The sequence below is a fragment of the Chryseobacterium cupriresistens genome (assembly GCF_046614675.1).
GTDB lineage: Bacteria > Bacteroidota > Bacteroidia > Flavobacteriales > Weeksellaceae > Chryseobacterium > Chryseobacterium cupriresistens.
This window is the reverse complement of record NZ_JBKKJT010000001.1, coordinates 115,344-173,014: the sequence shown is the minus strand read 5'-3', so window position 1 is coordinate 173,014 and position 57,671 is coordinate 115,344. Positions and strand designations below refer to the sequence as shown.

The 57,671-nt window shown below is 35.4% G+C and carries 55 protein-coding genes, 1 tRNA gene and 1 pseudogene (2 of these 57 cut by a window edge); 38 read left to right on the top strand and 19 right to left on the bottom strand.

Annotated features, from left to right (window positions below):
- The 3 genes in view from ACLI50_RS00870 to ACLI50_RS00860 are tightly spaced (at most 10 nt apart) and all read left to right on the top strand, a layout consistent with a single transcriptional unit that may run on beyond the window.
- A protein-coding gene (locus ACLI50_RS00870; RefSeq protein WP_411412950.1) for a ParA family protein crosses the window boundary here: on the top strand, nucleotides 1–28 show its 3' end. The gene continues 740 nt to the left of window position 1, outside the view; the window shows 28 of its 768 coding nt (coding positions 741–768); its start codon lies off the left edge, out of view; its stop codon occupies nucleotides 26–28.
- 10 nt (nucleotides 29–38) lie between these two features.
- Complete coding sequence (locus tag ACLI50_RS00865) at nucleotides 39–437, top strand: DUF3408 domain-containing protein (RefSeq protein WP_411412949.1); 399 nt, start codon at nucleotides 39–41, stop codon at nucleotides 435–437.
- A gap of 2 nt (nucleotides 438–439) precedes the next feature.
- Nucleotides 440–1,063, top strand: coding sequence for a conjugal transfer protein TraD (locus ACLI50_RS00860; RefSeq protein ID WP_411412948.1), 624 nt, complete (start codon nucleotides 440–442; stop codon nucleotides 1,061–1,063).
- On the opposite strand, the gene ACLI50_RS00855 is transcribed toward ACLI50_RS00860, so the two are convergent.
- On the bottom strand, nucleotides 1,060–2,802 hold the full coding sequence (locus tag ACLI50_RS00855; protein ID WP_411412947.1) for a UvrD-helicase domain-containing protein: 1,743 nt from the start codon (nucleotides 2,800–2,802) through the stop codon (nucleotides 1,060–1,062). The genes ACLI50_RS00860 and ACLI50_RS00855 overlap by 4 nt on opposite strands.
- Nucleotides 2,795–4,921, bottom strand: coding sequence for an ATP-dependent nuclease (locus ACLI50_RS00850; protein WP_411412946.1), 2,127 nt, complete (start codon nucleotides 4,919–4,921; stop codon nucleotides 2,795–2,797). The genes ACLI50_RS00855 and ACLI50_RS00850 overlap by 8 nt, the downstream gene beginning before the upstream one ends.
- A 197-nt stretch (nucleotides 4,922–5,118) precedes the next feature.
- Between ACLI50_RS00850 and ACLI50_RS00845 the strand changes: the two genes are divergently transcribed.
- The 11 genes from ACLI50_RS00845 (at nucleotide 5,119) to ACLI50_RS00795 (ending at nucleotide 14,089) form a co-directional block, all read left to right on the top strand.
- Nucleotides 5,119–5,424 carry a DUF4134 domain-containing protein gene (locus ACLI50_RS00845; RefSeq protein ID WP_227942494.1) on the top strand — a complete coding sequence of 102 codons (306 nt, stop codon included), beginning with the start codon at nucleotides 5,119–5,121 and terminating at the stop codon, nucleotides 5,422–5,424.
- An 11-nt stretch (nucleotides 5,425–5,435) separates the two neighbouring features.
- Nucleotides 5,436–5,768, top strand: coding sequence for a DUF4133 domain-containing protein (locus ACLI50_RS00840; protein ID WP_411413313.1), 333 nt, complete (start codon nucleotides 5,436–5,438; stop codon nucleotides 5,766–5,768).
- Nucleotides 5,765–8,275 (top strand): TraG family conjugative transposon ATPase, encoded by a 2,511-nt coding sequence (locus ACLI50_RS00835; RefSeq protein WP_411412945.1) that lies wholly within the window; start codon nucleotides 5,765–5,767, stop codon nucleotides 8,273–8,275. The genes ACLI50_RS00840 and ACLI50_RS00835 overlap by 4 nt, the downstream gene beginning before the upstream one ends.
- A gap of 20 nt (nucleotides 8,276–8,295) precedes the next feature.
- Nucleotides 8,296–8,928: a DUF4141 domain-containing protein gene (locus ACLI50_RS00830; RefSeq protein ID WP_115929550.1), complete on the top strand. Its 633-nt coding sequence runs from the start codon at nucleotides 8,296–8,298 to the stop codon at nucleotides 8,926–8,928.
- Between the two features lies 1 nt (nucleotide 8,929).
- Nucleotides 8,930–9,922, top strand: coding sequence for a conjugative transposon protein TraJ (traJ, locus tag ACLI50_RS00825; protein ID WP_411412944.1), 993 nt, complete (start codon nucleotides 8,930–8,932; stop codon nucleotides 9,920–9,922).
- 15 nt (nucleotides 9,923–9,937) lie between these two features.
- Nucleotides 9,938–10,561, top strand: a complete 624-nt coding sequence (traK, locus tag ACLI50_RS00820) for a conjugative transposon protein TraK (RefSeq protein ID WP_411412943.1) — start codon at nucleotides 9,938–9,940, stop codon at nucleotides 10,559–10,561.
- Nucleotides 10,562–10,571: 10 nt separating this feature from the next.
- Nucleotides 10,572–10,850: a hypothetical protein gene (locus ACLI50_RS00815; RefSeq protein WP_411412942.1), complete on the top strand. Its 279-nt coding sequence runs from the start codon at nucleotides 10,572–10,574 to the stop codon at nucleotides 10,848–10,850.
- Complete coding sequence (gene traM, locus ACLI50_RS00810) at nucleotides 10,847–12,139, top strand: conjugative transposon protein TraM (protein WP_411412941.1); 1,293 nt, start codon at nucleotides 10,847–10,849, stop codon at nucleotides 12,137–12,139. Before ACLI50_RS00815 ends, traM begins: the two co-directional genes overlap by 4 nt.
- A gap of 21 nt (nucleotides 12,140–12,160) precedes the next feature.
- Nucleotides 12,161–13,060, top strand: a complete 900-nt coding sequence (gene traN, locus ACLI50_RS00805) for a conjugative transposon protein TraN (RefSeq protein WP_411412940.1) — start codon at nucleotides 12,161–12,163, stop codon at nucleotides 13,058–13,060.
- Between the two features lie 64 nt (nucleotides 13,061–13,124).
- Nucleotides 13,125–13,616: a conjugal transfer protein TraO gene (locus ACLI50_RS00800; protein WP_411412939.1), complete on the top strand. Its 492-nt coding sequence runs from the start codon at nucleotides 13,125–13,127 to the stop codon at nucleotides 13,614–13,616.
- Between the two features lie 14 nt (nucleotides 13,617–13,630).
- Nucleotides 13,631–14,089: a DUF3872 domain-containing protein gene (locus ACLI50_RS00795; protein WP_411412938.1), complete on the top strand. Its 459-nt coding sequence runs from the start codon at nucleotides 13,631–13,633 to the stop codon at nucleotides 14,087–14,089.
- Nucleotides 14,090–14,344: 255 nt separating this feature from the next.
- Here ACLI50_RS00795 and ACLI50_RS00790 read toward each other — a convergent pair whose 3' ends face one another.
- The 3 genes from ACLI50_RS00790 to ACLI50_RS00780 form a co-directional block, all read right to left on the bottom strand.
- The gene (locus ACLI50_RS00790; protein ID WP_115929557.1) at nucleotides 14,345–14,788 is read right to left on the bottom strand and encodes a JAB domain-containing protein; all 444 of its coding nucleotides are present in this window, start codon (nucleotides 14,786–14,788) and stop codon (nucleotides 14,345–14,347) included.
- 62 nt (nucleotides 14,789–14,850) lie between these two features.
- Nucleotides 14,851–15,924 (bottom strand): DUF932 domain-containing protein, encoded by a 1,074-nt coding sequence (locus ACLI50_RS00785; RefSeq protein WP_411412937.1) that lies wholly within the window; start codon nucleotides 15,922–15,924, stop codon nucleotides 14,851–14,853.
- Between the two features lie 39 nt (nucleotides 15,925–15,963).
- Nucleotides 15,964–16,374 (bottom strand): single-stranded DNA-binding protein, encoded by a 411-nt coding sequence (locus ACLI50_RS00780; protein ID WP_123277929.1) that lies wholly within the window; start codon nucleotides 16,372–16,374, stop codon nucleotides 15,964–15,966.
- Between the two features lie 555 nt (nucleotides 16,375–16,929).
- Here ACLI50_RS00780 and ACLI50_RS00775 point away from each other — a divergent pair.
- Nucleotides 16,930–17,151 (top strand): hypothetical protein, encoded by a 222-nt coding sequence (locus tag ACLI50_RS00775; RefSeq protein ID WP_411412936.1) that lies wholly within the window; start codon nucleotides 16,930–16,932, stop codon nucleotides 17,149–17,151.
- A gap of 49 nt (nucleotides 17,152–17,200) precedes the next feature.
- Nucleotides 17,201–18,181 (top strand): annotated as a pseudogene (locus ACLI50_RS00770) (recombinase family protein); the annotation flags it as partial.
- Nucleotides 18,182–18,728: 547 nt separating this feature from the next.
- Here ACLI50_RS00770 and ACLI50_RS00765 read toward each other — a convergent pair.
- The 4 genes from ACLI50_RS00765 to ACLI50_RS00750 all read right to left on the bottom strand — a co-directional run bounded on the left by ACLI50_RS00765 (nucleotide 18,729) and on the right by ACLI50_RS00750 (nucleotide 24,118).
- Nucleotides 18,729–18,800 (bottom strand) — tRNA-Arg (locus tag ACLI50_RS00765).
- Between the two features lie 60 nt (nucleotides 18,801–18,860).
- Nucleotides 18,861–20,624 (bottom strand): porin family protein, encoded by a 1,764-nt coding sequence (locus ACLI50_RS00760; RefSeq protein WP_411412935.1) that lies wholly within the window; start codon nucleotides 20,622–20,624, stop codon nucleotides 18,861–18,863.
- Nucleotides 20,625–20,659: 35 nt separating this feature from the next.
- Entirely contained in the window at nucleotides 20,660–21,151 is a 492-nt protein-coding gene (locus ACLI50_RS00755; protein ID WP_062675232.1) for a hypothetical protein, read from the bottom strand.
- A 3-nt stretch (nucleotides 21,152–21,154) separates the two neighbouring features.
- Nucleotides 21,155–24,118 (bottom strand): tetratricopeptide repeat protein, encoded by a 2,964-nt coding sequence (locus ACLI50_RS00750; protein ID WP_343638741.1) that lies wholly within the window; start codon nucleotides 24,116–24,118, stop codon nucleotides 21,155–21,157.
- 257 nt (nucleotides 24,119–24,375) lie between these two features.
- Between ACLI50_RS00750 and ACLI50_RS00745 the strand changes: the two genes are divergently transcribed.
- The 4 genes from ACLI50_RS00745 (at nucleotide 24,376) to ACLI50_RS00730 (ending at nucleotide 31,342) form a co-directional block, all read left to right on the top strand.
- The gene (locus tag ACLI50_RS00745) at nucleotides 24,376–26,613 is read left to right on the top strand and encodes a CocE/NonD family hydrolase (RefSeq protein WP_411412934.1); all 2,238 of its coding nucleotides are present in this window, start codon (nucleotides 24,376–24,378) and stop codon (nucleotides 26,611–26,613) included.
- A gap of 180 nt (nucleotides 26,614–26,793) precedes the next feature.
- Entirely contained in the window at nucleotides 26,794–29,058 is a 2,265-nt protein-coding gene (locus ACLI50_RS00740) for a CocE/NonD family hydrolase (RefSeq protein ID WP_411412933.1), read from the top strand.
- A gap of 104 nt (nucleotides 29,059–29,162) precedes the next feature.
- Complete coding sequence (locus tag ACLI50_RS00735; RefSeq protein ID WP_411412932.1) at nucleotides 29,163–30,845, top strand: APC family permease; 1,683 nt, start codon at nucleotides 29,163–29,165, stop codon at nucleotides 30,843–30,845.
- Nucleotides 30,846–31,003: 158 nt separating this feature from the next.
- Nucleotides 31,004–31,342: an Mpo1-like protein gene (locus tag ACLI50_RS00730; RefSeq protein ID WP_110010361.1), complete on the top strand. Its 339-nt coding sequence runs from the start codon at nucleotides 31,004–31,006 to the stop codon at nucleotides 31,340–31,342.
- A 201-nt stretch (nucleotides 31,343–31,543) separates the two neighbouring features.
- Here ACLI50_RS00730 and ACLI50_RS00725 read toward each other — a convergent pair whose 3' ends face one another.
- The 3 genes from ACLI50_RS00725 to ACLI50_RS00715 all read right to left on the bottom strand — a co-directional run bounded on the left by ACLI50_RS00725 (nucleotide 31,544) and on the right by ACLI50_RS00715 (nucleotide 34,638).
- Nucleotides 31,544–32,008: a hypothetical protein gene (locus tag ACLI50_RS00725; RefSeq protein WP_411412931.1), complete on the bottom strand. Its 465-nt coding sequence runs from the start codon at nucleotides 32,006–32,008 to the stop codon at nucleotides 31,544–31,546.
- Nucleotides 32,009–32,032: 24 nt separating this feature from the next.
- Nucleotides 32,033–32,488: a lipocalin-like domain-containing protein gene (locus ACLI50_RS00720; protein ID WP_411412930.1), complete on the bottom strand. Its 456-nt coding sequence runs from the start codon at nucleotides 32,486–32,488 to the stop codon at nucleotides 32,033–32,035.
- A gap of 140 nt (nucleotides 32,489–32,628) precedes the next feature.
- A complete protein-coding gene (locus ACLI50_RS00715) occupies nucleotides 32,629–34,638 on the bottom strand; it encodes a hypothetical protein (protein ID WP_411412929.1) in 2,010 nt (669 codons plus the stop codon).
- Nucleotides 34,639–34,797: 159 nt separating this feature from the next.
- Here ACLI50_RS00715 and ACLI50_RS00710 point away from each other — a divergent pair, with 159 nt between their 5' ends.
- On the top strand, nucleotides 34,798–35,412 hold the full coding sequence (locus ACLI50_RS00710) for a DUF4377 domain-containing protein (RefSeq protein ID WP_228436696.1): 615 nt from the start codon (nucleotides 34,798–34,800) through the stop codon (nucleotides 35,410–35,412).
- Between the two features lie 120 nt (nucleotides 35,413–35,532).
- Here the strand turns inward: ACLI50_RS00710 and ACLI50_RS00705 are convergent, their stop codons facing one another.
- Nucleotides 35,533–36,471: an SPFH domain-containing protein gene (locus tag ACLI50_RS00705; protein ID WP_343638761.1), complete on the bottom strand. Its 939-nt coding sequence runs from the start codon at nucleotides 36,469–36,471 to the stop codon at nucleotides 35,533–35,535.
- Between the two features lie 129 nt (nucleotides 36,472–36,600).
- Here ACLI50_RS00705 and ACLI50_RS00700 point away from each other — a divergent pair, with 129 nt between their 5' ends.
- From ACLI50_RS00700 to ACLI50_RS00675, 6 genes are all read left to right on the top strand, one after another.
- Nucleotides 36,601–37,242 (top strand): Crp/Fnr family transcriptional regulator, encoded by a 642-nt coding sequence (locus ACLI50_RS00700; protein WP_411412928.1) that lies wholly within the window; start codon nucleotides 36,601–36,603, stop codon nucleotides 37,240–37,242.
- Nucleotides 37,243–37,349: 107 nt separating this feature from the next.
- Nucleotides 37,350–37,883: a YceI family protein gene (locus ACLI50_RS00695; protein WP_202838612.1), complete on the top strand. Its 534-nt coding sequence runs from the start codon at nucleotides 37,350–37,352 to the stop codon at nucleotides 37,881–37,883.
- Between the two features lie 27 nt (nucleotides 37,884–37,910).
- A complete protein-coding gene (locus ACLI50_RS00690; protein WP_062675241.1) occupies nucleotides 37,911–38,129 on the top strand; it encodes a tautomerase family protein in 219 nt (72 codons plus the stop codon).
- 7 nt (nucleotides 38,130–38,136) lie between these two features.
- Entirely contained in the window at nucleotides 38,137–38,871 is a 735-nt protein-coding gene (locus ACLI50_RS00685; RefSeq protein WP_343638769.1) for an SDR family NAD(P)-dependent oxidoreductase, read from the top strand.
- Nucleotides 38,868–39,320, top strand: a complete 453-nt coding sequence (locus ACLI50_RS00680) for a nuclear transport factor 2 family protein (protein WP_411412927.1) — start codon at nucleotides 38,868–38,870, stop codon at nucleotides 39,318–39,320. The genes ACLI50_RS00685 and ACLI50_RS00680 overlap by 4 nt, the downstream gene beginning before the upstream one ends.
- A gap of 12 nt (nucleotides 39,321–39,332) precedes the next feature.
- Nucleotides 39,333–40,424: an NAD(P)H-dependent flavin oxidoreductase gene (locus ACLI50_RS00675; RefSeq protein WP_411412926.1), complete on the top strand. Its 1,092-nt coding sequence runs from the start codon at nucleotides 39,333–39,335 to the stop codon at nucleotides 40,422–40,424.
- A gap of 7 nt (nucleotides 40,425–40,431) precedes the next feature.
- Here ACLI50_RS00675 and ACLI50_RS00670 read toward each other — a convergent pair whose 3' ends face one another.
- Complete coding sequence (locus tag ACLI50_RS00670; protein WP_411413312.1) at nucleotides 40,432–41,787, bottom strand: deoxyguanosinetriphosphate triphosphohydrolase; 1,356 nt, start codon at nucleotides 41,785–41,787, stop codon at nucleotides 40,432–40,434.
- Nucleotides 41,788–41,985: 198 nt separating this feature from the next.
- On the opposite strand from ACLI50_RS00670, the gene ACLI50_RS00665 reads away from it, so the two are divergent.
- Both ACLI50_RS00665 and ACLI50_RS00660 read left to right on the top strand, forming a co-directional pair.
- On the top strand, nucleotides 41,986–42,615 hold the full coding sequence (locus ACLI50_RS00665) for a class I SAM-dependent methyltransferase (protein WP_062675244.1): 630 nt from the start codon (nucleotides 41,986–41,988) through the stop codon (nucleotides 42,613–42,615).
- 89 nt (nucleotides 42,616–42,704) lie between these two features.
- The gene (locus ACLI50_RS00660) at nucleotides 42,705–43,439 is read left to right on the top strand and encodes a DNA-formamidopyrimidine glycosylase family protein (protein WP_411412925.1); all 735 of its coding nucleotides are present in this window, start codon (nucleotides 42,705–42,707) and stop codon (nucleotides 43,437–43,439) included.
- Between the two features lie 171 nt (nucleotides 43,440–43,610).
- On the opposite strand, the gene ACLI50_RS00655 is transcribed toward ACLI50_RS00660, so the two are convergent.
- Together ACLI50_RS00655 and ACLI50_RS00650 are read right to left on the bottom strand one after the other, a co-directional pair.
- Nucleotides 43,611–44,333 (bottom strand): LytR/AlgR family response regulator transcription factor, encoded by a 723-nt coding sequence (locus ACLI50_RS00655; protein WP_343638779.1) that lies wholly within the window; start codon nucleotides 44,331–44,333, stop codon nucleotides 43,611–43,613.
- Nucleotides 44,333–45,409 carry a sensor histidine kinase gene (locus ACLI50_RS00650; protein WP_343638780.1) on the bottom strand — a complete coding sequence of 359 codons (1,077 nt, stop codon included), beginning with the start codon at nucleotides 45,407–45,409 and terminating at the stop codon, nucleotides 44,333–44,335. The genes ACLI50_RS00655 and ACLI50_RS00650 overlap by 1 nt, the downstream gene beginning before the upstream one ends.
- 188 nt (nucleotides 45,410–45,597) lie before the next feature.
- Here ACLI50_RS00650 and ACLI50_RS00645 point away from each other — a divergent pair, with 188 nt between their 5' ends.
- Both ACLI50_RS00645 and ACLI50_RS00640 read left to right on the top strand, forming a co-directional pair.
- Nucleotides 45,598–46,035, top strand: coding sequence for a hypothetical protein (locus ACLI50_RS00645; protein WP_411412924.1), 438 nt, complete (start codon nucleotides 45,598–45,600; stop codon nucleotides 46,033–46,035).
- A 238-nt stretch (nucleotides 46,036–46,273) separates the two neighbouring features.
- Nucleotides 46,274–46,930: a glycosyltransferase family 32 protein gene (locus tag ACLI50_RS00640; RefSeq protein WP_110010374.1), complete on the top strand. Its 657-nt coding sequence runs from the start codon at nucleotides 46,274–46,276 to the stop codon at nucleotides 46,928–46,930.
- Here ACLI50_RS00640 and ACLI50_RS00635 read toward each other — a convergent pair.
- The gene (locus ACLI50_RS00635; RefSeq protein WP_411412923.1) at nucleotides 46,927–47,262 is read right to left on the bottom strand and encodes a DMT family transporter; all 336 of its coding nucleotides are present in this window, start codon (nucleotides 47,260–47,262) and stop codon (nucleotides 46,927–46,929) included. The two genes, ACLI50_RS00640 and ACLI50_RS00635, sit on opposite strands and share 4 nt — an antisense overlap.
- 979 nt (nucleotides 47,263–48,241) lie before the next feature.
- On the opposite strand from ACLI50_RS00635, the gene ACLI50_RS00630 reads away from it, so the two are divergent.
- From ACLI50_RS00630 to ACLI50_RS00605, 6 genes are all read left to right on the top strand, one after another.
- The gene (locus tag ACLI50_RS00630; protein WP_411412922.1) at nucleotides 48,242–48,961 is read left to right on the top strand and encodes an AAA family ATPase; all 720 of its coding nucleotides are present in this window, start codon (nucleotides 48,242–48,244) and stop codon (nucleotides 48,959–48,961) included.
- Nucleotides 48,958–49,704 carry a YggS family pyridoxal phosphate-dependent enzyme gene (locus tag ACLI50_RS00625; protein ID WP_411412921.1) on the top strand — a complete coding sequence of 249 codons (747 nt, stop codon included), beginning with the start codon at nucleotides 48,958–48,960 and terminating at the stop codon, nucleotides 49,702–49,704. The genes ACLI50_RS00630 and ACLI50_RS00625 overlap by 4 nt, the downstream gene beginning before the upstream one ends.
- A 6-nt stretch (nucleotides 49,705–49,710) precedes the next feature.
- Nucleotides 49,711–50,151 carry a hypothetical protein gene (locus ACLI50_RS00620; protein WP_411412920.1) on the top strand — a complete coding sequence of 147 codons (441 nt, stop codon included), beginning with the start codon at nucleotides 49,711–49,713 and terminating at the stop codon, nucleotides 50,149–50,151.
- Between the two features lie 717 nt (nucleotides 50,152–50,868).
- The gene (locus ACLI50_RS00615; protein WP_411412919.1) at nucleotides 50,869–52,245 is read left to right on the top strand and encodes a DUF3696 domain-containing protein; all 1,377 of its coding nucleotides are present in this window, start codon (nucleotides 50,869–50,871) and stop codon (nucleotides 52,243–52,245) included.
- Nucleotides 52,245–53,099, top strand: a complete 855-nt coding sequence (locus ACLI50_RS00610) for a hypothetical protein (RefSeq protein WP_411412918.1) — start codon at nucleotides 52,245–52,247, stop codon at nucleotides 53,097–53,099. The genes ACLI50_RS00615 and ACLI50_RS00610 overlap by 1 nt, the downstream gene beginning before the upstream one ends.
- 95 nt (nucleotides 53,100–53,194) lie before the next feature.
- Nucleotides 53,195–53,593 (top strand): helix-turn-helix domain-containing protein, encoded by a 399-nt coding sequence (locus ACLI50_RS00605; protein ID WP_142016916.1) that lies wholly within the window; start codon nucleotides 53,195–53,197, stop codon nucleotides 53,591–53,593.
- 249 nt (nucleotides 53,594–53,842) lie between these two features.
- Here ACLI50_RS00605 and gcvP read toward each other — a convergent pair whose 3' ends face one another.
- Entirely contained in the window at nucleotides 53,843–56,701 is a 2,859-nt protein-coding gene (gene gcvP, locus ACLI50_RS00600; RefSeq protein ID WP_411412917.1) for an aminomethyl-transferring glycine dehydrogenase, read from the bottom strand.
- Nucleotides 56,702–57,184: 483 nt separating this feature from the next.
- Here gcvP and ACLI50_RS00595 point away from each other — a divergent pair, with 483 nt between their 5' ends.
- Nucleotides 57,185–57,334 (top strand): hypothetical protein, encoded by a 150-nt coding sequence (locus ACLI50_RS00595; protein ID WP_171006367.1) that lies wholly within the window; start codon nucleotides 57,185–57,187, stop codon nucleotides 57,332–57,334.
- A gap of 6 nt (nucleotides 57,335–57,340) precedes the next feature.
- Here ACLI50_RS00595 and ACLI50_RS00590 read toward each other — a convergent pair whose 3' ends face one another.
- Nucleotides 57,341–57,671 carry the 3' portion of a J domain-containing protein gene (locus ACLI50_RS00590; protein WP_110010381.1) on the bottom strand. It continues 317 nt past the right edge of the window, so only the last 331 of its 648 coding nucleotides appear in the window; its start codon lies beyond the right edge, outside the window; the stop codon is at nucleotides 57,341–57,343.

Sequence of the window (57,671 nt, the reverse complement as noted above, 5' to 3'; positions counted from 1 at the left end):
AGAATTTCAAAGGATCACAAATCTGTAAAACCCGAGAGATGGCTACAAACAATGACAACAATGATTTAGAAAAGGCTACCGTTGATGAAGAATATTTAATGCAGGTCATCAGTGGTGAACAAAGGGTTCTTGATGAACAAACTCATGCAACCAAACAAGCCGTTCAAAAGTCCAAAGAAAAAGCAAAAACCAATTCTTTTAAAAAGCTGAACTATGAAGAGATCTTTTTAACGAATCGCTTTCCTTCAGGACGTAATGGTAAAGTGGTCTACATACGCCCGGAGTACCATGAAAGATTATTACGAATTGTACAGCTTTCCAGAGAAGAAAGGACAACTCTCTATTCCTATATTGACAATATTCTCGAACAGCATTTTCTGGAATATGGTAACGAGATTACGGAGTATTTTAACAATCATTTTAAACCCATTTTATAACTATGGAAATTCTCATCATCATTTATCTTCTGGCCATAATTCTGCTATTACTCCATGACAAAATTATCCGAAAACAATCCCATTCTCGCAAAACTGAAGAGCAAGCAAATAATAAAAAGCAACCCAATATTATGGGTGAAGCAAAAACTTCACTCCATTCTATGACAATTGCTTCCCCTGAAGAACAAAAGGAAAGAGCTTTATTCGATCCATCTAACTTAGACATAGAATATGACATCAGAGAAAATGTCACAATTCAAAATTCGCAAGAAGAACCGAAATATGGTTTTGACAGCAGCCTTGATTTTATTGAAGAGGAAGAAGAATGGAAAAAATATAGAATAATTGGTAGAGATAACGATTTTGCCCAGGGAGCTAACTTTGAAGAACTAAGCGCTGTGACAACATTCTTACAGCAAGAAGTCTGTGAAATGTCTGAAAAGGAAACAGCAGCGGCTACAGTTCATAAAATATACGGAACAGAATTATACACTTTACTGGAAGATTCTATGGAAAATGCTTCCCATAAAATAGCTTTACTATTAGATAATTCTTTTGAAAATGAACGAGAGTCCTGTTCTTCCAAAATGCGGAATAATAATTTTAATATTGATGATTTAATTTAATCATATTGATGAACAACATTAGCCAATTGAGTTGTAGGACGGTACGGTCTACCAGACTGCGTGGTTCTACCTGTTTCTGAAAACAAATACAGAGTTCTTTTCGATCTTGAACAGATTACATATAATAATTTTTTTGCAGCAAGGTCATTATCTTCATTCCAATTAGGTACTTTACCATGTAGTAAACCAAATGCAATTACAGTATCGAACTCCTCTCCCTTTATACCATGACAAGTATTTACGACAACACCTTCTTCGTGTTTAAACATTTTACGAAAACTATGAATATCTTTAGCCATATCAAAGTCAGGATTACTCAATCTTTTTTTTGCTCCGTCAATAAAAGAAGTAAGTTGATCATTTAGCAATTTATTGAAAGCTAAATTAATTTGTAATCTATCAAGTAGCTGACTAAAACAATCTTCAAGATGCTCTATACCATCTGTATTAGTAGAAGAAATAGAATTAATAACTTTTAATAATTTCTTTGACCTAAAGTTATGATTTTCAAATAGTATTACTCCAAAACTTTCCAGTTCTAGTAACAGTTCACTGCTCCATCGTTTTCTTACAATAAAGCTTGTGGGTGAAGGAGAAACAAGAAAAAGTCTAGCAATTTTAAACCAAATATTTTCTCTATTTTTCTGTAATGGCGATAGACCAACTGCATCAAATTTCACATTTGGCAATAAAGTCTTTAATCTTCTTCCCATTGGTATTACTAAATACCAATTGGGTGCAAGTACGCAGATTTCATTTTCCGGTACACCTTCACCTATTTTCTCTTCAATAATACGAGCAATTTCTACTACCAGATCATCTTTATTTATTTCTGTATCATATTTTATGATGGCTCTATCCTGAGCATTTGATCCCAGTGCAAGAATTTCGGCATCAGTAATTTGAAAGTTTTTATTATAATTTATTATTTGCTGATTTGAGCGATAATTTCCAGTTAATTCTTTACTCAGAAAAGTTTCTTGGAACTCATATTCTATTTCCTTATGATTTTTAGCAACACCTCCTAAAGATCCATATATTGCCTGATCAGAATCTCCGACAATGAACATTTTACAAGTTCCTCTGTCAGCTTTCATTATGCTACTAAGAATTGAATATTGTAATTGTTGTGTATCTTGATATTCATCAACACAAATTAAATGAAACATTTTTTTTAAAATCGAAGCAATTTTTGGATAAGTAGAAATAAGCTTATAAGAATAATGCAAGATTTGATCAAAATCAATTAATTTATCATTAGAAAGAATTTCATGATATTTATCTAATAATTCTCTAAACACAACTTCTTCTTTTTCACCAGTAAGCAAATATCTAGTAGATACATTGTCAAAAAAACGTAATCCGTACTCTGTTTTTAGATCATTAATAATTTTTTCTGAATTATACTCATCAGATATTGAAAATCCATTTTTAAGTTCATCCAGATAGCATCTATATGGTCGTATTATCCATTCCAAACAAAAGGCATGGATTGTACCCGCCCATAAAGTACTATCATCCATATTGAAATCTCGAATTCTTCGCTGAATTTCATCAGCTGCTCTGTTAGTAAATGTTACAGCAATAATGATCTTTTTAGAATTAAAACTTTTTTCAAGTTCATACGCAATCTTATGTGTTAATGTTCTTGTTTTACCACTTCCTGGACAAGCTGTTAATAAAACATTCCCTGCAGCTTCAATAGCTGTAATTTGTTGTTTATTTAATCCCTTAAGCATCTATTAAAACCATTATTTCTGATAAAACATCATTTTGTAATTCTTTTTTATAATAGTCTAATGCTTCTGTTTCATCATCGTAAGCACTTAGATTTGCAAAAATATCAGTGTAATTTAAGTCATCAAAATTGACTTTTATTAGTTGACTAATTCTGTATTTTGCAATATAAATAAGAATAGATTTCTTAATGTTTGGACATGCAAAAACTAGTGCATTTAAAATGTAATCAGGAATATAGGTGCAATGATCGATATTGTCAGCAATCATAATAGCAAACCATCCTTTTCCAAACTTTTCAGCAAGCCTCAGGATTTCCTTACCAGAAGTTGCGACATCGCTGTTATCAATACGTGAACAAATCTTTTCTATAGTTACTCTATTTGTGAATGCTTTCTCTACAGTACTTTTTATCTCTAAAGAATTGACCGCTAATAAAAAATCAACTTCGAAAGTATGCTGTGCGTAAAATGCTTTTAAATATTCGTTATTTTCACAAAAATTCTCTAGATCTTGCTTTCGACTTTCACCAGAAATCTGTGAATTACGACAGTCTCTTTGATATTGATCATCATTTTGGTCATCTTCTGGTAATGGAACTATCGAAATATCATTGTCCGTTATAATACTACATTTTCTTTTTACTCGGTCCTGGTGAAAAAGTTGAGCTATATTTTTAAACCCTGTGCTTCCAATGTTTATTATAGATATTCCTAACTCATCTAAACTTACACCTAACACCTTTTTTACTAATATTGGGATCAAAATATGTTCAGCATCACCTTCAACTAATATAACCCCTTTAGCAAACAATAGATTAGTTCTGTTTGCGTCTAAATATCTTTCTAACTTAACTACTTCGTTAGGTTGAAGATTATTAGACGGATTAAAAACTTCCGCTTTCTTCCAACCTCTTGCTAGAATATTCATAGAGCTTATAGCTGATACAGAGGATATGTGTGTAGAATGAGTAGAAATAAAGACTTGTGTACTGTCCTTATCTAATTTTTGGAAAAGTGTTTTCTGTATATGATTATGGATATGTGCTTCAGGTTCTTCTATCAGAATAAAATTAGCAATTTTTTCATTTTTTTTAATTCTTTCAAACTCTAATAATTTAAGTGATATATATATTAAATTGGCTCCACCTAAGCTCAACTCTCCAAGCCTTCCGTCATAATCTTCTTCATCTGGGTCTCCAACCCATAATTTTAGAGACTGTAACAATCTCTCCATATTGGCAGGAAGTTCAGACTTGATATTTACATTAGGAGCATAAGTTTCTCCAACTGTATCCCTCATTGTTTGCGAAATACCAGACGATACATTCTTAACCTCCTCTAATGATGAAATTGAGCTATTCAACTCTTCAACCTGACTTTCTAATTCGCTTTTTTTCTCAATTGGAATATTCTTTTCTTTATCTCTTAAAAGATTTATAAGGGGATTATCTTTGAATGATCTTAAATCTGCCTCAACATCTCTTAAAGCTTTAGCAAAAGTGCATGCAAACTCATTAGGTATCGATATTCCATACATTTTAATTCCATAAACGTCCACTCGTTCCTCATCAGGATCTGGAAATGTGATCGATTCGAAGTCTCCAACAAAGGATGAATAATTCTCATCTATTGAAAAATCAATATTTCCTCTCCCGGTGTAAACAGTTTCATAATCATTTAAACTTATCTGTGACAAAATTTCGGATAATTCTTCTTGCGTTTTGCCTTCTTTTTCTGAAAGCTCAAACAAACTTCGTCTAATGTCAATTCTAGGACGAAAAAATAAAGTATATGTTCCCTTTGTACTATCAAAGTTTTCAGCATCTGCCATTTTATGCATTGCAATTGATTGAGCCTCCTCACCATTGTCTAAATCATCAAAAATTATTTGAATTACTATCCAGTGTCCAGCCCAGTCTCCGATAGAACGATTGAAATCATTTTCGTAAAATCTGATTGATCTGGGCATACTATCATCAATCATTATTCTTAACGCATGGAAAAGATTTGATTTTCCAGCACCGTTTTCACCGATAATAGTATTGACTCCTTTGGTAAAACTTAACGATGCGGAATTAAAATTTCTGAAATTTCGAAGAGAAAGTCTAGATATGTACATGTGTTTTTAGTTTTAACAAAAATAACTAAAGTTTCATTAAGTACATTACAACATGTATTTTAAGATATAACATTGAGAGAATTTTAATGCCAAATGCTTCCCTAAAACTTCATTTTTTAAGTAACACTCCTTTTTCCAAACATCTTTGTCTCAAAGGCCATAAAGCATGGGTTTCATCATCATAAAATCTATTCATTATGAAAAGACAAAGAAAAAAAATCGTCTTAACAGCATTGCTTCTGTTAATCGGATTGAGTATGAATGCCCAGGGAAATGGTTCTGCAGGAATCACTGAAGCTACGCAAATGGTTACTTCCTATTTTGATCCGGCAACGAAACTGATTTATGCCATTGGTGCGGTAGTAGGCTTAATTGGCGGGGTCAAGGTTTACAACAAATTCAGCAGTGGTGACCCTGATACCAGTAAAACTGCTGCCAGCTGGTTTGGAGCGTGTATCTTCTTAATTGTTGCAGCTACCATCCTACGTTCATTCTTCCTTTAAAATCATTGATGATGAATACCTATCATATCAACAAAGGAATCGGAAGAACGGTAGAGTTCAAAGGATTGAAAGCACAGTACCTGTTCATTTTTGCAGGAGGATTATTGGGAATACTCGTATTCATCATGATCATGTATATGGCTGGTGTCAATACCTATATCTGCTTACTTCTTGGAGGAACGACTTCTGGTCTTCTCATTTGGAAGACCTTTTCTTTCAACAGAAAGTATGGAGAACATGGATTAATGAAATTGGGAGCAAAAAAGAAGCATCCAAGGTACATCATCAGCCGAAAATCCATTTTCAGGTATATCAAGGAACACTCTAAAAAAGCTGTAGCATGAAAAATCAATCCAAAGCGACAACGCTGGAAAGCAGATTTCCACTGCTAGGTGTAGAAGAGAACTGCATTATTTCAAAAGATGCTGATGTTACGGTTTGTTTCAAGGTAAGGCTTCCGGAACTGTTTACGGTAGCGTCAGCTGAGTATGAAGCTATCCATTCGGCTTGGTTTAAAGCCATAAAGACATTACCTGATTACAGCATCGTTCACAAACAGGATTGGTTTATCAAGGAAAATTACCGTCCCGATTTATCTAATGACGATCAAAGTTTTCTGTCCAAGTCTTTTGAAAGGCACTTTAACGAAAGACCTTTCTTGAATCATTATTGCTATCTGTTTCTTTCCAAAACTACAAAGGAAAGGATGAGAACGCAGAGTAATTTCTCATCACTTTGTAAAGGAGTTTTGATACCAAAAGAAATCACAGATAAAGAAGTAATCAGCAGATTCATGGAAGCGGTTGATCAGTTTGTAAGGATTATGAATGACAGTGGATATGTTTTCCTTGAAAAAATGACCGCTGATGAAATTACGGGAACAGCAAAACAATCGGGATTGTTAGAACAGTATCTGACTCTGTCGAGAGAAATTAATCCATCTCTCCAAGATCTCAACTTAGGAGCAGAAGAAATGCGTATTGGTAACAACCGCATCAGCATGCACACTCTTTCGGATACGGATGATCTTCCGGGTACAGTTTCTTCGCACAGCAGATACGAAAAGTTAAGCACCGACAGAAGTGACTGCTTACTCTCATTTGCATCTCCGGTTGGGTTGCTACTCAGCTGCAATCACATCTACAATCAATATCTGTTTATTGATAACAGTGATGAAAACCTAAACAAATTTGAAAAGTCTGCTAGAAATATGCATTCGTTGGCAAGATACAGCAGAGCCAACCAGATCAACAAGGAATGGATCGAAAAGTATCTAAATGAAGCCCATTCTTACGGGCTCCAATCGATCCGTGCCCATTTTAATGTCATATGTTGGTCTGATAATCCTACTGAGCTTAAACAGCTAAAAAATGACACAGGAAGTGCTTTGGCATTGATGGAATGTAAGCCACGGCATAATACAACAGATACTGCCACATTGTACTGGGCAGGAATTCCCGGGAATGCAGGAGATTTTCCGAGTGAAGAAAGTTTCTACACCTTTATAGAACCTGCCTTATGCTTTTTCACTGAAGAAACCAATTATCAGGATTCCCCTTCACCTTTTGGGATCAAGATGGCAGACCGATTGACGGGAAAACCTATCCATCTGGATATTTCCGATCTTCCGATGAAGCAGGGAATCATTACCAACCGAAACAAGTTTATTCTCGGTCCATCAGGAAGTGGTAAATCCTTTTTTACTAATCATATGGTGAGACAGTACTATGAGCAGGGAGCCCATGTTCTGTTAGTCGATACCGGAAATTCTTATCAGGGATTATGCGAACTGATCAAAGGGAAAACAAAGGGTGAAGATGGTGTGTATTTTACCTATACAGAAGATAATCCAATAGCTTTTAATCCTTTTTATACTGATGACGGAATCTTTGACATTGAGAAAAGAGAAAGTATTAAAACTTTAATTCTTACGCTATGGAAAAGAGATGATGAACCGCCAACCCGCTCCGAAGAAGTTGCTTTATCAAATGCAGTCAGCGGCTATATTAATCGAATCAAAAATAATGAGCACTTCCCTTCATTTAATGGCTTTTACGAGTATGTAAAAAATGATTATCAAAAAGTATTAGAGCAAAAAAAAATCAGGGAAAAAGACTTTGATATTGCCAACTTTCTGAATGTTTTAGAGCCTTATTATAAAGGCGGAGAATATGATTACTTATTGAATTCAGAAAAGCAATTAGATCTTCTTTCTAAGCGATTTATCGTTTTTGAAATTGATGCGATCAAGGATCATAAAATCCTTTTTCCCATTGTAACCATTATCATCATGGAAGTTTTCATTAACAAAATGCGAAGACTGAAAGGAATCAGAAAACTGATCCTGATTGAAGAAGCCTGGAAGGCAATTGCGAAAGAAGGAATGGCTGAATACATCAAATACCTCTTCAAAACTGTAAGAAAATTCTTTGGAGAAGCCATTGTTGTTACACAGGAGGTGGATGACATCATTCAGTCTCCTATTGTTAAGGAAAGCATCATCAACAATTCAGACTGTAAGATCCTTTTGGATCAGCGGAAATACATGAACAAGTTTGATGATATTCAGTCTATGCTGGGTCTTACAGACAAAGAAAAAGCACAGGTTCTTTCCATCAATATGAATAATGATCCGAAAAGACTGTATAAAGAAGTCTGGATCGGATTAGGAGGAACGCACTCTGCTGTATATGCCACGGAAGTTTCCACAGAAGAATATCTGGCTTATACCACAGAAGAAACGGAGAAAATGGAAGTCATGCAATTGGCTTCTGAACTTGATGGCAATGTAGAGCATGCCATCAAGAGGATTTCTCTTAAGAGAATCAAATCGAATACAAAAGAAACTTAAATCATTAAAATTTTACAACAATGAAAAATTCAATCATTACAACAGTTATGGTTATTGTATTAGCTATAACATCATTTGCAAAAGCACAATTTGTGGTTACGGATCCGGCTAATCTGGCTTCAGGAATACTCAACTCCGCCAATGAAATTGTACAGACCTCATCGACTGTTTCGAATGTAGTTAAGAACTTCAATGAAGTGAAGAAGGTTTATGAGCAGGGTAAGGAATATTATGACAAACTGAAAGCAGTAAACAATTTAGTAAAAGATGCCCGTAAAGTTCAGCAGACTGTTTTATTGGTGGGTGATGTTTCCGAAATGTATGTCAATAATTTCGGAAAGATGCTGAATGATCCCAATTTCAATGCTCAGGAGTTGACCGCTATCGCTAACGGCTATTCAACACTATTGAACGAAAGCACTGAACTGCTTAAAGAACTAAAACAGATTGTCACTTCTACCAATCTATCATTGAATGATAAGGAAAGAATGGAAATTATTGACAGAGTATATAAAGAGGTGAAAGATTATCACAATCTGGTAAGATATTACACCAATAAGAATATCTCTGTCAGTTATCTGAGAGCCAAAAAGCAGAACAACGCGCAGAGAGTTCTCAACCTGTATGGTACTGTTAATCAAAAATACTGGTAAGATGGAACCTACTAATTTACATGAGGTGCTTCGTTCTGTGTATGAAGAGATGATGCCGATGTGTGCTGACATGGCAACAGTTGCAAAAGGAGTTGCAGGGCTGGGAGCATTATTTTATGTGGCCGTAAAGGTTTGGCAGGCATTAAGCCGTGCCGAACCGATTGATCTGTTTCCTATGCTCAGACCATTTGCCATCGGAATCTGCATTATGTTCTTTTCAACAATTGTCTTGGGCAGCATCAACGGAGTATTAAGTCCGGTCGTTCAGGGCAGCCACTCCATGCTGGAGGGTCAGGTATTAGATCTTAATGAACTCCAGCAGAAAAAAGATCTGCTGGAAAGGGAGGCTATGCTTCGAAATCCTGAAATGGCATATCTCATTTCTGATGAAGAATTTGACAAAAAATTGGAAGAACTGGGATGGTCACCTTCTGATTTGGTGACGATGTCTGGAATGTATATAGAAAGGGAAATGTTTGCCATTAAAAAAGATATCAGAGACGGTTTCAGAGAGCTTCTGGAAATACTCTTTCAGGCAGCGGCATTGGTGATTGATACAATCAGAACTTTTTTTCTCATTGTGCTTTCGATCCTTGGTCCTATTGCATTTGCCATATCGGTTTGGGATGGTTTTCAGTCTACGCTTACCCAATGGCTGACCAGATACATCAGTGTATACCTATGGTTACCGGTGGCTGATATGTTCAGTGCTATCCTGGCAAAGATTCAATCCCTTATTATAGAAAGGGATATTGAAATGCTGGCAGATCCCAACTTTATTCCAGATACTTCCAATACGATCTACATTATCTATATGATCATTGGAATCATTGGCTATTTCACTGTGCCTACCGTTACAGGTTGGATCATTCAGGCGGGCGGAGCCGGAAACTTTATGCGTAATGTTACCCAGATGGCACAAAAGTCAGGAAATGTTGCGGGTGCAACTGCTGGCGCAGCGGCAGGTAATATTTCAGGACAACTCCTTAAATAATCAAAAAACAAAAAAATGGAATTTAAAACCTTAAGAAATATAGAGAACAGTTTTAAGCAAATCAGATTGTTCACCTTTGTTTTTGCCATCCTTTGTTTTGGAGTTGTCGGCATTGTTGTGTACAAATCGTACAGTTTTGCAGAAGAACAAAGACAAAAGATATATGTCCTTGACAATGGTAAATCACTGATGGTTGCCCTATCCCAGGATATGTCTATCAACAGACCTGTAGAAGCCAGAGAACATGTAAGACGTTTTCACGAACTCTTTTTTACAGTAGCTCCTGATAAAAGTGCTATTGAGAGCAATGTAAAAAGAGCTTTTAATATGGCCGACCAATCTGCATTCAATTACTACAAGGATCTTTCTGAGAAAGGGTATTACAACAGGATCATCAGCGGAAATATTCAACAGCGCGTTGAAATTGACAGTGTAGTAGCAGATTTTAACAACTATCCCTATGCTGTAAAGACTTATGGGAAGCAATTCATTATCCGCGCAAGTAATTTAACGACCCGAAATCTTGTAACGAATTGTCAACTGGTCAATTCCGTCAGGTCAGACAGCAACCCTCAGGGGTTTACGATTGAAAAATTCAATGTCATTGAGAACAAAGATGTTGAAACTGTTAACCGATAAAAACAGTTATATGAAAAAAATAAGATTAAAAATAGAGGAATTCGTTAAAAAAGCAGAACGGAAATGGAAATCCTTATCTACCAAACGACAACGCTCTTTGACCAAGATATTTTTTGCAGGGTATGCGATAATGACGATTTTAACGGTTATTCATCTATGGTCAAAAGATTCAAAAAGTCGAACCATTCTTTCAGTTGGACATATCAATAACATTCCAAAGGAGATAAAGATGCAACATCAGCCGATTGAAAACCCAGCTAATTATTCACCCCATAAAACATCCCCATGAAAGAGACAAGTCAAATCAGAATCACTGAAGGAAGTATACATTCCTCAGACGAAAATGAACCTTTGGATCGTAAGCCAGGGTGGGAAAAATTTAAAAAGCCGATCATTTACTTTTTGATGTTCATTGCTTGTATGGGATCCTTGTATCTGATTTTTAAACCAAAAGATGATAAAACAACTAATCAAGAGGTAGGTTTAAATGCTGAAGTGCCACAAGCCGCGGATGACAAATTACAAGCAGATAAGCAGAAGGCGTATGAGCTAGAATTGTTGGAGCAGAAAAATGAAGAAAAAAGAAATGCTATGACACGCCTATCAGATTATTGGAGTGAATCAAACGGCTCGAATCAGCTGACCGCTCTATCTCCAGAATCTTATAATAATACGAACGCAGATCAAAATGCTTTAAACAGCTACCGTAATGCACAACAAACATTAAGCTCATTTTACAGCAAAGACGACCATGAGGTTACCCAATTAAAAAGGGAAATTAACAGGCTTAAGAATGAAATTTCACATAAGGATGCAGTTCCAAGTACTGTAGGAATTAATGATCAGTTAGAATTGATGGAAAAGTCTTATCAGATGGCTGCAAAATATCTACCTGCGCCAAAACAGCAGGAAGAATCTGAACCAAAGAAAACCTCTGAGGCAAAGCCTGAAGAAAACAAAGTTAAAATAACGGCAGTACAACTTCAAAAACGCAACGTCGTATCCAGTTTGTATCGAGAACCTTCAGACAGTACGTTTTCAGCATCCATCAGTCATAATCGATTTGCGGGGTTACAGAATGAACAGGAAAATACTGTACCCCAAAATAACAACAGTATCCATGCAGTAATACATGAAACCATGACATTGGTAAATGAAAGTATGGTGCCCTTACGACTAACACAAGGTTTGCTCCTTGGAAAGACAACCATTCCTTCCGGTACTGTGTTAAAAGCAGCAGGAAAGTTTCAGGGAGGAAGACTGTTACTCGCAATTTCAAGCATTGAATACAAAGGCACTATAACCCCTGTCGATATTAATATTCATGACAATGATGGGCAGTTGGGGCTTTACATTCCCTACTCTTCAGAACAGACCGCTATTAAGGATATAGCATCCAACATGAGCCAGAATTCCGGCACCAATATTATGATGACCCAATCGGCAGGACAACAGGTTGCTGCCGATCTCACCAGAGGTTTGGTTCAGGGAGTTTCAGGATACTTTCAAAAGAAAGTAAGACAGCCTAAAGTTACTGTTAAGGCAGGGCATCAGGTGCTTTTAGTTTCAAAAAAATAATTAACCTTTAAATTAAAATTAATGAAAATACGACTTAATATATTTTTCTCGGTTCTGTTGATACTCTTCGGTATCTGCAGATTAGCAGCTCAGGAAAATTCAGGTTTCGCATCGCTTTCTCAGGCCAAACTGGAACCTTACAAGATGGAAGTTACCTACAATAAAACAACACATTTATTATTTCCATCTCCCATACGATACGTGGATCTGGGAAGCGAAAATTTGATTGCCAATAAAGCGGAAGATGTAGCGAATGTTCTCAGAATAAAATCCTCAGTAAGAGATTTCGAGGAAGAAACAAACTTTTCGGTCATTACTGAGGATGGTAAATTTTACAATTTTGATGTTTTTTACAGTTCTTATCCAGACACTCTGAATTATGACCTTCTGAAATTACAACGAAATCAGGAAAAAGAATACTCTACAGATGTCCTGTTTGAAGAACTTAAGGGAGAATCTTCATCATTGACTGAATTATTGATAAAAACCTTATACCAACTTCCCAAAAGAACAGTAAAGCACATTGGTTCAAAAAGTTTTGGAATTCAGTTTCTGTTAAAATCTCTGTATGTACATGAAGGAAAGTTTTATTTTATTTTTCAAATTAAAAACAAGAGCAATGTTTCTTTTGATGTTGATTTTGTCACTTTTAAAATTACCGACAAAAAGAATCTAAAAAGAACTGTCGTTCAGGATAAGGTATTATCTCCTATCCGGACTTATTCTCGTGACTCTACAGTCAACTACCAATCCGACGGTGAATTTCTTTATATCATGGACCAGTTTACGCTTTTAGAAGATCAGATAGTAGAGATTGAATTGATGGAAAAAGATGGCAGACGACATCAGAAGATTCAGATAGAAAATTCAGATTTGATCAGTGCCAAAGTGGTCAATGATATTCAATTAAAACTAAACTAACATGAAGAGTTTATTATCGTTAATGACAGTGTTTTTATGTTTTTACGCAGTCAAAGCACAAAGAATGTTACCGAAGCAAAAAAGTATCGGAATCAATACAGGATTACTGTTGAAAAAGTCATCCGGAAATTATTTCGTCAATACCGATTTTATTATCTATTCAAAAAAAGGGAACTATTCGATTTATTCATTTGAATACAGCAGACAGATCATTCTGTATAAAATGATTGATGTTCCAGTTGAAAACTACAGTCTTGAAGTCGGTTATAGTTTTAATTTGATTGCGGATCTGACAAAAAGCTTTTTAATCAATTCCACATTTTTCGCCACCGGAGGATATGAGAATATCAATAAAAGTACGACACTACTCTATGACGGAGCCGTACTCTTGAATGAATCATCGTGGGTGTATGGGGGAAGTGTAAAACTTAGCGTTGAAGCCTATCTGTCAGATCGGATTGTTTTAACAGGTTTTTATAAAGCAAAAATAATATGGAATACTTCACTTGAAAAAATAAAACCTGGCGTTGGTCTTGGAATAAGATTTAACCTATAAAATAAAAAATTGTTATGAAAGATTTAATCAATATCAAAAGACATTTTTTTGCTGCTCTGTATCTTATAGCAACCTTATTTGCAGTCGAGCTTTGTTTTTCCTCTTGTTCAGAAGATGAATTACAGGTACAGAAAAATTTTCCGTTTGAAGTGCAGGTAATGCCTGTTTCAAAATATATAGCTACTGGAGAAACTATGGAGATCAGATGTCGCATTATTCCTGTTGGGTACTATAGTGAAACTGAGTATTTCTTCAGGTATTTTCAGTTTGAGGGAAAGGGTACATTACGTTTATTCAATGAACCTCATTTTTTACCCAATGATTTATATCTCTTAGCTGAAAAGGAATTTAGGTTATATTATACTTCTGAATCAACAGTATCTCAAAGTTTTGACATTTGGATTTCAGACAATATGGGAAATGAGCAAAAGCTAACCATACAGTTTAGTCCTCAAAACGCAGAAACTGTATAATGTAAAATATAATGTATTAGGCTATTTCATCAGAAATAACCTATAATTTTTCTTCCCATTACAGGCTATAAGAATAGCTTCGTAAAATAACCGTAACCTTTTTTGAAAAAATTAAGTGAAAAAAATTTATCAATTGGGTTACGCTTAATGACTTGCGAAAAGACGTTTCCGACCACAGGAAGGAATTGTCTTTTCGCCGAAAATTTTAAATAAACGACAATTCAATATTGTCGTTTATTTTATTAGTTAGAAATTTTATAAATATCCGTTATCAGCAAAAGACAGATAATCTGTCGATGTTAAAATGCAATGATCTAGTAATTTAATATTCAAGAATTCGGATGCATTTTTTATATTCTTTGTAATTTTTAAATCTTCATTAGAGGGTTTTAAATTTCCAGATGGATGATTGTGTGCTACAATTATAGACGAAGCATTACAGAGAAGGGCTGTTTGCATAATTATTCGAACATCCACTATAGTTGAAGAAATTCCGGATTCAGAAATCTTTCTTATTCCTAAAACCTTACTACTCTGATTTAAATATAAAGCGAAAAAAGATTCTCTATAATCTATTTCATCAGAATCAAAATGTTGCCGAAATACCTCTGCCGCATCATATGAATTACTGATTACTTTGTCGGAATTACCTTTTCTTGAATAGCTTAATTTTATTTCATTGACAATATTGAATTTCATTTGATGTGCTCCTATACGGTGGAGACTTGCATTTACCGTATGTTATAATTAATAAATTATTTTCAGTTCATTTTTAAAATGTCTGCTCCAAAATGAGCAACGTTTTCACAAAGCTCAAACGCTTTTTGAGACTTCATTTGAGCTGTTCCGCCCATAACAATAGATTGTAATTTGGCTTCGTCATCTTTGTAGGTTTTTACATTCTGATAGAAACCTGTCACTGCATTGTAGGCACCGAATAATGTACCTTTCGTGGTTTCCATTTGTTGGGCATCACTCATCATCGCATAGGCAAATGCGTCATCCACTGTGTTTTTAAAAACCGCAGACAATGCTTCAGCATTTCCTTTCTGCAGATGGTTTAAAGTTTCTCTATTGGGGCAAAGTGCCAATTGAATTAATTTTTTCATTTCAGCGTCACCAATCTTGATTTTTGCCCAATAATTAAAAGTTTCATCTAATTGAGTACTTAGTTTATTTGCTAACCCCATGACTTTGTGAGCATCTTCCAAGCGTTGTTTTGCGCCTGATGTATGTCTTATTCGTACGACATTACTCATATTTTTGAGTGAAGCATTTAAAGTATTTTGGCAAACAATACGAATAGGTGTAAATGCGGCGGTAATGCTTCCGCTTCCGTCATGTGAGGTCGTCAAAAAAATGTATTTTTCTGTAATGTCGTCCCCGTTTCCGACACGGATATAATCGGGAAGTTTAGCTGTTATAAAAATTCGCTCTCCAGTTCCCAATGCTCCCGCAGTCTCGTACAGAATACCATTACCACCTCCTACAATGGCATCGAAAAAAGAAAATGCTTCACGATTTTGTACAATGTGATAATCTTTACCAACTACACCTAATACAGTATTATTATCAGTGCGGATATTGGCAAAATAGTTTGGAACTTTCAATTCGGAATCACTCACTTTTAGTCCATCTTGAGATTCTACTAGCCCTGTACCTTTCGTAAATAGAGGAGATTTTTCTACCTCGTAATCAAGCCCCGCAAATTTAATGGCTTCTTCACTTGTCGGATGTTCTTCTACAATCTGCCCTAAGTTGTGCCATACTTTTTCTTTTACGCTGAAAAATGAATATTTTCCTGTTCGGTTGTTGAAATTTAAATTATGTGCCATGATATTGTTATTAAATGTTATAAAATTGTTTTGATTGACTTAGAATGGAAGGTCATCATCCTTATCACTTTCGTTGGATTTAGGTTGACCGATTTCCTTATCATTTCTCTTGTTGACGGGTGTAGACTCACCTTCAGTTCTTTTGTGACTACTGTGTAATTTAATTTGTGATGTATGGAAGTTCAGGCCAGCGTGTGCTTGTCCATCTTTTCCAATCCATGCTCTTGTGTAAACTCTTCCAATAAGCTCCACTAATGTCCCTTTCTTAAGTAATTCAGCTACTTTTGAAGAAATCCAATAAGAGCAGTCAAAAAAAGTTGTCTGTTCGATTCGCTCGCCTTGTTTGTTGCGATAATTGTCATTGGTAGCAATAGAGAAATTGACTACTTGTTTTTTGTTTGACAGGGTGCGGACTTCAGCATCTCTTGTCAGTCTTCCGATAATGTTCATAACTGTTCTTTTTAAGATTGTAGATTTAGATATGTTTTGAATCTCTTCTCCTTCCTTTCTCTGAAAGCCCTCGTGGGCTTCGCTAAATATTTTTCAAAAGAAAAACCGGAAAAAAGAAAGCAGATAATTTTATAGGGCAATAGAAAAAGTCAAAAGGAAACGGAATAATTGGAGGGTACCTTTAGGGAGGAAACCGTTTATGCTGTAGTCTTTTGACTGGATTAAGCAAGGGCTGAACTATATACCTTAGCTGCCTTTTTACCGGTTTATTGAGAAAATATTTTTATCTATAATAATTTAGCATTGTCTAAAAGCACAACTGAAATTTATCCTAGTAAATTCTACACACCTTTTACTGAAAATTTAAACCTACAAGAAAAGCCGCTCATTTTTCGGTTAACATAAGGTTTTTGGAAATTGCTAATTGTAAGGTCGGTCAACAATGGACATTAATATCCATAAAAAGCAATTTTTTTGTTTTACAATGTCAATAATTATAATTTAAGTCAGAATAAAAATGAATACTGCCGGTATCTCTACAAAAACATAAAATTCATGAAGAGAAATCACCATATAAAGACAAGAAAGGGTACTTCTATTAGTAAAGAATTACCACAATCTTTATATCGGTACAATGGCATTCAAAAGCTTTCATTCGAAAAATCAAAAAAAATACTTTTAGATTCTGGTTTCAAATTAACAGATGAGGAGGTCAAGGAAATCTCCGATATTATGCATAAGATTGCAGAACTTGTAATAAAAGAATTTTCTAAATAATTCATATATTGCACTGGTTACTACCACTTTGAATAAAAACAGAAAGATTATGCAGATAGCAGATTTATACATAAGAGTGTCTACTGATGAACAGGCTGACAAAGGCTATTCTCAACGTGATCAGCATGAGCGATTGGAAAGATATTGTCATCAAAACGAAATTGCTATTGGACAAGTAATCTTTGAAGATCATTCAGCTAAGAACTTCAATCGCCCAGAGTGGACTAAATATATCAATTATATCAAAAAAAGAAATCTGAAATCTAACTTAGTTTTATTTACTAAATGGGATCGTTTTAGTAGAAACGCTGGTGATGCCTATCAAATGATAAAATTACTGTTGAGTAATAATATTTCACCTCAAGCTATAGAACAACCTTTGGATATGTCTATACCGGAAAACAAAATGATGCTTGCCATCTATTTAGCTGCACCAGAGGTAGAAAATGATCGAAGAGCACTTAATACATTCTATGGGATGAGAAGAGCTCAAAAAGAAGGAAGACTGATGGGCACCGCGTCTTATGGTTATATTAATAAATGTACTGAAGATGGAAGAAAATATGTGGCCCTAAAAGAACCTGAGGCTTCAAATATGCGGTGGGCATTTAATGAAATTGCTAAGGGTAAATATGCGACCAACCAGATAAGACTTAAAATGAATAAGATGGAAGGCGCAAAAATTAGCAGTACTTCTTTTTACAGAGCAATAAAAAATCCGGTTTATATTGGTAAAATATATATTAAAGCATACAAAGACGAGGAGGCCTGTATTGTTGAGGCCAATCATGAAAGTTTGATATCAGAAAGCCTATTTTATAAAGTGCAGAATGTTTTAAGTGGAAAAACTTGGGCTGAAAGACCCAAAGGTAAAATTATCACTGCAAATGAATTTCCACTGAGAGGCTTTTTAAAATGTCCACGATGTGGAGGACATATTTCAGGTAGCGGATCCAAAGGCAAGAAAAATGTTTATTATTACTATCACTGTAATTCTAAGTGCGGCTATAGACATAGCTCAGACAAGGTTAATTCTGCCTTTGAAAAAGAATTAGTGAAATATGATTACCATGAAAGCGTAAATACGTTATTAAAAGAGATCATATTAAGCAATTTTAAATACATACAGGAAAATATTGATGGAAAGAAAAGGGAACTTTCCAAACAGATTGTTAATTTAACCAATAGGCTATCTAGCGCTAGAGAAAAGTATCTCGAAGACAGATTGGATTTTGAGGATTATCAGATTATTAAAAATGAAAGTAAGAAAAAAATTGATGAGCTTGAAATGGAACTTCAGAATCAAAGGCTATCAAGTAAAAATATAGATATTAGAGCAAAGCTTGACCAGGTTCTAAACATTTTGCCCAATCTTTCTCAGCTGTACATTAAAGGTGATAATGAGACAAAAAATTCTATATTGTGTTCGATTTTGGTCGAAAAACTTGAATTTCAAGAAAATGCTTTTCGAACACCCAAATTAAATTCTGCACTGACCCAAATATTACTGATTAACAATCAGTTACAAAGTAAAAAAAAAGGAAAGAGCACTTCTAAAAGTGCTCTTTCCCGAAGAGTGACCGCAGAAGGATTCGAACCCTCACTGTCGGAGCCGAAATCCGAAGTTCTATCCATTAAACTATGCAGCCGTATTCATAAGTAATGAATGATAAGTAATGAGTAATGCTTGATTACCTATCATTTATACTTTAGAAAGTAATTTTCACGCCTCCCAGAATCTGCGCACCCAGGACTTTATATCCCTTGTATGTCTGGTATTTTGAGCTCAGAAGATTATTTCCGAGTGCGAAAATACTGAAATTTTTGTGAATTTTATACTCTGCGGAAAGATTTAAATCAGCATACCCTCCAACTTTATCATTTGTATTCTCTGTAGACTGGTAAATTATGTTAGGATCACCTATACCTTCTATCGCATAAGAGTTTGTAGTTCTGTCACTTGCAAAGATTCCTTTGAATCCAAGTAATAACTTCTTGTCAAGCATCGTATATTTTGCCCCGATGCTCGCATTGAACAAAGGAACGTTATAAATGTTGTCGTAAGTCTTAAGATCGTACTTGGTAAACCTCAATTCTCCGTCTAAAATAAGGTTAGCCAATGGGAAATACTGCACACTACCCTTAATATCGCTTACATTTCCGTCATCATACACTGCAGAGAATGTATTGGCAAAATTGTAGGCAGAACGATTAACAGAGTTGTTATCGAAAAGATCATTGGCCTTAAAGAACATAATATCTCTCATTTTTCCATAACCCGCAGAGAAGTCGTATTTCAGCGTTTCGTCAATGTCCCCTCTCAATCCTACATAAAAACGATATTTAGTCTCTGTGGGCTTTAAAAACTGGTCAGAAAGGATAAATGGATTCGTCTGTAACATATCTCCGTATGTATTCAGTTTCAAACCACCGTCTACCCCTCCGTAGAATTTAAATTCATTAGCAGCGGCAAACTGAAACTCTGCCTGTGGGAACCAATAGGTTTTATTATTTTTTTGCTGCTCTAGCTGATCGTTGGAATTTTTAGCATTCAGGAAAGAGAATGAAGATCCTAACGTCAAATAAGAGTCTCCTTTTCTGAAAGTTACTTTCGGAGTCAGGCTGGTATTGAAGAAGTTAGCAGAGTTTTTATCCCTGATGGCAAAATCTGTCTTTACCGCATCCAATCCTACTCCAAGGTCAGCATTCAGGTTGATTCCTGATTTACCTAATTCAACAGCATGTTTGGAGAAATTGGCAAGAATAGACACCTGATTTTCCTGAGCATCAAAATGATCCTTCAGGAATGATGATTTTACCCTTACATCATTTAAGATTTCGTTGGAATAAAAATCGTAATACCCGTTTACTTTAAACTGATTTACTTTTTGTTTCAGATCAAGCTCTCCGGTAGGCTGCATAGCGTAGATCCCATAATAATTATAGCTGTCTAAGCCATATTCAGCATTAAGGTTGAACTTTCCTTTTTCACCGTAAGAGTTGAGGAAAGCGGCGATATTCGCTGAAGTCTGCCCGGATTTCCAGTCGTAATCTTTTTTAAGACCATTGGTGGAAAGAACATGAACATCTGCACCTACTTCAAGCTTATTTTCAAGAGTTTTTGAAACGTTTCCATCTACCAGGATTTTCCCGTAGTTACCCATTCCGAACTGGAAATAATTATTCTGAGCAGTTCCGTCAAATTTAGGTGCTACGTCCTCCCCCTGAATCGTTGAAGTTTTGAAATCTGAAACAGCAGGAACATCTGTGATGGTATATTTCACAGGTGTCTGCGATTTCTCTTCCGGCGGATAATTTTTAATGGTTTCCACAGAAGTTTTCTTCTTCTCGATCTTCTTCACTTCCGGCTCTCTTTTTTTGTTAAGAACCAGCTTTTCCTCCTTGATCTGGGAAAACGCCACCGACGAAACCCCTAAAAATAATATGGATAATAATTGAATTTTCTTGTTCATATTTTCTTTATTTGAAAAAAATATATAACGGGCTTTTATTTATTGGAAGCAATATAACTGCCTAATAAAGCTTTCCCCGACTGTTTTGAAAAAGTTCTCCCCAGTCTGAATATATTAAACAGCCAAAGGCTTTGATAAACTTGTAATTTGTATTGATAATTTTTTGTTGCACTATTCTCAGCTACATCATAACTGTAAACAATATCATAAGGAAATGCTGAAGGCAGTAACCCGACTGTAATCATACTTCCAATCATTGGGTTTCCGCAAGGAGGAGTATAGGTTTTCATCGGATGCAGTGTTATCTTAGATACATTGGTACTGTCTTCTACAATTTCATAAATATCAGAATGTTTTAAAATCTCAAATTCTTTCTTAAGATCCTTATTCACTACAAAAGCTTTCTGTTTTTGAAAGTCAGCTTTTGCGTGGTTATACTCTTTTGGATAGGCACTGTATGAAGGAATACAGCTCCAGAGTGAAGCAGAAATTAAAAAAGAATATATGGTAATTTTAAAAACCTTCATGTACTATTTCTTAATCTGTTTTTTAACTTCTTTTGCTTCTGCAACAATTTCAGGGAAATCCTTATAGTTTGCAATGATCTGATCACAGGTATAACTTGCCTGGTAGTTATCTTTCAGGCCGATATAGTTTTTAGCCATCAATACCAAAGCTTTTGCTCCCCAGAATTCTTCTGATGCATAATTATTGGCAAGCTTAAAGATCGTCTCATTAGAAGACTTGAAAGCTTTTCCTTTGTTCTGATAATAGGCTTTTGCATATAAAGCTTCCGCAGCTACCGAAGTATTCGATGATTTTTCAAGAGAAGAATAGGCAGCCTGTGCATCTTTGTCTTTTCCTGAGTTCATCAGGCTTCTTGCTTTAATCACTTTCGCAGTTTCAATAACGGCTGCAGAGTTTTTAGAATTGGCGATTACTGCATTGGCTAATTTTTCAGCTTCTGAGAAATTGTTTTCTTCCGCATACAGTTTCATCAATTCCACATTTGCATAGTTTTTAATGCTGATGTTGGAAGAATTTTTGATGCCTTCAAGGTACTTTTTAGCTTCAGCAGTATTCCCCTGTGCAAGGAAGATCTGAGCTAAACGAGTTTGCGCATCATCCTGGTAATCATTCTGAATTCCAGCAACTTCCTGAAGCACAAGTAAAGCTTTGGTTGAATTGTTAGTCTGATAATAACTTTCTCCTAATTCGTACTTAGCCTGGTACAATCCTTCCCCTGTCGGGTTCTGTGTCAGATACTTTTCGTAGTAAGAAATTGCATTCTTATAATCTTTCTTCGCGAACAACTGCTTCCCTGTAGATAAGTTGATCTCATCAATTTCAGCAGCATCTACATTTACTCCAATATTTCTTGCGAAAGTTTCATATCCTGAAACATCTCCGTTTTTCGTAAAGATAGGTTTTGCAGCCTGAACTACTTTCTGAGCATAGGCCGTATTTTTATACTGCTCACCCAAAGATTTCAATTCGGAAAGTGCTTTATCATTCTGGTTTTGATCGATGTAATTCTGCGCTCTATAGATAGAAGCATTCGCAATCAGATCTTTGTCGGAAGAACCTTTAATTACTTTTCCGAAATAATCATTAGAGTTGGCAAAATCATCCTGAGCAGCGTAGGCTGTTCCTATTTCGTACTGAGCATCATCATAATATTCGGAATCCGGATATTTTGATAAAAGATTTTTAAGGTTGTTAATCTTCGCCTGTGTATCTCCTTTGAATCCCAGAGCCATTGCTTTTTGATACAAAGTATAATCCGTAGCATCTTCGTTTTTATCATAGATAGCAATGGCTTCGTTCAGATCATTGTTGGCATAATGGATATCTGCAAGACGAAGTTCTGCATCATTTTTAAATTCCGGTTTCGGATTGGTAAGATACTGCTTAAAGTAAGTAGCCGCCTGATCAAATTTCTTAGATTTAAAATAGGCATATCCCAAATCATAAGGCAGCTGCTGCTTTTCAGGGAAGTTTTCCGTAAGAAGCTTTTCATAACGAACAATGGCAGATGGATAATTTCCTTTCTGATAATATACCTGTGCCAGCCAGTATAAAGCTCTGCTGTTGAATTCTTTATTGATATTAAAACCAAGACTTCTTAAGAAATATTTCTCGGCCTCATCATAATTTCCTTTGTTGAATTCTTCAGTCCCTAACAAATAAGAAACCTCCTGGTCTACTTTGTTGATCTCAGGAGTCGAACTCTGTAATCTGTCGATTGCGTTCAGCGTTTCTTTATAGTTTCCGGAATACAGATAGGATTTCACCAGTAATGACCTCATTTCTGTGGCATTGGCACCATCCTGATTTTCGTTGATATAACTTTGGATCACCGCTGAAGGACTTTCAAACGGGTTACCGATATCGTAACTTAGTTTAGCGTACTGCTCATGGGCCAGCTTTTTCACTTTTGCATCATAATCCATCTGATAAGAAGAACGGAATGCGGAAAGAGCTTCCTGTTTTTTATCTACAGCCAGATAAGCATTTCCCAGCTGGTAGTAAGCATTCTGGGCCAAAGCAGAATTGCTGTTGAGAAGCTGGTTGTAATAAGAAACCGCTTCATCATATTTTTTAAGCTGTGCTGCTACAAATCCCATCTCATACAAATCGTTTTCAGATGGATTCTGCTGTACATTCAGATAATCTTTCAAATGTGGATACGCAGAGGTGTAATCATTCTTCATGAAGTAACTCTCCCCGATGATCTTATGAACTTCCGCTTTATAAGAATCTGAAATATTTTCGTTCAACAAAGCTGTTCCTTCTGTAATAGCCTGATCATAGTTCTTATCATTGTAATACATCTGTACATAATAAGGACGTACCAGCTTTGAGAATTTATCCTGATCTTTTATCGAATCAAAATACTGGAAAGCTTTATCATTCTGTCTGTTGCTGTAATACAAATGCCCAAGCATATAAGCAATATCTCCTTTTTGGGACTGATCTGCTGATTTATAAGCTTCTTCAAGGGCATCAGTAGCTCCCTTAGAATCACCCGTCATGAATTTTGCATATCCAAGCTTCAGAATATACTCGGTATTCTCCTCTTTCGAAAGCTGATACTGGTTTACTTTTTTCAAAGTCTCCAGCGCTTTATCGAAATCTTTTTTTGCTAAATAGTAATCTGCCAGTGGAAGATTAGCCTGAGCAAAATAAGCAGAATTAGGATATTCTTTCATGAAAGCCGTTAACCCTTCTTCAGCATGATTTTTCTGAAGAATCACACCGATCACATTATCAAAAAACTGGGCGCCTTCCTTTTTCGAACGGGACAAATTCTGATTGTAGAAATATTGTCTTGCATATTCGTACTGGGAAGCGTTGTATATTTTGGTCTGATAAAGATTTTCGGCTAGATTGAACCTGTAATTTTCTTTCTGGGTAAAATATTGGGACTGTTGAGCATCGGAGATTCCGAAATAGATGACCGCAGCCGCTAAAAGTATTTTTTTTGATTTCATTCTTCTTGATATAAGAAAATTAGTCTAAATAAGTTAACGAAAATATTAAAAACTTATTGTTTAAGCAAGTTTTAACAGTGTTAATGACAGTTAATTCTTATTTGATAACAATGTAAATTTTCTCACCATCCAATGATAAAATTTACTACTTTCGTTTGATAAAATATAAACAATTTTAATAAACAGTTATCAAAAACATATTTTAATTTGATACTTTTTCAACAGCAGCTAAAAACATACCATAAACACACCATCTCATGAAATTTAAGATTCTTTTAGCATTAATTTTTGTAAACCTTCTGCAGGCACAAAAGTTTTATTTTCCCAAGACAGCTGTAAATGACTCTGTTATATTGGAAAAACAGATTCCAGGACTTGCGCAACAAGTGATTCCCCTCCTTCAGTCTGCAAAGTATAAACCTGAAAATACGGTTGACCTTATGGATAATCTTTTCCGCTTGCAGCTGGTGGCTCATGATTATAAAAATTCATTGGCCTCCCTTTTCGAAAACCGTAAGCTCTTTGCGGATCACAATATGGGAGACTACAGATACATCGGATTTGAACTGTATGCCCTTGCAAAAATGGAGCAAGAAGAAAACAATACCTCATTTTCCAATGCCCTTCAAAAAGTATTTAATCAAAAATACGAAAGCCTTCCGGAAAAACTGATTCCAAGACTGGAACTCGCTCTTAACGGAGATGTGAACGCATCCAGAAAACTGTTGAAGAATTTCCTTGATAAACAAAAAGATAAGGACAGCATCGATTACAAAACGGCACTGGCTCTATGTAAAAATTATCTGAATTATAAAACCTACTCCAGCATCAAACCTCAGGTCATGCAGCTGCTGGCTTCAAAAGACAAGGAAAGATTCATTATTGAAACGAAAGATCTTAAGATCAATGGAAATACCTTATCAGTCACTATTGTTCGCAGAAAGGAAAACACATTGCCACTTCCTGTTATTTTAACCAATAATATCTATGCAGGTCCCATTGATGGTTTCTTTGGAAAGAGAGCCGCTACATACAATTACGTAGGGGTTGTTGTGAATACGAGAGGCAAGAGAAACAGCAATGATGTGAACAATCCTTTTGAGCATGAATCGCAAGATATTTATGAAGTGATAGACTGGGTCAGCAAACAGCCCTGGTGCAACGGGAAAGTAGGAATGATCGGAGGAAGTTATTTAGGCTTCAGCCAGTGGGCAGCCGTAAAAAAAGTGCATCCGGCATTAAAGACGATTGTTCCTCAGGTTGCCGTGGGAATCGGGATTGATTATCCGGCTCAGAATAATATCTTTATGAGCTATATGCTGCAGTGGATACAATATGTGACCAATAACAAATTTACAGATGAAGCAGATTTTACCAATGCTGTAAAATGGGATTCTATTTTTACAAAATGGTACAAAAGCGGGAAATCATTCAGGTCGTTAGATAAAATAAGCGGGAAACCCAGCAAAATATTCCAGCGATGGCTGGATCATCCGGGATATGATGAGTACTGGCAGAAAATGATTCCTTACAAAGAAGATTTTTCTAAAATTAACATTCCTGTTCTTACCACGACAGGATATTATGATGATGATCAGATTGGCGCACTGTATTATTTTAAACAGCATCATCAATACAATAAAAACGCAGATCATTATCTGGTAATAGGCCCTTATAACCACGGCGGTGCACAAAGTTTCGGATTTACTTACGTGAATGGCAGTCCTATTGATCCGGTGGCCAGAATAAGCATCGATGATCTTGCTTTCTCATGGTTTGATTATATTCTTAAAGGAGGAAAAAAACCTGAACTACTGAAAGACAGAATTAATTTTCAGGTCATGAATACGAATACATGGAAACATGTTGCTGATCTTGACAAAATGCATAATTCTTCTTTGAAATTCTACCTTCAGGACAAAAAAAATACGTCTTCAGTCTTTAATAAACCTGAAACCAGAAATTTTACAACTCAAATTATTGATTTTAAAAACAGGGATCAGAAAGACATTTATTACAAGGTCAGCAAAAAAGACAGTATCAAAATGACTAATTCTGTCGCTTTTGAAAGTGAAATTCTTGACAAGGATATGATCATGAGTGGAAACCTGTCAGGAGTTTTCAATGTTTCGATCAATAAAAAAGATTTTGATACGGATACCTATCTGTACCAGATTTCTCCTGATGGAAAATCCTATTTACTATCCACTCATATCGTGAGAGCCAGCTATGCAAAAAACAATCAAAAACGACAGCTTCTTGAACCGGGCAAGACAGAACAGATTCCCATTAACAACTCGTATGTTATGAGTAAAAAGATAGAGAAAGGAAGCAAACTCCTTTTGTTGGTCGGAGTCAATAAAAATCCTAACTGGCAGATTAATTATGGATCTGGCAAAGACGTAAGTGAAGAAACGATAAAGGATTCAGGGGAACCGCTGGAAATAAAATGGTACAATGACAGTTATGTGGAAGTCCCTGTTTATAAAGATTAAAAACCTTTTTAAACAAGTTTCAGCAGACTTCATGTGATAAAACAACAATAAATCATTTCATTCTTTACTGATAAAAATTCTTAATTTAGCCCGCTAAAAAAATAACCAATTGGGTAATTAATGGCGAAGTACATATTTTGATATGATACTTTTTCATCAGAAGCTCAAAATACATCATTAATGAAATTTAAGATACTTTTAGCATTATGTTTTGTCAATATAATGCAGGCTCAGAAATTTTACTTTCCGAGGACAGCGGCAACAGATTCTACAATGTTGGAAAAACAAATCCCGGAACTGGCTTTAAAGGTGATTACTGAACATCAATCTCCTAAAAACAAACCGAAGTATACGCTCACGTTTTTAGACAATCAGTTTCGTTTACAGCTCGCTGCAAAAGATTATAAAAACTCCATTGCAAGTTTAACGGATTACCGTAAGGAATATGCAGACCATAATATGGCAGGGAACAAATATCTTGCTTTTGAAATCTACAGCATGGCAAGACTGATGGAAAAGGATAAAAAAATTTCGTTTTCCAATGCTCTTCAAACCGCCTTTACTACAAAATATGAAAGTTTATCCGAACCGCTGACCACCAAAGTAGGGCCCACCCTGGATATTGATTCAGATGTAAAGGACCATAAAAAGAGATTGAATGCAACACTTGACAAACAAAAAGATAAGGACAGCATAGACTATGCTTCCGCTCTGGCTTTATGTAAGAACTATGTCAATTATAAGACTTACTCAAGCATCAAGCCTCAGATTATGCAGCTGTTCAAAGTAAAGGAGCAGGAAAAATTCATCATCGAATCCAAAATACTTACTTTAAAAAAAGGAACAAAACTCACCATTACAATTGTACGAAAAAAAGAAAACACCTCTCCTCTTCCCGTTATACTTACCAATAATATTTATGCCGGAGAATTTGTAGATGCAGGGATGGGGAAAAGAGCAGCTCTTTACAATTATGTAGGAGCTGTGGTTAATACTCGTGGAAAGAGAGACAGCAATGACCCCAATCATCCATTTGAAGATGAAGCGCAGGATCTTTATGAAGTCATAGACTGGGTAAGCAAGCAACCGTGGAGCAATGGTAAAGTAGGAATGATAGGCGGAAGTTATTTAGGATTCAGCCAATGGGCAGCTGCCAAAAAGCTGCACCCGGCTTTGAAAACCATTGTGCCTCAGGTTTCGGTAGGAATCGGAATAGATTATCCTTCTCAGAATAATGTCTTCAAGGGCTATATGCTCCAGTGGATTCAGTATGTCACCAATAATAAGCTGACTGATGAAGCAAGCTTTAATAATGATACAAAATGGGACTCTATCAATACAGCATGGTACAAAAGCGGCAGATCATTCAGAGCCCTTGATTCTTTAAGCGGGAAGCCCAATACAATATTCCAAAGATGGCTGGATCATCCCGGTTATGATAAATACTGGCAAAACATGGTCCCTTACAAAAAAGAATTTGCCAAAATAAACATTCCTGTTTTAACGACTACAGGCTATTATGATGCTGATCAGATCGGAGCATTGTATTATTATAAAGAACATCACAAATACAACAAAAATCCTAACCATTATTTAGTGATAGGACCTTATGATCATGCAGCAGCTCAAAGCTATGGAAATAATTATGTTTATGTTTTCGGTTATGGGAATCTACTCATAGATCCTGTAGCCAGAATAAGTATTGATAAACTTGCTTTTTCATGGTTCGATTATATTCTGAAGGATGGCAAAAAACCGGAACTTCTGAAAGATAAAGTCAATTTTCAGATCATGAACAGTAATACATGGAAACATGTTCCTACTCTTGATAAAATGCACTCATCTTCTCTCAAATTTTATCTTCAGGACCGTAAAAACGGTTCTTCAGTTTTTGAGAAACCCGGAACTGAACAATTTACCCAACAGACGGTTGACTTTAAAGACAGAAATCCGAAATATCTTTATCATACAGTAAGCAAACAGGATAGTGTGTATGTAACCAATTCTATTTATTTTGAAAGTGAAATTCTGGAAAAGGATATTACAATAAGCGGAAATTTATCCGGAATATTCAACGTTTCCATCAACAAAAAGGATTTTGATCCCAAAACCCTATTATATCAGGTGCAGCCTGATGGTAAGGTATTTTTACTGTCTACACATCTTACCCGAGCCAGCTATGCAAAAAACAATTCCAAACGTCATCTGCTTAAACCTGGCAAAAAGGAGCAGATCCCAATCAAAAACTCATTTTTCATCAGCAAAAAAATAGAAAAAGGAAGCAAACTGGTCTTATTGGTAGGAGTTAATAAAAATAAGAACTGGCAGGTCAATTATGGCACAGGAAAAAATGTAAGTGATGAAACTATAAAAGATGCAGGTGAGCCTTTGGAAATAAAATGGTACAACGACAGTTATGTGGAAATTCCCATTTATAAAGAGTAAATTCTTTTGTTTGCGCATTTTTCCCCAAATGTTTTTAACAACTGTTAACATCAAAATAAAAAATCATTACATTTGCTTTTTTTCAAATCAAATATAGTTATTGAATGAGTCAACTTTTTAGAAGAAAAATCTATTCAGATACAGATACATCAACAGGGCTTTTAAGAGTCTTAGGGGTATGGGACATTGTATTTTTTGGTATTGCGGCCATTATTGGAGCTGGGAGTTTCAGCAGTTTGGGAGAAGCCGTTTTCAGAGGCGGTCCCGGTGTAATACTACTCTATTTGATTTGTGGCTTTGCCTGTGGGTTTACCGCTTTATGCTACGCTGAATTTGCCAGCAGAATTCCTACGGCAGGTTCTGCCTACACATATGCTTATGCCAGTTTTGGGGAATTGATTGCATGGGTTATCGGCTGGGCTCTGATCATGGAATATTCTTTCGGGAATATTTACGTAGCCTTTTCCTGGTCAGATTATTTCACCAGTTTCTTAGGACGTCTCGGAATGCATATCCCTGATTATCTTACCTGCAGCTATACCGAAGCCAGAAAAGCCGTTCAATATGGTTCAGAAAACAAGGAACTCTTAAATGCATGGAAGACCGCTCCATTAATCGGAAGTTTGAAATTCATTGTAGATATTCCGGCATTGGTTATTAACGGTTTGATTACATGGCTTTGTTATGTAGGAGTAAAAGAAAGTAAAAACTTCAATAACTCTCTGGTTATCTTGAAACTTGGAGTAATTATATTGGTTATACTGGTTGGTTTTGCGTATATCAATACTGAAAACTGGACTCCGGTAAGTCCTACAACGGGAACACCATCCTTTATGCCAAATGGCTTTGCAGGGGTAATGAGTGCCGTATCCGGAGTATTCTTTGCTTATATCGGATTTGATGCTTTAAGTGTTCTTTCTGAAGAGACTAAAGACCCACAAAAGACTTTACCAAAAGGAATGATCATCTCTCTTGTGCTGTGTACTGTGATCTATATTGCTTTGACATTGGTCTTAACAGGAATGGTAGATTACAAAAAATTTGATGGTGTGGGAGATCCGCTTTCATTTATATTTGAAAAAACGAATGCCAATGTAGCCTGGATGGAACTTGTAGTTTCTTTCGTTGCAATTGTTGCCATTACCACTGTATTATTGGTTTTCCAGATGGGACAGCCAAGAATCTGGTATGCCATGAGCCGTGACGGACTGATGCCTGCAAGATTTCAAAAAGTACATCCTAAGTATAAAACACCATCATACGCAACCATCGTTACTGGGATTGTGGTAGGTATTCCTATCCTGTTTACAGATAAAACTTTTATTCTTGACTTTACAAGTATCGGAACTATTTTCGCTTTTGTACTGGTATGTGCCGGAGTACTAATGCTTCCAGCTAAAGAAAAAATTAAAGGCAGATTCCACCTTCCTTACGTGAATGGTAAAATCATTTTCCCTGTCATTTTCATTGGAGGTTTACTGGCTTTCTACCAGTGGCAGCCTGAGTTTTTTGATAATCTGATGAACTGGTCAGACCCTAATGAAGGAGAATTCAGAGCTTCTATTTTCTTCTTTATTATCATCAACCTGATTCTATGTGTCGTAGCTTTTATCAAGAATTTATCATTAATCCCATTGATTGGTTTAAGTTCATGTCTGTATCTTCTTACAGGAATGAGCCATGAGAACTGGTTCTGGTTCGGAATGTGGTTCCTGATCGGTATGGTTATTTATTTCTGCTACGGATATAAAAACAGTAAGCTTGGAAAAGAATTAAAAAACAGCTAAGTAAGCACTTAATAAAATTGCGAAAAGGCAAAATAGCAAATAGGTTAGACCTGATGGAAAGACTGATTTGTTATTTTGCCTTTTTACTTTTTGAGACTCTTTTAAAAATCGGCAGAATTATTGCTTTCAACTCAATTGAACCAATAAACTAACCCGCCATGTCTGAAAGAATCAAAACATACAGAGAGTTTTATCAGTTTTATCTTACTGAGCATAGTAAAACAGGTACCCGCATTTTCCATTTCATCGGAACGTTTCTCGTATTTTTCGTATTATGGTATGTCATCAGTTCCGGAAAAGAAAGATTTCTTTGGTATATCCCGATTGTAGGCTATGGATTTGCCTGGTTCAGTCATGCTGTGATCGAGAGAAATAAGCCGGCTACTTTTAAATATCCTTTATGGTCTTTAATTTCAGATTTCAGACTGTTTTTTGAACTATTAATCGGGAAACAAAAGTTCTTTACGTCCAATAACCAGCCACAAAAGCAGGAATAGCCTTTAGTTTTTTTTTAGTTTTGAAGACGCAAGAGCATTTCGGCTTAGTACAATGTGAGATTTTCAGCAAATGATGATATTATTTTTCTCGCAGATTGTGGAGATTTCGCAGATTTTTTTAATAATATCTGCCTGGTTTTCAAGAGCTGTAGAGGATATTAAAGTTTAGATTGAGATTGCTTCACCTTCGGTTCGCAATGACTATATGCTGGTAGAATTCTGTTTATTCTGATGGAGTTTCTTCCCAATCAGATAACCCAATGAAGGCAGAATACATGACAATACAACCGGAACTATCAAAGCCAGACCTGATCCGTCAAGGATAATCGTTAAAGGAAAAAGATATCCGTTATAAACAAGTAGTGCCAATGTAAAAAGAAAACTGTCACTATTACCTGTAGAAAGAATATTAAAATCGCTTCCAAACTGATCAAACAAACCGGAGCAAACGAATAAGAAAACATTCACAAAAAACATCCATAGGACAGTTCTGTAGATCATCCCTTTTTTTGCATTCAGATATCCGGCGAAGATCAGAAATAAAGATAAAATTCCGGAAACGGCATAATCCAGTCCTGATACATCAACTTCACTACCCATTCTTCCAAAGAAATACATGCCATACAATACCAGATTCAGGAGATAGATGACTGTTACATAATTCATACGTTAAAAATTTTATGTTTACGGTTAGTATTGTTTTTCAAGTATGTCGTAATGAACCGTATTGGCTATTTTTTCAGCGAATGCATCTCCGTTTACTTTTTTCGGTTCAGGAATATAGCTTGAAAAGGTTATCGTATGATCTTTATTGATTGTTACTTCCACTTCTTCAAGGATATTTTTATCATCTACATAAAACTGTATCCTGTTTTCTACAACTCTCCAGAAAGAAAGTCTTGGTTCAGATGGACTGCAGTCACCCGACTTCCCTTCTACATAATTATAAATGGCAAAACCATCTTCCCTGATGGCATAATTTCTCATCAGGCGGCAGTTATCGAATTCTTTTATCACTTTCTTTTTACCTTCATAAAATCCGGCTTCCTTCAGTTTCCAGAATCCTGTAACGTTTTCTTTGGTTAATTTTTGGGCACTGATCAGAGAAGCAGTCATACAAGAAGCAAGAAAAAATATCTTAGACATAATGAATTTGTGTTTTTTTGATTGTAAACGAATATAATAGTGAGTAAAGAATTACGGCGGGCGGCTTCGCCGCCCGCCGTAATTCTAAACCTTAAACCTTAAACCTTAAACCTTAAACTTTGAACTTTAAATTCAAAGCTCTATTTAAACTTCTTCTTAAAGTTGAATTTAAGCATATTCATGAGTCCCGGTTCAATGATATCAATTCCCAGTCCAAAATTACTGTCAGCAACAGTATGATGATCTGTTCGGAACTTTTCAAACTCACTTTGCGGAATTTCAATATTGATCAGAGGATTGTATTCAATATAAACACTTGCCCCATTTTTGTTCACTTTTTTTCGACTTTTATAATCAAAATATGGGTTGGATATCGTACTTTCCTGAACTGTATATTTTTCTTCAACATCAATTTTCTGATCCGTCTGCAAATTGATTTCATATTTCTCACTATCGAAATTATGCCAGAAAGGTAAATCTTTGTGGATGAAATCTCTTGCACTCGCCTTCACTACATTTCTGTCAAAGTACATCAGAAAACGGTTTTTCTGCGGATCCACAAAATAAGGATTTTCAATGGTTGCGGTATACTGTATCTTAACTTCATTCAGTCTTTTGTCATCACTTACTACATCAATAGCAGCATCTTTGAATACGTTTCGGACATCTGTACCATTACGGTCACCTGAATAATTAAGCGCATAGAAAAGAAAGCTGTTCCAGCTGTCTATGATTTCTCTTTTATTGGTACTTTTAAAATACCTTCTCATAGCATTGGCTCTGTTTCCTTTATAAGTTGTTGATAAAGTAAGCTTTCCGATATTACCCTGTGCATTTAAATCTACTCTTTCATCAATGCAGAAATAAGGGAATTTATAAGATTTTCTTACCTGAAGCTCCTGATCTTTCTTCACTTCCAGATAATGCATAAAATAGATAAAGCCTCTGTTTTCAATCAGTCCGAATTCATCACGGATGGTTGCATCAATGAAATATTCTTCACCTTTATAATTCACTTTTACGACAACATGATTGAAACTTAACAGGGACGGCAGATAGTATTTAATATAATAATCTGTATTAAAATTAACCAGCACTACAGAGGCGTCTACTCCTATATAATCAAGGATTACTTTCAATAAAACCGATTTTGCCTTACAATCGCCCTGTTTATTTTCATACGTTACTGATGGTTCCTGTGGCTTATGTCCATTCATTTCATCTGCATTGAAGACATAATAGATATGATTTTGTACATATTCTATGGCAAACTGCATCTTTTCATCCTGATCAGCAATGGCATCCAGTTTTTCAACCAGGTTGGGAGCAAAATCCTGTAAAGAAGATTTGTTAAAAATCTCTTCATAGAACGATACAATATAATTGGAAAGATCTTTCCAGTTGCTTTCTGTAGCAAAATCTACATAAGGAAAAATTTCACGGCCTGAATCTACAGGGTTGATATAATTCTCTTCTTCAATGACAAATCTATCTCCTTTTTTCAGATAACTGATTTCCGGCTCAAGAACATTTCCCTGCTCATCTCTGAAGAATGTTTTTTTATAGGCAACAGTCTGTTCACGTTCGTTGATGAATGTAAATTTAAAACTGCCATAAGCCCAATAGTTATCCGGACTTACCCAGACATATTTTGAGAACTCCTTTCTAAGAAAATCACGGTCTGTAAATTCTTTGATTCTTGAATCTTCCAAGATCAGAACATCATAGAGCCTGAGATCTTTAATGGTGATATTGATTTTTTTATTACTGCTCAGAACTCCTCCACTGCTTTGGTTTTCACTGTCAAGAACCTTTATTTTTGTGTCCGGAATCTTATCGATCAGCACTCCATCCCTTAACACACTGATCCTGTGAATCTGGTAAACTTCATTTTCCTCAACAATCACATCAGAAACAGAAGCCCTTTCCAGGTTTCCAGGTTCGTTCAGAGTATACGCCATGCATACGTACTCACTGTTTTCAGTATTGCTTGTATAGTATTTTTTGTCTAAAAAGTAGCAGTAATCACGACCTTCATCAATTTGTCTTCTGGCAAATTCGGAGTCTTTGATTCGGTTTTTTATTTCCTCATCCCCGATATTTCCTGCCCACATTTCAGGTTTTTGAATCCTGTAATTTTCAACTTGCATTTGATTATCCATATTTATTATAAGAATTATATTTTGGTTAGTATTCTTAAGAAATTCAAATTAAACGATTAAAAAAGTAAAAAGCAATAGCAGAACTACTACAATTAAGGAAAGCCAACTTCGGCATGGTAATTGCGAGGTATGGGGAAAATCAAGTTTATGAAAAGTATAGCAACAATTCTAAAAGGGGCAGCACCCGCATTAGCATTATTCGCAATGACGCAATGTACAACCACAGCCAATGCATCCGCAGGTGATGAAAAAACATTCATCGTAGGACCACAAACAGCAGATTGTACAGGAGTAGCTCCTATGAAATGTCTGCAGGTAAAAGAAAACACTTCCGCAAGCTGGACCAATTTCTACAGCAATATCGAAGGATTTACTTATGAACCGGGGTATGAATATGTTTTAAAAGTAAAAACAGAAAAAATTGAAAATCCGCCGGCTGACGGATCTTCCATAAAATACACTTTGGTAAAGCAGGTTTCTAAAACGAAAAAAGCAGAAATGGCAGCCAATGAAAAGACAATTATCGTAGGGCCGCAAACCGTAGAGTGTTCTGCCGGAGCTGGTCGTATGCAATGCATGCAGGTAAAAGAAAGCGCTTCTGCAGCCTGGACGAATTTCTACAGCCACATTGAAGGCTTTACTTATGAGCCGGGTTACGAATATGTTTTAAAAGTAAAAACAGAAAAAATCGAAAATCCTCCGGCAGATGCTTCTTCCATCAAATATACATTGGTAGAACAGGTTTCTAAAACGAAGAAATAATAAAAACCGCTTCTGAAAATTCAGAAGCGGTTTTTTATTTTGCGGGAAGAAGGAAGTCAGAAGTTACTTTTTGGTCAATCCGGAAAAGTTAACCATTATATCTTCATTTTCCTTTTTATCTTAAAACCCAGTCTCTTTTTGTGGAGGTTCAGGATATTTTCCTTTAGTAGCTTCTCCTACTGTGTTGGCTGTAGTCATCGCTACCACAAGATCATTCAGCATTCCGCTGGCTGCTGTTGGTGAATTGGGAAGGAGTACAAGATTACTTCTGTTGCTGGCACCCACAGAATGTAAAGTATCATAATGCTGTGTTACTACAATAAGCGCTGAAGCCTCATGAGAATTGATATCCACATTATTCAGCATTCTTACAGACTCTTCAAGTCCTTTTGCAATTTCTCTTCTCTGGTCGGCAATTCCCTGCCCTTGTAATTTCTTGGATTCTGCTTCTGCTTTTGCAACCGCAACAATTCTGATTCTTTGTGCTTCAGATTCGTATTCAGCAGCCGTTTTTTCTCTTTCTGCTGCATTGATCCTGTTCATGGCATGTTTTACCTGCTCATCCGGATCAATATCTGTTACCAAAGCTTTGATAATATCATAACCATAACTGTTCATGGCATCCTGAAGCTCGCTTTTCACTGCAATGGCCACATCATCTTTTCTTACAAAAACATCATCAAGCTTCAACTTGGGAACTTCTGCTCTTACCACATCAAAAACAAAAGAAGTAATTTGATTTTCAGGATTTTCCAAACGATAGTAGGCATCTCCCACCTGACTTCTGATGACCTGATACTGAACAGAAATTTTCATTTTAATAAAAACATTGTCTAATGTTTTTGTATCAATCAGTACATCCAACTGCTGAATTCTCAGATTAAGTCTTTTGGCAATCTGATCTATGATGGGCAGCTTAAGGTGAAGACCTGAATGCTTTACCGCACGGAATTTCCCGAAACGCTCTATAATCGCTGCTGTTTCCTGCTTAACGACAAAAAACGAAGCGAATAAAATGATAAGCCCGAAGAAAATAACGGGTGCAAAATATATACTCATAGTTTTAATTTTTATTAATATGTCGTTACACCACCTGTTTTTGTTAAAAACATTTTTTGTAAGTAGCTGCTTAAATATAAGAAAAATAAATGTAAGATCCGGAATATAATCCCCGGGAAATCAGACTTTATGATATCATATTTTTTTTTTAACCAAAACTATTCTGAAAAAGACTTACTTTTGAATATTCATTACATCATGGTCAATTCAAAAGAAATATTAAAAGATCACATCTCTAAATTCACTTCAATTACTGAAGAGCAATTGGATTATGTTTTCGGACATTTTAACCTGATCTCTTTAAAAAAAGGGCAAAGTCTTATTTCGGAAGGTGATTTTGTGAATCATGAATATTTTGTTCTGGAAGGCTGTCTGAAAGCATTTTATCTTAATGACAGCATGAAAATGTTTATCCTTCAGTTTGCCATGCCTACGTGGTGGGTGACAGATTTTGATGCACTTTACAATAAAACAAGAGCAACCATCAATGTAGACTGTATCACCAATGCCAGCATCCTTTCTATTTCCAACGAGGACAGGGAAAAGATCTGTAATGAAATTCATGAAGTTGAACATTTTTTCAGATGGAGAACCAATAAAGGGTATGTAGCCGCCCAGAAACGTTTGTTATCTTTTATGAATAATGATGCCAGATTCCGGTATGAAGAACTTCTATCCATGTATCCTCAATTGTACAATCTGGTTCCGAAACATCTGATTGCATCTTATCTGGGAGTAACCAGAGAAACTTTGAGCAGGCTGCACCAGTAATCAACCTCTTTAAAACAATTAATCTCTTCCTCTATTTTGTGAGGTACATCACATAATTTTTTCCTTCAGTCGGCTGAACTTTGTGTCAATATTTAAACCCAATAAAAATGGACACAAAAAATTTTAAAGTCAATACAGAAAACAGTACTATCGACTGGATCGGAAGAAAAGTAACCGGCGCTCACAATGGAACTATCGGTATAAAAGATGGAAACTTCACATTTGGAGAAGGAAGTTCTATGTCAGGAAAGTTTGTCATAGATACCCGTTCCATCAAAATCCTGGACATTGAAGATGCTGAAACCAATGCACAGTTTGCCAATCATCTGGCTTCTGATGATTTCTTTAATTCTGAGCATTTTCCTGAAGCTCATTTCGAAATCACGCATGCTGAACCGGGTGATGAAAATCTTTATTATGCAAAAGGAGATCTTACCATAAAAGGAATTACACATCCTATAGACACAAGCCTGCAGATTGTAAAAACAGATAATATGGCCGTTCTAAAAACCAAGATCATAGTAGACAGAACGAAATTCAACATCAGATTCAGATCTTCCAATTTCTTCACCAACCTTGGTGATACGCTGATATACAACAATTTTGACTTAAACATCCATCTTGTAGCGGAAGCTTATTAATTCTATAACCTTAAAAATTTTACCATCATGCCATTCATCAAAGTAGATGTGCTTCGCGAAGATCTTAACCGCGAAACAAAACAGCAATTAATCAGAAAAATAAGTGAAGCTGTCACCTCAGTTTTGAATAAGGATCCTCACTTAACCCATATTGTCATTAACGAGATTGAGGATGATAACTGGGGATATGCCGGAGAACAGGTTTCAGTATTAAAAGAACAGGGGTTTTCAACAGGAAAAAAATAAATCAGCAATGAAAAAACAAACCGTAATTATAACAGGAGCTTCTTCAGGAATAGGATTGGAAACGGCCCGTTATTTCCTGGACAGAGGTGATAATGTCATCATCAATTCCCAAACGGCATCTAAACTACAGGATGTTTATAATGAACTTGGAGCCGGTGAAAATCTGGCAATGGTTGCCGGAAGTGTTTCTGACAAATCAACAGGGGAAGCATTGGTAAAAACAGCAGTTCAAAGATTCGGATCAATCGACGTTCTCGTCAATAATGCCGGAATTTACGAGAACAAGCCTTTCCTTGAAGTTACCGAAGATTATCTGGACCGTTTTTTAACAACAAATTTAAAAGGAACATTCTTCACTACACAGGCTGTTATTCCTCAGATGATCAGACAAAAAGAGGGTGTGGTAATTAATGTAGGAACACCATTGGTGTATCATGCCATTGCGGAGTCTCCTTCCACAGCGCCTATTTCGAGTAAGGGAGCTATTCATGCACTGACTTTGCAGCTGGCGGCAGAGTTTGGGAAAGATAATATCAGAGTCAATACGGTGGCTCCCGGATTGATCAGAACTCCCATGCATGGTGCAGACCTTGACAATAATGCAGGAATCCACCTCATTAATCGTATCGGAGAGCCGGAAGAAGTTGCTCAGATGATTCATGCGATTGCAAAGAACACATTAATTTCCGGAGCCATCATCAATGTTGACGGCGGAATGGGTGCCGGGCACCATTTATCATGAAACTATCATTAATTATAGCATGGCTGCTCAGCTTTCCGTTGGGCGGCCATGCACAAAATGTAAAGAATATGAAAACCAGTCAGACCGCAGAAACTGAAATAAGAAATGTGATAGAGAATTATTATTTCAAAGGGATTTATGAAGGAAATACCGATATTCTTGCCAAAGCTTTTTATAAAGATGCTTTGCTTTTCGGAGACGTTAACGGAGTTCCGTATTTCAAAACTGCAGAGCAATATATTGAAGGCGTTGGAAATCGTATAAGTCCGCAGAAATCAGGAAAAGATTTTAAAGCGGAGATTATTTCAATCGACATTATGAATTCAATTGCTGTTGCAAAATTAAACGTAAGGATGTATGATTTTAATTATTATAATTTCATAACTTTCAATCATATAGACAGACAATGGATGATCGTTAACAAGACTTTGACCAATGTACAGCCTTAATTCAGATTTTTAATGAAAACCAATACAATCATGTGGAATAAAAATAGAATTACGGAATTATTAGGAATTGAATACCCTATCCTGCAAGGGCCTTTTGGAGGAGGTCTTTCTACTGTTGAATTGACAACAACAGTTAGTAATCTTGGCGGATTGGGAGGTTTCGGAGCGTATACGTTATCACCGCAGGAAATCTATGACACTCACAGAGCGATACAATCCAAAACGGACAAACCTTACAATCTTAATCTCTGGGTAAGTGATCACGATATCATTAACGAAGAACACACAAAAGAACAATACCAAAAGGCTGTTGAGACTTTCAAACCTTATTTTGATCTTCTGCAGACGGATATTCCTTCAACACCACTCCCTTTTGAATCGAGATTTCAAAATCAGCTGGAGGTGGTTTTGGATATAAAGCCTAAAGTTTTCAGCTTTATGTTTGGACTGCTTGGTGAAAACCTCATCGAAGATCTTCATCGTCAGGGAACCGTTGTTTTGGGAAATGCAACAACACTTGATGAAGCGATTGCTTTGGAAAAAACAGGCGTGGATGTTATTGTGGCTTCCGGTTTTGAAAGCGGTGGTCACAGACCTTCATTTCTGGATAGTGCTGAGTTTTCTGTAACGGGAACTTTTTCTTTGATTCAATTGATTAAAGATAAGGTAAAAATTCCTGTAGTTGCTGCAGGAGGAATTGCCAACGGCCGTGGAATTGCGGGGGCTTTTAAGTTGGGAGCCGATGCTGTACAAATCGGAACAGCATTTCTGGCTACTGAAGAATCCGGAGCGTTACCGATACACAAAGAGTTTTTATTTTCTGAAGCTGCGAGATCCACTACTTTAACCAGAGCTTATACCGGAAGATTAGGACGTGGAATTACGACAAAAATCACAAGAGATGTATTGGCAGCAACAGAAAAAACATTACCGTTCCCATTGCAGACACATTTTATGGGGGCATTGAGAAAAGCAGCTTTGGAACAGCAAAAAAATGATCTGGTTTTCTTCTGGTCCGGTCAGATTGCGCCACTTTTAAAGCATAAAAAAGCCTCTGCTTTAATGAGATCACTAATTGAAGAGGCTTCTGAATTATTACAGTAAATAGAATTTATACGGTCATTCCGATGTCTATTCCTTTAATTTTTCTATATAAATCGGTAGCGTAATTATCTGTCATTCCGGAAACGAAATCAATAACTCCAAGAACTTTCTGATAATCGGTTCCGTCATTGTAAATGAATTGCTTTGGAATTAATTTCAAAGCTTTTTCATCATATGATTTTCTGTTATCTTTAGACTTCAGAATGGAAGGAATAAAGTGATCCAGCAATTCATACATTACATTGTAACCGGCATTTTCAATTTCAACAACAGCTTTATGATTGTAAATTTTTTCTACCGAGAAACTTTCGATATCCTGCAGTGCTTTATTTTCTTTTTTATAAATATCAAGTAATCCATTACTAAGATTTCCTTCAAGAATCGTTTCAAAGTTATGCTTATACATCTCAATCGATTTGTTGATTAATGCATTGATTACTTTTGCTCTTAAATAAGAAATCTGTTCATTTTCATTGGATATAGAACGTAACTTTGTTTCAATTCTCTGAACATCATCCGTCTCCGATTTTACCAGCTCGAAAAACAGGTTTTTGCAGTCTGCTGTGGAAACAATTCCCAATCTGTGGGCATCTTCCATATCAATGATGTTGTAACAGATATCGTCAGCCGCTTCTACCAGCCACACAAAAGGATGTCTTTTGAAAATATGAGGTTCCTCACTTTCAGAAATAAGCTGTGTTTCTTTAGCAATTTCCAGGAATATATCTTTCTCATTCTGGAAAAAACCGAATTTCTTTCTGTGAATGACTCCTTTTTTCTTTGCAACAGCCTCACATGGATATTTTGCAATACTTGCCAGTGTAGAAAATGTCAGCTGGATACCTCCTGCATCTTTTCCTTGTTGCTGCTGTGCCAATACTCTGATGGCGTTTGCATTTCCTTCAAAATTAACCAGATCTGCCCACTCCTTTTCATTGAATTTTGATTTCAGATCCTTTTCATTTCGTTCAAAATAGCTTGCAATGGCATCTTCCCCGGAATGTCCGAATGCAGGATTTCCCACATCATGGCATAAACATGCTGCGGCAATTACATTTCCTAAATTATAGAGATAAAAATTCTTTGAGTCTTCAGTGAGTTCATTTTTAAAATCTTCAGCAATAAATTCACCGATAATACTTCCTAAACTTCTTCCTACGGATGATACTTCCAGAGAATGCGTAAGTCTGTTATGCACAAAAACACTTCCCGGAAGAGGAAAAACCTGCGTTTTATTCTGCAGTCTTCTAAAGGCAGAAGAGAAGATAATTCTGTCGAAATCCCTTTGAAAATCAGTTCGTGAAGCTTTGGTCTGTGGATTGTTTCCTGTACGTTGATTGGTGAAAATCTGGTTTAAATTCATCATTTTTCAAAATTACTCCAAATTTTAATTGTACGGAATAGTATTTATATTTTTATTAGTGAGATCTTCCATTCAAAAAATCTATGATAGTAAACGTTTTTTAGGAATCGGAAAGCTTGAATAAATATTTTACATTTGATACAACCAATACAGTTGAAGAATCCCTATAATTCTTCTTTCAAATTTTAAATTATAACTATGACAGACAACACATGGCTCAACAGATGGGACGAAAGGTACAGCAGCGAAGAATTTGCGTATGGAACAGAACCCAACAATTATCTAAGAGAACAATTATCACAATTAACTCCAGGTAAAATACTTTTCCCCGCAGAAGGAGAAGGAAGAAATGCTGTTTTTGCAGCCACACAAGGATGGCTGGTTTCTGCTTTCGATATCAGTGCAAACGGAAGAGATAAAGCGTTACAATTGGCCGGGCAACAGCAGGTTATTATTGATTATCAGGTGGGAGAACTTTCCACTTTGGATTATCAGAAAGAGCAGTTTGATGCCATTGCGCTTATCTACGCTCATTTTCCGGGTGCGATCAAATCTTCTATTCATCAGATGTTAAATCAATATCTCCGTAAAGGTGGTTTTATTATTTTCGAAGCTTTCAGCAAAAATCATCTTGAATATATTGCAAAAAACGAAAAAGTAGGTGGTCCAAAAGATCTTGAGTCTTTATTCTCTATTGAAGAAATCAAAGCCGATTTTCCGGATTATGATATTATTGAATTAGCTGAAACAGAAATAGAGCTCAATGAGGGACTATTCCATAACGGGACAGGTTCCGTCATTCGTTTTGTAGGACAAAAACTGGCCTAAAAATATTTTAAACAGGTTTGTTTTGGGATAAAAATCAGGTTGTATGCAGCTATGGAATATTATTTGAATCTTTATCTCAAAACAAACGTATGCCTGAAGGTCCATCCATTATATTAATGAAAGAAACCTTGCAACCATTTGCAGGGCAGCAAGTGACAGAAGTTTCAGGGAATGCCCAATTTGAGAAAGATTCTTTCATTGGCCAGACTCTTCTCGAAATCCGTACTTTTGGAAAACAGACTTACCTAGTTTTTGAAAAGGCAGCTATCAGAATTCACTTATTAATGTTCGGTTCTTACAGTGTTGATGAGCAGACCAAACCGGATAAAAGTTTGCGTTTGGCCTTGTTTTTCTCTACCGGAAACATTTATTTTTACACCTGTTCCGTAAAATCCGTACCTATTGAATATTTTTCAACAATTGATTGGGAAGCTGATGTAATGAGCGACCAATGGAACCCCAAAAAAGCCGAAGAAAAATTAAAATCCAATCCAAAAATGATGGTTTGTGATGCATTGATGAATCAGGATATTTTTTCAGGTGTAGGCAATATTATTAAGAATGAGGTTCTTTTCAGAATTGGTGTGCAGCCTGAAAGTTTACTGGGTAATCTTCCTGCTAAAAAAAGAAAAGAGCTCATTGCTGAAGCCAGGAATTACAGTTTTGATTTTTTGAAATTGAAAAGAGAATTTGTTTTGAAAAAGCATTGGCTGGTTCATACAAAATCGGTATGTCCGGTTTGTGGACAAAAATTGGTTAAGAAACAAACCGGCGTAGGAAAAAGGAGAAGTTTTTATTGTGAAAAGGATCAGAAGCTTTATTGAATAAACCGCTATTCTTATGTTTTGGTTGAAGCCGTTGATTGTTTTTATTTATCTAACGGACTAAAGCCCGTTGCTATTGAATCATAATATTCTATTTTTCCCCACTGATTACACAAATTTTCTAATCATATGACCGATATTTATTATTGCTCATTACTCATTACTTATATATCAGTCTGAATTGAGAAGACCTCCTGCAAATCTTGTAAAAAACTCGGAGCGGTATACTTCTCCAAGAGGAATTTCGGAGTCTTCAATGTATATATTATGATTGTCGAATGAATCTATAAAATTCATATTCACCACGTAGGATTTGCTTACTCTGATAAAGGTTTCCCCGGAAATCTTCTGATGAATGGTTTTTAAATTCATTGCTGTGATCAGCTTTTGCTGCTTTGTATGAATAACTACATAATCTTTGAGCCCTTCAATAAATTTAATATCTGAAAAACTGATTTTATAGAATCTTCGTTCTGCTTTGATGAATAAAAAGTCTGCCGTATTGGATTCCACGGTATTTTTAACGGTATCTTTAGATAAAAGCTCTGTATAAAGTACCGCTTTATCAATTGCTTTTTCCAGTCTTTGCGGATCAACAGGCTTCAAAAGATAGTCTACGGCTTCCAGTTCATAGCTTTTCAATGCATATTGAGAATAGGCGGTAGTAAAAATAATCAGTGATTTTTTCGGAAGCATTTCTACAAATTCAAGACCTGTTACCATGGGCATTTCTATATCGAGGAAAATAAGATCTACCTCATTATCTTTAAGAAATTCGAGGGCAGACGGCGCATTGGAAAATTCCCCAAGGATATCAATACCGGAAATTTCAGTGATCAGCGATCTCATTTCGGATCTTGCCAGAGGTTCATCATCAATAATAATACAATTCATCACACGGGAATTTTTAAATTTACTATATATTCTTTCTTTCCGGGATCTGTCTTCAGATCAAAAGTATCACTATAAAGAAGTTCCAGTCTTCTTGTGATATTGGCGAGCCCAAGTCCACTGCTCTTTTTGTCCGAAGGAAGATAACCGGTACTTATTGAATTTACACATTTAAAATAAAGCTGCCTGTTATTGATATTGATTTCTATTTTCACATAGGATTCTCTTCCACTGAGATCTACACTATGTTTCACAGCATTTTCTACAAAAGTGGTAAACAGATTCGGAGGAATAAAGGTACTGCTTATTACTCTTTGATCAATATTGACCTGAATGTCAAAAGAAAAATTGTCCCGTCTTATTTTTTCAAGATTTAAAAAGTTAGACAGGAAATCAATCTCTGAAGTCAGCAACGTTTTTTCTTCGCTGTTTTCATACAGCTGATATCTGAGAAACTCGGAAAGTTTTACAATGACTACAGATGCTTTGGCCGGATCTGTTCTGATCAATGCTTTTACATTATTCAGCATGTTGAACAGAAAATGCGGATTGATCTGGTTTCTCAATTCATTCAGCTCCATATTCAGGGTAAGATTGCTCAGTTCATTGATTCTTTTATTATCACTGATCCATTTCTGCAGAAGTTTGATGGTTGTCGTCGTCAGGATGATCGGAATACACATCAGAACGCCCTCATAAATGCCTCCTCTTTCATTATCTTTCGGAATGTATTGTGTTCTGAAATCCTGAAAAAGATGTCTGAAACTGTACCCGATGAAATTAAGTCCCATCACACCCATAAGGACGAGCAGAACAAGATAAGTGACATATTTTGTTTTAAAGAAAAACCGAGGAACCAATACATATATATTAATGTAGACCATTGCGATCAGAATCACATACACAAAGAATAAAACATAGTACTGATATATTCCGGAATACCAGTGCCAGAATCTTGCGCTGTACAGTAAAAAGAAAAAGAAGATCAGGAACAGCAGATGCCTTCGGAATCCATACTTCGCTTCCACCAGAAAATCGATCACAAAGGTTTCTTCAAATTTCCACGGGCTATATTTCATATGGCAGGCTCATTTTATTACAAAAATAGGCAATAACGGAAATTAAAGTTGTTTTATTATACAAAACCGGTATTTTATTATACCAATGATCATCCTTCAGGATTTCGTATAAAATACCAGCCATTTTGTATAAAAACAAATTTGTATCCTTCTTTTCTCTATTCCTTTGTGCTGATAAATGAACACATATGGAATTAACAGCTTTTCAAGAACTCACTCAGGAAATATCAGTAGAATGTTTTTTTATGACCGAATCTCAGCAGGAAGAAAAAGTAATACAGCTTATCGATCTTCACCATTTTGTAGAATGTTTCGATGCAAAAATGAAAATTGTTAGTTACCTGCATCATTCCATTAATATTGTAGTCCATGAAGGGGAGGAAAAAGGAATCCTGTTTTGTGATCTTAAACATTCTGCCGTTCCCGACAGCAATGCATCTGAAGAGTTTAGAAGAAGATTTGGGCTTTCAGAACTCTGGTTTGTTTTTGTAGAGGAAACATTTGTTCCTGATACTGCCTGCTACACGGATGCAATTATTGAAAACAGCCTGGATATATTCTACGACAGAATTTTCACCTTCAATTTTTTCCAATCTATCATTCAACCCTTAAAAAAAGAAAACTGATTTTACAATATCTGAACTTAATATTAAAATTCACAATCTGGAAGATTAAAAAAAAATTAAAATTTTCTTCTTCCGGCTTTTAACCATTTCTTCAAAATACAATCAAAAAACAAAGCCGGCATAAGCTGTTTCAAATTTCAGGGATTCCCTTCTCCTTATGAAAACTCTTATTACTGCATGCACATCACTGACGAAAAAGGATTTAAGAATTTGTATAAGAATTTATTAAAAACAGGACATGGCAGTACCCAAACAAATATTTCAGACTTTTAAAACCAAAAAGCTCCCTTTGATAACACGATATCACATCTGGAATATGAAAAGAAAGAATCCGGAATACAGCTACTTCTTTTATGATGACAGTGATATTGAAAAATTTCTCACAGAAGAATTTCCTCCCAGCTATATTGAAACCTACCATAAACTGACAATTGGTGCTGCAAAAGCTGACTTTTTCAGGTACGCTGTTTTATATAAAAAAGGAGGCATTTATCTGGATATTGACAGCAGTATCGTAAAGCCGTTCCGGGAACTTATCAAAGAAAGTGACGAAGCGGTGATCAGTGCGGAAAGACATGCCAATTTATATGTGCAATGGGGACTTATTTTTAATAAAAACCATCCTTTTCTTAAGAAAACATTAGAACTGATGCTTGATAATATCAATAATCACCGGTATCCGAATGATGTACACGCTACTACTGGTCCTACTGTCTTCAGTAAGGGTATAAAACAGTCTCTGGCAGAAAATCCTTCTATTCCTTTTACTTTATTTGACGGCATTGAGTTCAGAGGTTTTTTAAAGTTCAAATATAAACTGGGGAAGTTCTTTTTATACAAAAAAAGGTCTGAACACTGGAAGCAGCAGCAAATGCAGCAGGATATTATTGTTTAATGGGTTCCCATTTTTGAGAATACATTGATAATAATCACTCCGGTTACAATCAGGACAATACCAATGATAGCCGGCAGATCCGGTATCTGTTTGAATGCTATCACTCCGATCATCGTTATAAATACAATCCCTACGCCGGACCAGATGGCGTAGGTAATTCCTACAGGAATCTGACGAAGGGTAAGGCTTAAAAAATAAAAAGCGCAGGCATATCCGGCAACTGTTACTATAGATGGCCATAGTTTGGAAAATTCCTCAGATTTTTTCAGAAAAGTAGTGGCAATAATTTCAAATATGATTGCCAGAGCAAGAAAAATATAACTGCGTCCCATAAAATTCATTCTTTATACAAAAGTAGTAAAAGCCTCCGGGTAATTCAAAACATGGCATCCAAGCCATCGGTCAGCAGACAATGTTATTTTCAGTTGTGACACAAACTCCTATTTCTCTCTGACATGAAATATGACAGCTGACAAAAATTCCAACATAGAAATCAGTGTTAAAAATAAATTTTATTAACATAAAAATCTGTTTGAAGTGAAAAATTAACGTTCAAAAAATACACTTTAAAACAATATTATGCTAAGCATTATTTATTATTTGTTTTATCAAGTCCAATATAGAAGTCGATAAACAGTTAACACATTCACATAATTTTACAGATAGAATAATAAAAGTATTAATAAATTTCAAATAATACATTAATTTATTGTAAACAAAAATTCACCAATACATGAACCTGAAACACGCTAATACACTGATAAACATCATAGTATTTTACTTTGGCACATGATTTGAAAGTAGTAATATTGCAATTGAAAGATTGATAAAAAAAAGTCAAATAATTAAAAATAATACAAAATGATAACTTATATCGGTATCGCAACAGGTTTAGTCGTAATTACTTCATATTTCATGACAGTAAGAAGAGAAAGAAACTAATCTTAAAACAAAACAAGCCTATAGAAAATCTATACTAATTATATTGTTTTATGTTTTTAGTCTGAGAGATCGGATCACTCTTTTACCCATCGGGTAAAAGGGTACAAAAACATAAGCAGAAAGATCTTAGTTTCATAACAAATTTTAATATCCAATGAATAAAGCCGGTCGCAAGTCTGGCTTTATTTTTTATTGAGTCTTTTTCCCACAAATCTCACAGATTTTCACAAATTGTTGCTAACACCAACATCAGTTCATTTATCATTACAATCCATTTTACGCTGGACCAGCTGTTTATTATTTTTCAGGATTCTTTTTGACGTCCAATAAAGCTTTATCTTTGTTTACTCAATATTTTTAATTGTCATTATGAATCTGTACAACCTTATTATTCAAGATAAAGAACAGGTAAATCTTAACGAAGTATTTCTCAATGCGAACAACAGGGAGCAGCTTGTACAACTTATCAAGGAGCATGCTTATGTTAAGGAACTGCAGGAATACGGCCTGCCGGTTAACCATAAGATTCTGCTTGAAGGAAGTTCCGGATGTGGAAAAACAATGACGGCCAAGGCCATTGCCAATGCTCTGGGAAAAAATATTATTATTTTAAACCTTAGCAATATTGTTTCATCCCGTATCGGGGAAACGTCCCAGAATATTAAAATGATTTTTGATAAAGCCGCCAGAGAAAGATCCGTACTTTTTCTTGACGAACTGGATCAGATCGGAAAAGCGAGAGGCAGCGATGATAAAGATGTGGGTGAAATGAGAAGATTAGTTAATACCCTGATTCAACTGATTGATTATTATCCTGAGAATGCGCTTTTAATCTGTGCCACCAATCATCCTGAGATTATTGACACCGCCCTTTTAAGACGCTTCCAGCTAAAAATTAATTATGAAATGCCTTCCGCTGACGTTCTGGATTCGTACTACAATCAATTATTAGCACAGTTTCCGGAAGATTTGAGAACGATTGAAAGAAAATACTCTGTTTCTTTTGCTGAAGCTAAAGACCATGCTTTAACCGCCGTCAAAGCTGCTTTAATAAAAAAACTGGAGGCTAAAGAAATTATCCCATCATGAAAGAAGATATTCTCCACAACCTCGCTTTGATCAATGAAAGAATAAGAAAGTCTTGTGAGCAATCCGGAAGAAACAATAATGAAGTCAGATTATTACTGGCTACGAAAACTGTTTCTGCAGACCGTATCAAAATTGCTTTGGAAAACGGACAGGAATTGATCGCAGAAAACAAGGTACAGGAATTGAAGGAGAAATATGAAGACCTGAAAGACATTCCCCATGAAAATCATTTTATCGGCCATCTTCAGACCAATAAAATCAAAGATATCCTGAAATACGATGTTACCTGCGTCCAGTCTCTGGATCGTCTGGAACTTGCTGAAAAACTTCATCAAAGACTTTTGGCTGAAAACAGAACAATGGATGTTTTGATTCAGGTGAATACATCCAATGAAGTAAGCAAATTTGGCGTTAATCCTGATCAGGCGATTGAACTTACCCGAAAGGTCTCTCACTACTCTACTTTAAAGATAAAGGGATTGATGACCATCGGTCTGTTCAGTGCCGAGACCGATAAAGTAAGAGCATGCTTTAAAATCCTGAAAAATCTTCAGCAGGACATCATCACCGAAAATATCCCCAACGTAGAAATGAAAGAGCTTTCCATGGGAATGAGCAGCGATCTGGAAACGGCCATTGAAGAAGGCGCCACGATTGTACGGGTGGGGACTGCTGTTTTTGGAGCGAGAATCTACCCGGACACTTATTATTGGGATGAAGGAAAAACAAATAATAAAGACTAAAATTATATGTTCCCCTTTACTTATACTTTTGAGAGAGAAATAAAAGATAGCAAAACGTTTAAAAATGTCACTGATGCAGTATGTCATTCAATCACAGAAAGGGGTTTAACTGATATTGTTCTTGCTGACGGCACCATCATAGGTGAAAACAAAATGTTTAAACTTGATTTTGCCAACAAATCCCCATTAGTTTTCTCACCTGGTAAAGAATACTTCTACTACAACGAAAATACAAGAATTCTTACCTACAAAACAAAAGCATTTTATTCTATCCTATTTTCCCTAATCTATTCCGCTGTACTTTTCCTGATCCTGCATTTTATCCTACATCACCTGACTACTGAGATAATAATAGCTTCTCTCCTTTTCATTGCTGGTACTATTTTTCATTATTGTCATTATATTTTGGTAATAGATAACGTTTCCAAAAATTTAACCGAAAATTAAGCAGTAAAAACCTATCACTTTAGTAATACCGGCTTCGACAGGCTCAGCCTGACAACGCTAAAAATTTCGGTTGGTATTCGGATTGTCACCCTGAGCCTGTCGAAGGGCTATTAATAGGATAACGTTTGTTACTCATTAATCCCAGGTACTAACTAAAAGGACAACTTAATAAACCCATTTCTTAGTCTACAAATCCGGTATACTTTTTGCTATAAACATTTCGTAACCAAACAAATACATTTATGGATAAAAAATTACTATCGGTATGTCTGTTCATGACATTATTATTCTTTTTTTCATGTGAAAAAGAAAACACACAGATGAAAAGTGGAATTTCCATTGAAACCATTTCAATTATAACCTGCGTTACTATGGGCTTTGCTATTTTGCTGGCGTATAGCTTTAAGCGAAGATAAAAAACCGGAATTTAAATACTAGGCACCTCTCAGTTTTTGGGAGGTGATTTTGTTTTAAGAAATAATATTTTTGCGGTTTCCCGTAAGCAATGTAATTTTTTTTTTCGCAAGTTTGTAATAATATTATTTTCTTTCTAACAGATAAAATATTTTTTTATTAATTAGAGATTATTATATTAAAAATAAGGCAACTTTAAAATTAAAAAAATTATTTTATTGAAAGTAAAATAACTTTTAAATTTATACTTTAAGATATTTTATATATTAAAGTTTTATTACAAACTATAAATTAAATTGACATATGAAATTAAATATTCATAATTTCAGAAACTTTGACAATCAGGATTTAGAATTTTCAAGAGTAAATATTCTAATAGGTGAAAATAGTGGTGGAAAAAGTTCACTATTGAAATTTTTACTTTCACTTAAGCAAACGCTTGATTCACCATTAGAAAGTAATTTAAAATTGAGAGGAGATTACACAGACTTAGGAAATTACCAAGAAGTAATTAGAGATAAGATTAAGTCACGAAAATTAAATTTTTCATTTAGTGATTCATCAAAATACATAGAATTTTTTCTGAAATTCACCAACAAACTTGATAAAAACGAATTTGACAATCAAATAATAATCAATTTATTAAACAATATAGAATCTTCAAAAACGTCAATAAAGTTTATTTTAAGTTCTACTTTAAATAATCATAAAAATATTACAACCATTATTGAAAATGATATTTTTGGAAAGATAGAAATACAAAGTAAAAAAATCGATTTATACGATAGTCAACGAGAGCTTTCTTCTACTATTATTGGGAATTTCAAAGATTTCAAATTTGAACTAAAGGATTGTTTAGCACAAAAAGAAGGCTTTTTTACTTTGTTTGAACCAGATATTAAAAAGCAAATTTTAGCCTTAGATATTGAAAATCCTCTGGATATATATTATAAAGTTATATTTTTACTCATTTTCCAAAATTATTGTTTGGAGTATATAGATGGTTTTCGTTTTGTTAATCCAATTGGAAATTCTCCCAAAAGATTATATTTTCAAGAAGATAAAAAATCCAATTATAAACTTATTGATATTGAAAAGCTAATTAATATATTAGGTGATCCAGGTCAAAGTGAAAGAGAATTTAAAAATAAAATTGATTTATTAAATAAATTTATACATAAATCTGGTATCGCAGAACAAGTCGAAATAATAAAAAATAAAGAATTACCAGTTTTAGCGTTAAATGTTAAGACAAAGGGATTTTGGTCTAATATCACAGATGTCGGATATGGTGTTTCATTACAATTACCAATTTTGTTTCAAGCTATATTATCAGAAAAATTCACTCATAAAAACGAAACATTACTAATTGAGCAACCTGAAGTTCATTTACATCCTTCACTACAAGCTAAATTTATTGAGACATTGTTAAGTATAGGAAATAACAATAATTATTTTATTGAAACCCACAGTGAACACATTATAAGAAAGTTACAAGTTTTAATAAAGAATAAAGAATATAATTTGAAGCCTGAAGATATTACAATACACTACTTTAAGCGCACAGAAAAGAAATTTGAAATCACATCACATTCTATTGATATAAAAGGAAAATTATCACCAAGCTTCCCATCAGGGTTCTACGACAATACATATAACTTAGTAAAAGAATTATTATAATGACTATTTTACCATCATTAGATATCATTGAAAAATATGTATCAAATTCTCGTGATAAATCATTTGCAGACATTAATAGTATCTTATTTAATGAGAATTTAAATGTTCTTTTAACAAAATCATATTTAAATTTTTTAGAGGAAAATATTGATGATATTGAGATATTGCAAACATTGGTAGTGGAACTCTCAGATAATAATAGAATTTCTGACAATAACGTTATTGACAATAATAATGACAACATTTTTGAAGATCTTTATAATGATAATTGTGATACAATAGATTGCTTATTCGCAATAACTTTAGATTCACAACCCAATATCATACATTATAGATACAACAAAATAAATAAAGCAAATAAAAACATTGAATTTCTTCTATTTTCACTACTATCATCTAATATTCTTTCCTTGCACTATTATGACTTTAAAGATAATACACAAATACAAAATTTTTTAAAGATAATCTTCAAATTACCAAAAAAAATTGATCGAATTATAATTTTTAATAGATATTCTGAATATAATAATTTTGAATTTCTTAAAGGCAAATCAATTCATTACTATAACTTAATTGGTAGGAAAAGACAACGTATGAGACAACTGGAATATATAGCTATAGAATCTGATTTAAAAAAATACTTAGGAAGAAATCTTATATTAAAAAGTGTAGATGATTCAACAAAAATCCACGAAAGAAAAATATTTTTCAATCATTTTTTTATTACAATTGATCAGGCTTTCAATAATCTACAAATCACAGAACCAAATTGGAAAATTGATGTTGAGATCGACAGAAAAAAATGTTTTTTAGAGTGGTCGAAAAAAATGAAATATTTTTATAAGTTGAATTAAATTAGGAAAATAAGTCCGAACATTAATTCTATTTTTCTACCACATTTTTTTATCTTTACTGATCATAAACCTTCAAATAAGCTTAAAAACCACAAATGGAACAAAAGATACATCAGGGAAGAAACGTAAAAAGATTCAGAGAAATGCTGGGCATCAAACAGGAAGCTTTAGCGCTGGATTTAGGGGATGACTGGAATCAGAAGAAAATTTCCTTATTGGAACAGAAAGAAACCATTGAAGATCCGCTTCTTCAAAAGATTTCTGAGGTTTTAAAAATTCCTGTGGAAGCATTTCAGAATTTTGATGAAGAACAGGCTATCAATATTATTGCAAGCAACTTCCATGATAACGCGACAGGGGTAATTGTCAATAATTACAATCCTATTGATAAAATCATCCAGCTTCACGAAGAAAAAATTGCACTTTATGAAAGAATGCTGAAAGAAAAGGATGATATGATGACCAGGCTTGAAGAACTGATTAAAAGCAAATAAAAATCATTGAGATTGCTTCGCTACGCTCGCAATGACAATGGTCATACAAGGCTCGTAATTTGTCGAAAAAACACATCGTTTAAGCTTCGCTGAGTGGAACGCCTTTGCGAACATTTGAAACAATTAGTAGTCGAAAATCCTCGCGACAATTGCGTTAAAGAGATTGCTTCCCTACGCTCGCAATGACTATAAAAACAAAAATCCCTCTCATTACTGAAAGGGATTTTTTTTATCGTTAAAAAACTGAGATTACATATAAGCTTCAATAGGCTCACAAGTACATACTAAGTTTCTGTCTCCGTATGCTTCATCTACTCTTGATACAGAAGCGAAGAATTTGTGGTCTCTTACCCACTCTAACGGATAAGCTGCCTTTTCTCTGCTGTATGGTTTATCCCAAGAATCAGAGATTACCAATTGTTCTGTGTGAGGAGCATTTTTCAATACGTTGTTGGTAGCATCTGCTTCACCGTTTGCAATTTCATCGATTTCTTTTTTGATAGAGATCAACGCTTCAGCAAAACGATCAATTTCAGCCTTGCTTTCAGATTCTGTAGGCTCAATCATCAAAGTACCTGCAACCGGGAAAGAAACGGTAGGAGCATGGAAACCATAATCCATCAATCTCTTCGCCACATCAGCCACTTCAATTCCTAAAGACTTGAACTGACGGAAATCTACGATACATTCGTGAGCTACTCTTCCGTTTTCGTTTGAATATAAAATCGGGAAATGCTCTGCTAATACTTCTTTCAGATAGTTAGCGTTAAGAATAGCATGGCCTGTAGCCTTTTTAAGACCTTCTGTTCCTAACATCTTGATGTAAGCGTAAGAAATGTTAAGGATCAATCCTGAGCCGTAAGGTGCTGCAGAAATACCGTCAATTGCTTCTTTAGAACCAATTCTGATATTTGCGTTGGAAGGAAGGAAAGGTACTAAGTGTTTAGCAACACAGATCGGACCTACCCCAGGACCTCCTCCTCCGTGAGGAATTGCGAAAGTTTTATGAAGGTTAAGGTGGCAAACGTCTGCTCCGATGTTTCCAGGACTTGTAAATCCTACCTGAGCGTTCATGTTTGCACCATCCATATATACTTGTCCTCCGTGCTCATGGATAAGGTTGGTAATTTCTTTAATGTTGGCATCAAAGAATCCGTAAGTAGAAGGATAAGTGATCATTACAGCTGATAAGTTGGCTGAATGAAGTTCTGTTTTAGCTTTAAGATCTTCGAAGTCGATTTCCCCGTTTTCAAGGTTTTTCACGACTACGATTTTCATTCCTGCCATAGCAGCAGAAGCCGGGTTGGTACCGTGTGCAGACTGAGGGATCAATACTACATTTCTGTGGTGGTCTCCTCTTGAAATATGGTATTCTCTGATCACCATTAATCCTGCGTATTCTCCCTGAGCTCCGGAGTTTGGCTGAAGAGAAGTTCCTGCAAAACCTGTAATTTCTGCTAAATCTTTCTCCAGTTCACGGATCATTTCCTGATATCCTTCAGCCTGGTTTACAGGTACGAATGGATGAACTGCTCCCCAGTTTTCCCATGAAAGCGGTAACATCTGAGTAGCTGCGTTCAGTTTCATGGTACAAGATCCTAAAGAAATCATTGAGTGGGTCAATGATAGGTCTTTTCTCTCAAGACGCTTGATGTAACGCATCAATTCTGTTTCCGTGTGGTATTTGTTGAATACTGATTCTGTAAGAATTTCGTCTTTTCTTAAGTTTTCTTCCGGAATACTGTATCCTTCTTTGATTTCTAATTTGAAAGTCTGCTTGTCTTTAAACTGAGCAAAAGAAGCCATCAGATAGTTTAATTTCTCTAATGTTGTACTTTCGTTGATCGCAATGCTTACTACACCTTCTGTGAAATAGTTAAGGTTAAGTCTGTGATCAAGCATTAGTCTTACCAATCTTGCTTTCTCATCTTCAGCCATAGTGATTTTCACAGTATCGAAGATTGGCTCTTCTACTACCTGATATCCTAATGCTTTAAGACCTCCTTTTAAAGCATTGGCTTTAAAGTGGATCTGATCAGCGATATAGTTTAATCCTTTCGGACCGTGATATACAGCATACATACCGGCCATTACTGCCAAAAGAACCTGAGCTGTACAGATGTTTGAAGTAGCTTTCTCTCTTTTGATGTGCTGCTCTCTGGTCTGTAATGCCATTCTTAATGCACGTTTTCCGTACATATCCTGAGAAACCCCAATGATTCTTCCCGGAATATCTCTTTTATAATCTTCTCTACAAGCGAAGAAAGCTGCGTGAGGACCTCCGTACCCTAATGGAATACCAAATCTCTGCGTAGTTCCTACGGCACAGTCAGCACCCATTTCTGCAGGAGACTTTAGCTTAACCAAAGCCATCGGGTCACAAGCCACAGCTACCTGAAGATCAAGTTTTTTATATTCTACAATATCTTCTGTATAGTCTAAAACGATTCCGTTTTTACCAGGATATTGTAATAAAACACCATAATAAGAACCATCAAACTGGTATGTTTTATGATCTCCTACTACAATCTCAATTTCTAACCCTTCAGCTTTTGTTTTTAATACAGAAATGGTTTGTGGAAGAACAAGGTCAGAAATGAAGAACTTGTTAGCTCCGGCTTTTTTCTGGTCTTTAGATCTGTTGTTGAAGAACATATGCATTGCTTCAGCAGCAGCAGTAGATTCATCCAATAAAGATGCATTTGCCAATGCAAAACCTGTAAGATCGCATACTACAGTCTGGAAATTAAGAAGAGCTTCAAGTCTTCCCTGTGCAATTTCTGCCTGATATGGAGTATACGCAGTATACCAGCTAGGGTTTTCAAAAATATTTCTCTGGATTGCTGAAGGCAAAAGGGTATTGTGGTATCCGAATCCGATATAACTTGTATAATCAGTATTTTTAGATGCCAATTCTTTTGAGTGGTTCAACATTTCGTATTCAGAAAGTGGTTCCGAGATCTCAAGATCTTTCTCTAAACGGATAGAAGAAGGGATGGTCTGAGAAATTAACTCTTCAATACTAGAAACGCCAAGTTTCTCCAACATCGCCTGTTTATCGGCTTCATTAAGGGAAATGTGACGGCTCACAAACTGTTCTGTATTCATTTTTATTTATTAGATTTTGTTTGTAAAAAGATGGGTAAAATTACAATTTTTTGAATGATTTCACAAGAGTACCAGAGAGGTGATAATTCACACATCTATTTGTGATTTTTATCACAATTTGCATTTCGTAAATTATGATAAGGTTAGCATTAATTTCATCAATAATAACCATTATTCTATACATAATACACAAGGAAAACTATCAATTTCTATATAATTAAGTTCTTTGCGTATTATTAAATTAGTGTATATCATCAATAAATTTCACCCTTATTATTGAATCTATTAAACGAATTTTTTTAAAAATATAATGTGTTCAACATCTATTTTTATTCTTATACTGAAAGCTTCTGTCATTCAAATTTACTTCCATTAAAACTCTTTTAAATTAATTTGAAACTGCTATTCATCAGGTTGTAAGAATTTTATGAAATTTTATTAATTTTATTAATTATATTTATTCTAAATTAATATATTTGCAACATGAATATGATTATCCCATTTAAAGTTCCGCCATTGGCACCTTACTCATTCAATACCGAAGAGATGTTCTGTGAAAAGAAATCATGCTGTAAAAAATTCAAGAAGGGAAAAAGATGTAAAAAATGCCCGGGAAGAAAGAAAATGGCATAAACGCAATTAGCTGAAGTTTTTTATCAGCATATAGATCGCAATTGCCAGAATAATAATTCCCCAGATCAGCATCATTATCTTAGGCTGACCTGACTTGTTTATTCTTGTTGCAGGCTGCGGCTTAAACATTTCTTCCACCGAACTTTTGAACTTTTCAGAATCGTTTTCAAAAACTTCTGTGATGGTAATTCCCTGAACAACCGTTTTGTGCAAAAGAGAATTGGTTGCATGCAGCAGAAGCTGGAATTTTCCATCTTTAAATTCTGTGATCTTAAAGATCCTCTCTCCATACGGCTTTTCTAATCCGAAAGGCAATACTTTCACCACATCGGCATTA

Excerpts from the sequence above, each read along its gene's own strand:
- traJ (WP_411412944.1), top strand. The coding sequence starts at position 8,930 with ATGGAACCTACTAATTTACATGAGGTGCTTCGTTCTGTGTATGAAGAG.
- ACLI50_RS00755 (WP_062675232.1), bottom strand. The coding sequence starts at position 21,151 with ATGAAGGTTTTTAAAATTACCATATATTCTTTTTTAATTTCTGCTTCA.
- ACLI50_RS00715 (WP_411412929.1), bottom strand. The coding sequence starts at position 34,638 with ATGCAAGTTGAAAATTACAGGATTCAAAAACCTGAAATGTGGGCAGGA.
- ACLI50_RS00745 (WP_411412934.1), top strand. The coding sequence starts at position 24,376 with ATGAAATTTAAGATTCTTTTAGCATTAATTTTTGTAAACCTTCTGCAG.
- ACLI50_RS00670 (WP_411413312.1), bottom strand. The coding sequence starts at position 41,787 with ATGAATTTAAACCAGATTTTCACCAATCAACGTACAGGAAACAATCCA.
- ACLI50_RS00845 (WP_227942494.1), top strand. The coding sequence starts at position 5,119 with ATGAAAAGACAAAGAAAAAAAATCGTCTTAACAGCATTGCTTCTGTTA.
- ACLI50_RS00605 (WP_142016916.1), top strand. The coding sequence starts at position 53,195 with ATGGAACAAAAGATACATCAGGGAAGAAACGTAAAAAGATTCAGAGAA.
- ACLI50_RS00775 (WP_411412936.1), top strand. The coding sequence starts at position 16,930 with ATGAAGAGAAATCACCATATAAAGACAAGAAAGGGTACTTCTATTAGT.
- traM (WP_411412941.1), top strand. The coding sequence starts at position 10,847 with ATGAAAGAGACAAGTCAAATCAGAATCACTGAAGGAAGTATACATTCC.
- traK (WP_411412943.1), top strand. The coding sequence starts at position 9,938 with ATGGAATTTAAAACCTTAAGAAATATAGAGAACAGTTTTAAGCAAATC.
- ACLI50_RS00835 (WP_411412945.1), top strand. The coding sequence starts at position 5,765 with ATGAAAAATCAATCCAAAGCGACAACGCTGGAAAGCAGATTTCCACTG.
- ACLI50_RS00630 (WP_411412922.1), top strand. The coding sequence starts at position 48,242 with ATGAATCTGTACAACCTTATTATTCAAGATAAAGAACAGGTAAATCTT.
- ACLI50_RS00650 (WP_343638780.1), bottom strand. The coding sequence starts at position 45,409 with ATGAAATATAGCCCGTGGAAATTTGAAGAAACCTTTGTGATCGATTTT.
- gcvP (WP_411412917.1), bottom strand. The coding sequence starts at position 56,701 with ATGAATACAGAACAGTTTGTGAGCCGTCACATTTCCCTTAATGAAGCC.
- ACLI50_RS00610 (WP_411412918.1), top strand. The coding sequence starts at position 52,245 with ATGACTATTTTACCATCATTAGATATCATTGAAAAATATGTATCAAAT.
- ACLI50_RS00720 (WP_411412930.1), bottom strand. The coding sequence starts at position 32,488 with ATGTCTAAGATATTTTTTCTTGCTTCTTGTATGACTGCTTCTCTGATC.
- ACLI50_RS00635 (WP_411412923.1), bottom strand. The coding sequence starts at position 47,262 with ATGGGACGCAGTTATATTTTTCTTGCTCTGGCAATCATATTTGAAATT.
- ACLI50_RS00710 (WP_228436696.1), top strand. The coding sequence starts at position 34,798 with ATGAAAAGTATAGCAACAATTCTAAAAGGGGCAGCACCCGCATTAGCA.
- ACLI50_RS00645 (WP_411412924.1), top strand. The coding sequence starts at position 45,598 with ATGGAATTAACAGCTTTTCAAGAACTCACTCAGGAAATATCAGTAGAA.
- ACLI50_RS00660 (WP_411412925.1), top strand. The coding sequence starts at position 42,705 with ATGCCTGAAGGTCCATCCATTATATTAATGAAAGAAACCTTGCAACCA.
- ACLI50_RS00675 (WP_411412926.1), top strand. The coding sequence starts at position 39,333 with ATGAAAACCAATACAATCATGTGGAATAAAAATAGAATTACGGAATTA.
- ACLI50_RS00785 (WP_411412937.1), bottom strand. The coding sequence starts at position 15,924 with ATGGCACATAATTTAAATTTCAACAACCGAACAGGAAAATATTCATTT.
- ACLI50_RS00685 (WP_343638769.1), top strand. The coding sequence starts at position 38,137 with ATGAAAAAACAAACCGTAATTATAACAGGAGCTTCTTCAGGAATAGGA.
- ACLI50_RS00680 (WP_411412927.1), top strand. The coding sequence starts at position 38,868 with ATGAAACTATCATTAATTATAGCATGGCTGCTCAGCTTTCCGTTGGGC.
- ACLI50_RS00780 (WP_123277929.1), bottom strand. The coding sequence starts at position 16,374 with ATGAACATTATCGGAAGACTGACAAGAGATGCTGAAGTCCGCACCCTG.
- ACLI50_RS00850 (WP_411412946.1), bottom strand. The coding sequence starts at position 4,921 with ATGTACATATCTAGACTTTCTCTTCGAAATTTCAGAAATTTTAATTCC.
- ACLI50_RS00730 (WP_110010361.1), top strand. The coding sequence starts at position 31,004 with ATGTCTGAAAGAATCAAAACATACAGAGAGTTTTATCAGTTTTATCTT.
- ACLI50_RS00815 (WP_411412942.1), top strand. The coding sequence starts at position 10,572 with ATGAAAAAAATAAGATTAAAAATAGAGGAATTCGTTAAAAAAGCAGAA.
- ACLI50_RS00760 (WP_411412935.1), bottom strand. The coding sequence starts at position 20,624 with ATGAACAAGAAAATTCAATTATTATCCATATTATTTTTAGGGGTTTCG.
- ACLI50_RS00830 (WP_115929550.1), top strand. The coding sequence starts at position 8,296 with ATGAAAAATTCAATCATTACAACAGTTATGGTTATTGTATTAGCTATA.
- ACLI50_RS00795 (WP_411412938.1), top strand. The coding sequence starts at position 13,631 with ATGAAAGATTTAATCAATATCAAAAGACATTTTTTTGCTGCTCTGTAT.
- ACLI50_RS00615 (WP_411412919.1), top strand. The coding sequence starts at position 50,869 with ATGAAATTAAATATTCATAATTTCAGAAACTTTGACAATCAGGATTTA.
- ACLI50_RS00855 (WP_411412947.1), bottom strand. The coding sequence starts at position 2,802 with ATGCTTAAGGGATTAAATAAACAACAAATTACAGCTATTGAAGCTGCA.
- ACLI50_RS00800 (WP_411412939.1), top strand. The coding sequence starts at position 13,125 with ATGTTACCGAAGCAAAAAAGTATCGGAATCAATACAGGATTACTGTTG.
- ACLI50_RS00700 (WP_411412928.1), top strand. The coding sequence starts at position 36,601 with ATGATATCATATTTTTTTTTTAACCAAAACTATTCTGAAAAAGACTTA.
- ACLI50_RS00690 (WP_062675241.1), top strand. The coding sequence starts at position 37,911 with ATGCCATTCATCAAAGTAGATGTGCTTCGCGAAGATCTTAACCGCGAA.
- ACLI50_RS00865 (WP_411412949.1), top strand. The coding sequence starts at position 39 with ATGGCTACAAACAATGACAACAATGATTTAGAAAAGGCTACCGTTGAT.
- traN (WP_411412940.1), top strand. The coding sequence starts at position 12,161 with ATGAAAATACGACTTAATATATTTTTCTCGGTTCTGTTGATACTCTTC.
- ACLI50_RS00665 (WP_062675244.1), top strand. The coding sequence starts at position 41,986 with ATGACAGACAACACATGGCTCAACAGATGGGACGAAAGGTACAGCAGC.
- ACLI50_RS00595 (WP_171006367.1), top strand. The coding sequence starts at position 57,185 with ATGAATATGATTATCCCATTTAAAGTTCCGCCATTGGCACCTTACTCA.
- ACLI50_RS00840 (WP_411413313.1), top strand. The coding sequence starts at position 5,436 with ATGAATACCTATCATATCAACAAAGGAATCGGAAGAACGGTAGAGTTC.
- ACLI50_RS00705 (WP_343638761.1), bottom strand. The coding sequence starts at position 36,471 with ATGAGTATATATTTTGCACCCGTTATTTTCTTCGGGCTTATCATTTTA.
- ACLI50_RS00620 (WP_411412920.1), top strand. The coding sequence starts at position 49,711 with ATGTTCCCCTTTACTTATACTTTTGAGAGAGAAATAAAAGATAGCAAA.
- ACLI50_RS00860 (WP_411412948.1), top strand. The coding sequence starts at position 440 with ATGGAAATTCTCATCATCATTTATCTTCTGGCCATAATTCTGCTATTA.
- ACLI50_RS00725 (WP_411412931.1), bottom strand. The coding sequence starts at position 32,008 with ATGAATTATGTAACAGTCATCTATCTCCTGAATCTGGTATTGTATGGC.
- ACLI50_RS00640 (WP_110010374.1), top strand. The coding sequence starts at position 46,274 with ATGGCAGTACCCAAACAAATATTTCAGACTTTTAAAACCAAAAAGCTC.
- ACLI50_RS00735 (WP_411412932.1), top strand. The coding sequence starts at position 29,163 with ATGAGTCAACTTTTTAGAAGAAAAATCTATTCAGATACAGATACATCA.
- ACLI50_RS00740 (WP_411412933.1), top strand. The coding sequence starts at position 26,794 with ATGAAATTTAAGATACTTTTAGCATTATGTTTTGTCAATATAATGCAG.
- ACLI50_RS00790 (WP_115929557.1), bottom strand. The coding sequence starts at position 14,788 with ATGAAATTCAATATTGTCAATGAAATAAAATTAAGCTATTCAAGAAAA.
- ACLI50_RS00655 (WP_343638779.1), bottom strand. The coding sequence starts at position 44,333 with ATGAATTGTATTATTATTGATGATGAACCTCTGGCAAGATCCGAAATG.
- ACLI50_RS00695 (WP_202838612.1), top strand. The coding sequence starts at position 37,350 with ATGGACACAAAAAATTTTAAAGTCAATACAGAAAACAGTACTATCGAC.
- ACLI50_RS00625 (WP_411412921.1), top strand. The coding sequence starts at position 48,958 with ATGAAAGAAGATATTCTCCACAACCTCGCTTTGATCAATGAAAGAATA.
- ACLI50_RS00750 (WP_343638741.1), bottom strand. The coding sequence starts at position 24,118 with ATGAAATCAAAAAAAATACTTTTAGCGGCTGCGGTCATCTATTTCGGA.